Source organism: Streptomyces sp. NPDC059398 (assembly GCF_042751845.1).
Lineage (GTDB): Bacteria > Actinomycetota > Actinomycetes > Streptomycetales > Streptomycetaceae > Streptomyces.
The window spans coordinates 1-53452 of record NZ_JBHYWP010000028.1 but is presented as its reverse complement, the minus strand read 5'-3'; the positions used below and the strand labels follow the sequence as shown (position 1 = coordinate 53452).

The following is a 53452-nucleotide window of genomic DNA, read 5'->3' as shown; positions in this document are numbered from 1 at the left end:
GGGGTTCCGCTCTCTGCCACATTCGCGCGGGCGGGGGGGGGGGCCCGCGGGGGGGGCGGGGGCGGCCGCCCCCCCCCCCCCCACCGGGCCGGGTTCGCCCCAGGCATCCGCCGGTCCGCATACTGATACGGAAGCGGCGTTCCCGGCGCCGCTGGGCTAGGCTGCGGAACATCATGCGTTTCGGGCTGCTTCTCCTTAGCTGCCGCGGCGAGGGCCTGTAGTCGTAGGCCGACCCCCTCCCCGCGGAGTCTGGTGCTGCAGCGGCACAGTCGGCCTTCCCCCGCCGGATCCCGAGGAGCCCCACGCAGATGTCGCACCCCACGCCGATCACCAACGCCACCCGGATGCAGAAGCCGTCCGGAATGCCGGTGCACAAGTACGGCCCGTACGAGGCCGTCGAGATCCCCGACCGCAGCTGGCCCGACAACCGCATCACGCGGGCCCCCCGCTGGCTCTCCACCGATCTGCGCGACGGCAACCAGGCGCTGATCGACCCCATGTCACCGGCGCGCAAGCGCGAGATGTTCGACCTGCTGGTGAAGATGGGCTACAAGGAGATCGAGGTCGGCTTCCCCGCATCGGGCGACACCGACTTCAACTTCGTACGCTCGATCATCGAGGAAGAGGGCGCGATCCCCGAGGACGTGACCATCTCCGTCCTGACCCAGGCCCGTGAGGACCTGATCGAGCGCACCGTCGAGTCGCTGCGCGGCGCCCGCCGCGCGACCGTGCATCTGTACAACGCCACCGCCCCGACCTTCCGCCGGGTCGTCTTCCGCGGCTCCAAGGAGGACATCAAGCAGATCGCCGTGGACGGCACCCGCCTGGTGATGGAGTACGCCGAGAAGATCCTGGGCCCGGAGACGACCTTCGGCTACCAGTACAGCCCGGAGATCTTCACCGACACCGAGCTGGACTTCGCCCTGGAGGTCTGCGAGGCGGTCATGGACGTCTGGCAGCCCGAGGCCGGACGCGAGATCATCCTCAACCTGCCCGCCACCGTGGAGCGTTCGACGCCGTCCACGCACGCCGACCGCTTCGAGTGGATGTCGCGGAACCTGTCGCGGCGTGCGTACGTATGCCTGTCGGTGCACCCGCACAACGACCGCGGCACCGCCGTCGCCGCCGCCGAACTGGCCATCATGGCGGGCGCCGACCGTATCGAGGGCTGTCTGTTCGGGCAGGGCGAGCGCACCGGCAACGTCGACCTGGTGACGCTGGGCATGAACCTGTTCAGCCAGGGCGTCGACCCGCAGATCGACTTCTCGCAGATCGACGAGGTGCGCCGCACCGCCGAGTACTGCAACCAGATGGAGATCCACCCGCGCCACCCCTATGCGGGCGACCTGGTCTACACCTCCTTCTCCGGCTCCCACCAGGACGCCATCAAGAAGGGCTTCGACGCGATGGAGGCCGAGGCGGCCGCGCAGGGCAAGACGGTCGACGACATCGAGTGGGCCGTCCCCTATCTGCCGATCGACCCCAAGGACGTCGGCCGCTCGTACGAGGCCGTGATCCGGGTCAACTCGCAGTCCGGCAAGGGCGGTATCGCGTACGTCCTGAAGAACGAGCACAAGCTGGACCTGCCGCGCCGGATGCAGATCGAGTTCTCGAAGATCATCCAGACGAAGACCGACGCCGAGGGCGGCGAGGTCACACCGAAGGACATCTGGGCGATCTTCCAGGACGAGTACCTGCCCAGCTCCGCCGACGACGACGCCCGCTGGGGCCGGATCCAGCTGCGTTCCGGCCAGACCACCACGGACACCGACGGCCGGGACACGCTGACCGTCGAGGCCGTCGTGGACGGCGTCGAGACAGCGCTGTCGGGCACCGGCAACGGTCCGATCTCGGCCTTCTTCGCCGCGCTGTCCGAGACCGGTGTGGACGCCCGGCTGCTGGACTACCAGGAGCACACGATGAGCGAGGGTGCGAGCGCGCTGGCCGCCTCGTACATCGAGTGCGCGATCGACGGCAAGGTCATGTGGGGCATCGGTATCGACGCCAACACCACCCGGGCCTCGCTGAAGGCGGTCGTCTCGGCGGTCAACCGGGCCGCCCGCTGACGCAGCGCGTCCCCCGCACGGCCGGGGCCGTACCCGAGGTGTTCTTACGGGTACGGCCCCGCTTGCGAAATTTCGGGCCTCCGGTCCACGCGGACCCCATTTGACCTCATCATTCACGGCTCCCGGCCGTGCACGGCGAGGGGCGGGACCAAGCCATCTCCCGTCAGGGTGCTGACGGCACATCATCGATGTGGCTAACATCACGTCCACATGACGGCCCTGTGTCCGACGGAACAACCGGGGGACACGGGCGTGGTGGAGCGCAACGCAACGGAGCGTTGCCGGTGTTACGGAGGTGAGCCGTGCTGTCAATCCGTGGACGCGGCGGCAGGAAGTCGATCGTCTGGTCCGTGCGCACCTCCTGGGACACGGTCGGCGACGGCGAGTTCTTCTGCGCGGACTGCGGCGGGGACCGCAACTACCGCCGTCTGAACGGCCGCAGGCGGCTGACCGTGCTCGGAGTGCCGCTCCTCTCGCGTGGCCGCACCGGCCCGGTGGTCGAATGCTCCGCCTGCTGGACGCAGTTCTCCACCGACACCCTCGACCGCCCCACCACGACACGCTTCTCGGCGATGCTGCGCGACGCCGTTCACACCGTGACGCTCGCCGTCCTCACCGCCGGCGGCACCGGCTCCCACGCGGTGGTCGAGACCGCCGTCTCCACGGTCCGGGCCGCCGGATTCGACGAGTGCACCGAGGAGCAGCTGACCGCCCTGGTCGACGCGCTCGCCGCGGACACCGGCCGCTTCGTCACCGACGCCGAGCCGTGCGGGGCCGCGCTCACCATCGAGCTGCACGAGTCGCTCCAGCCGCTGGCGCCCCATCTCGCCCCGGTCGGCCGGGAGTCGATCCTGCTGCAGGGCGCCCGGATCGCCCTCGCCGACGGACCGTACAGCCCCGCCGAGCGTGAGGTGCTCGCGACGGTCGGCGGCGCGCTCCAGCTCTGCACGGAGGACACCGCCAGGCTGCTGGTGGCAGCGGCGCGTACGCCCTCCTGAGGGTGCTCGGCGCCGGACGGGTCTTCCGCCGGGGGCGGCCGTGCTTCGGCGCTGCGGCTGGGCTCCGGCGCTGCGACGGTGCTCCGGCGCCGCGGCCGTGCCCGGGGCCCTGGCGCGACCGGGGGCCTGGACCCGTGACCCGTACCCGTACCTGTGTACCGCGTCAGGCCGTCGCGCGCTCCGCGAAGGTACGGAAGTCGCGCGGCGGGCGGCCGGTGAGCCGCTGGACGGTGTCCGTGGTGCGGTCCTCGGCTCCGGCGGCGATGGCCCGGTCCAGGTCGGCGAGGAGTGCGGCGAATGCCTCGGGTACGACGGAGGCGAGCCGTTGCCGCAGTTCGCCGTGGCTCAGCTGCCGGTGGGTGACGGGGCGGCCGGTGATCCCGGTGAGGAGGGCGGCGACCTCACGGTGGCTCAGCGCCTCGGGGCCCGTGATGACCAGGTCGGTGTCGGGTGCCTCGGCGTCGGTCAGCGCGTGTACGGCGACGGCGGCGATGTCGTCCGCGTCCACGAACGCGACGCGGCCCTCGCCGGTCGCGGTCTCGATGATCCCGCGGTCCCGGATGCTCCGGGCGTGGACGTGGTCGCCGGTGAAGTTCTGCATGAACCACGAGGGGCGCAGCACGGCCCACTCGTCGAACAGTTCCGGCAGGGCCCGGTGCACCTGGCCGACGCCGGGGCCGCCCGCGGGGATCGCCGATGAGCTGAGCAGTACCGCACGCCGCACACCTGCCGTACGGGCCCGCCGCAGGAAGGGCAGCATGACGGCCGCCGGGTCCGGCGCTCCGGGCGGTGGGACCAGGTAGACCCGGTCGGCGCCGGTCAGGGCCTCGGCGTGGGTCGCGGGGTCGTTCCACTCGAAGCGGACGGCCTCGGCGCCCTCCACGGGGGTGCCGTGGCGGCCGGCCGCCCTGACCCGGTGCCCGGCCGCCGCGAGCCGGGCGGTGACCCGGCTGCCGGTGGTGCCGGTCGCGCCGGTGACGAGGACGGCGCCGGGGGTGGTGCCGGATGCTGCCATCAGTGGCTCCCGGTGAAGTCGGCCGCCGTGTCCCGGAGGATGGTGAGCGGGTTCCAGTAGTCGCGGTAGTGGGTGATGAGGCCGTTGTCGAAGGTCACCACGGCGATATAGGTCATGTCGAAGGGGCTGCCGGTCCGCACCAGCCGCCCCACCCCGCGCATCTCGGTCACGATGGTCCGCGGGGAGGTGGTCCGGTGGATCTCGACGGAGGGGAAGTCGTGGAGGTCGATGTGGCCGGGGTAGCCGCGCATGTAGTCGGCGATCGCCGCCCTGCCCTCCAGCCGCCGGGGCCAGCCGTCAGGTGCGAAGGGGAACTCGAAGACGCCGTTCTCGTCCCAGAGGCCGACCCAGCCTTCGATGTCCTTGTCCAGCAGCAGTCGCAGGCCGTGGCGGTACAGGTCCGCCGGCGCCGTGTCCGTGGTCATGGGTGCTCCGTCCCGTACGATGCGGACCCAGGGTCCGTTTCGCTCGAAGATACGGACCGCTGGTCCGCTTCGCAACTGGAGGTCACGTATGCCCGACCGCAAGCCACGCAAGGACGCGGCCCGCAACCGTGCGGCGGCCTTCGCGGCGGCCGATGACCTCTTCGCCCGCTGTGAGAGCCCCGACGCCGTCACGATGGCCGATATCGCGGCGGCGGCCGGGGTGGGCAAGGCGACGCTCTTCCGTGCCTTCGGTGACCGCACCGGTCTGATCCGCGCGCTGTACGGAGCGCGGCTCGAACCGGTCAGGAGCGCGGCCGATGAGGGCCCGCCGCCTCTGGGGCCGGCCGCTCCGCCACTGCTGCGCGTACCGGCCCTGCTCGACGCCCTGCTCTGCTTCAAGCTCGACAACCGCCACCTCGCGCTGGCCCTGGAGGGTACGGGGGGCGGTGGCGCCGGACCTTACCGGGCAGAGCACTACGAGTGGTGGCACGGGCTGCTGCGCGGTGCGCTGGAGGAGATCCCCGGGCTTGCCGGCGACAGCGACTTCACGGCGCACGCGCTGCTCGCCGCCGTCCGTGCCGACCTCGTGGAACACCTCGTCGGCCAGGAGCGGACAGGTCGTGAACGGATGCGCTCCCAGCTGGCGGCCTTCACCGCCCGGGTGCTCGGATCCGCGGCCGGATCCGGTGCGACGAAGGGCTGAATGCGGGAGAGATTTTGTACCGTTTGCCCGTATTTAGTGGGTCATAACCCCAGAAGGGGACTTTTTATAGTGCGCCGAAAGTTGCCACAGTGCCTTCGGCGGGTTTATAAGAGGGATGTGGCTGTGGCGATTCCGGGAATTCCGGGGGCTGCCGCCATGGAGGTTCCCCATGCTTCTCACTCCGTCCGACACGGAGAAATTGCTGCTGAGCGTCGCAGGAATGGTCGCCCGTGACCGGCGTGAACGCGGTGTACGTCTGAACTACCCCGAGGCGGTTGCGCTGCTCGCCTGCTGGGCGATGGAACGAGCCCGTGAAGGCGCCCGTGTCGCCGAGCTCATGGCGGCGGGCAGGTCCGTCCTGACCCGCGCTGACGTGCTCGAAGGCGTACCGGAGATGCTGCAGGACGTCCAGGTCGAGGCGACGTTCCCGGACGGGCGCAAGCTCGTCACGATCACCGCGCCGATCCCGTGATTCCCGGCGAGATCCGCACCGGTCCCGGTGTACTCGAAATCAATGAAGACCTGATGCAATTGCGCCTCTCCGTGGTGAATGACGGCGACCGTCCCATTCAGATCGGCTCGCATTTTCATTTCGCCGACACGAATTCATTCCTTTCTTTCGACCGGGCTGCGGCCGAGGGATTCAGACTCGATATTCCGTCCGGCACCTCGCTGCGCTTCGAGCCCGGCGTCGGCGCCGAGGTGACGCTGGTCGAGCTCAGCGGACGGCGGGCGGTCCCCGGCCTCGTACTGCCTGGCGCCCGCCACCGGACATGCGAGGCACCCACCGCGCCGCCGAAACCCACCGCGCCGCCGAAACCCACCGTGCCCCCGGCGCCCACCGCGCCGCCCGCGCCCGGAGCACCCGCACGGACGGAGGAAGGCTGAGATGGCCCGGATGACCCGCGCCGCCTACGCGGCGCTCTACGGACCCACCACCGGGGACCGGATCCGCCTCGCCGACACCGACCTCTGGATCGAGGTCGAGGAGGACCACTGCTTCGGCGGCGACGAAGCGGTCTTCGGCGGCGGCAAGTCCATCCGCGAGTCCATGGCCCAGGCCACCGCCTCCCGCGCCGAGGGCGCTCTCGACCTGGTCATCACCAATGCCGTGGTGCTCGACCACTGGGGCGTCGTCAAGGCGGACGTCGGCATCCGCGCGGGCCGTATCGTCGCGCTCGGCCGGTCCGGCAATCCGGATATGAGCGAGGGGGTCCACCCCGGCCTGGTGATCGGCCCCGGCACCGATGTGGTGTCCGGCGAGGGGCGCATCCTGACCGCGGGCGCCATCGACACCCATGTCCACTTCCTGATGCCGGAGACCCTCCACGAGGCGCTCGCCACCGGCACCACCACCGTGATCGGCGGCGGCACCGGGGCCAGTGAGGGGTCCAAGGCGACCACCGTCACCCCCGGCGCCTGGAACCTCGCGATGATGCACCGCTCCCTGGACCGGGTGCCACTCAACGTCATGCTGTTCGGCAAGGGCTCCACCGTCGGCGACGACTCCCTGCGCGAGGCCGCGCTCGGCGGTGCCGGCGGCTACAAGGTCCACGAGGACTGGGGCGCCACGCCCGCCGCCATCGACGCCGCCCTGCGCGCGGCCGACACCTACGGACTCCAGGTCGCGCTGCACGGCGACAGCCTCAACGAGGCCGGTTACGTCGAGAGCACCCTGGCCGCCATCGGCGGACGCGGCATCCATGTCTTCCACGCCGAGGGCGCGGGCGGCGGCCACGCCCCCGACATCATCACGGTCGCCTCGCACCCCCACGTACTTCCCGCGTCCACCAATCCGACGCTCCCGCACACCGTGAACACCGTCGCCGAGCATCTCGACATGCTGATGGTCTGCCACCACCTCAACCCCCGGGTGCCCGAGGACCTGGCGTTCGCGGAGTCCCGTATCCGTGCGTCGACCATCGCGGCCGAGGACGTCCTGCACGACATCGGCGCGCTCTCCATCACCTCGTCCGACGCCCAGGCCATGGGCCGGATCGGAGAGGTCATCTGCCGCACCTGGCAGGTCGCGCACACCATGAAGCAGCGCTTCGGGGACCGCAGCACGGAGCTTCCCGCGGACAACGAGCGGGCCCGTCGCTATATCGCCAAGTACACGATCTGCCCGGCCGTCGCCCACGGCATCGACCATGTGGTCGGCTCCGTCGAGCCCGGCAAACTCGCCGACCTGGTGCTCTGGGACCCGGCGTTCTTCGGGATCAGACCCGCCGCCGTGCTCAAGGGCGGCATGGTGGTCAGCGCGCCACTCGGCGACGCCAACGCGGCGATCCCCACCACCCAGCCGGTCCTGCTCCGCCCCACGGCGGCGGCCGGTGCCGCCCCGCACCTCTCGGTCAGCTTCGTCGCCCCGGCGGCCCTGGCCGACGGTCTCGCCGAACGCCTGGGTCTGGAAAGGGAGTTGGTCGCTGTACGGCCCACCCGCCACCTCACCAAGGCGGATCTGCCCAACAACACCGCGCTCCCGGCGATCGACGTCGACCCCGAGACCTTCGCCATCCGGATCGACGGCGAACTCGTCGAGCCCGCCCCGGCCGCCGAACTGCCGCTCACGCAGCGGTACAGCATGTTCTGATGCGTACCTCCGGGCTCGCACCCCTGCTGCTCGCCGACGGGCGGCTGCCGGTCGGCGCGTACACCTACAGCGCCGGGCTCGAACCGGCCGTGGCGGCCGGGCTCACCCGCGACCGGATCCCGGCGCTCCTGCGGGCCAGGCTGCACACCACCACCGTCACCGAGGCCGCAGCCGCGGTGCTGGCGCTGCGGGCCGCGCGACAGGACCCGGTGGACTATGCCCCCGTACAGCGGGCGCTCGCGGCCAGGACGCCGGTGGCGCCGATGCGTGCGGCGTCGGCGGCGCTCGGCCGGGGCGTGCACCGGCTCGCCCGCAGGCTCGCGCCCGGCCATCCGGCGGTCACGGCGCTCACCACGGCGTGCACGCCGAGCCTGCGCCCCCTGCGGCCCATCACGCTGGGCGCGCTCGGCGCCGTGCTCGACGTGCCGGACGAGGACCTCGCGTACGGCGTCGTCTACGACGAACTCCAGACGGTGGCCGCAGCCGCGCTGAAGCTGCTTCCCGGCGATCCGCTCGACTCGGTGGCGTGGATCCTCGCCGCCGGTCCCGAGGCGGCCGACGCGGTGGCCGAGGCCCTCGCCGTACGGACACCGGACGAACTGCCCGCAAGGGCGGGCCTGCTCACCGAGGAGTGGGCCCTCGCACACGACCGACGAGAACGGAGACTCTTCCTTGCCTGAGAACGCCCCCCGCCTGCCCGGCAACGGCCCCCGCCTGCCCGGCAACGCCCCCCGTCAGTCCGGGGACGCCCCCCGCCCGTCCGGGAGCGACCCCCGGACCGAGCACCGGCTCCAGGACCCGTACCCGTACGCGCACCCGGTCGGCGACCGCGCGCCGGAGCCGCCCCTCAACCAGCACTTCAACGAACCGCTGAACCAGCCGAGGGCCCTGCGCCTCGGGGTCGCGGGGCCGGTCGGCACCGGCAAGAGCTCGATCCTGGCGACCCTCTGCCGGGCGCTCGCCGACGAACTCTCCATGGCCGTCGTCACCAACGACATCTACACCGACGAGGACGCCCGCTTCCTGCGGTCGGCGGGGGTCCTGCCCACCGAGCGCATCCGCGCCGTGGAGACCGGCGCCTGCCCGCACACCGCGATCCGCGACGATGTCAGCGCCAACCTGGACGCGGTCGAGGACCTCGAAGAGGCGTACGGGCCGCTCGACCTGGTGCTCATCGAGAGCGGCGGCGACAACCTCACCGCCACCTTCAGCCCGGCGCTCGCCGACGCACAGCTCTTCTGCATCGATGTCGCGGGCGGCGGCGACGTGGCCCGCAAGGGCGGGCCCGGTATCACCGGGGCGGACCTCCTCGTCATCAACAAGACCGACCTCGCACCGTATGTGGAGGTCGACGTCCCGGCGATGGTCGCCGACGCGGAGGCCGCCCGTGACGGTCTCCAGGTGCTGGCCCTCTCCAAGCACGACCGGGCCTCGGTCACCGAACTGGCCGACTGGGTACGGGCGTTGCTCGTACGCCACCGCTCCGGCACCCATGTGCCCAGCGACCCGGGCCCGATGGCCCCGCACTCCCACAGCCACGGTGACGGCGAAGGCCACAGTCACCCATGACCGGGCCCGACGGCGACGGCGACGGTGGCGGCGACCGTGGGGCCGGGCCCGACGACGGCGGCACCGACCCCACGGTCGTCGCCGTCGAGCGCGACACGGCGGGCCGCGATGTGCCCCGTGAACTGCGCCCCGGCGCCTTCCTGGCACCGCGCCCGCTGCTCCCCGCCCCGGACGGGCTGCACCTCGCCCTGGTCGGGACCCGGGCCGGGCTCCTGGCGGGCGACGCGCTGACCCTGCGCATCACGGTCGGGGCGGGCGCGCGGCTGCACCTGGTCGAACCCGCCGGGCTCGTCGCGTACGACCACCGCGGCGGCACATCGGCCTGGCACGCCCGCGTCGAGATCGCGGAGGGCGGCGAACTCACCTGGGACGCCCAGCCGTTCGTGGTCTCGTCCGGGGCGGACGTCCTGCGCACGATGGACATCGGGCTGGCCGCCGGTGCCCGGATGCTCTGGCGCGACACCCTGGTCCTGGGGCGCTCCGGCGAGCGGGGCGGCAGGGTACGGGCGACGACCCGTGCCACATACGACGGCGCGGACCTGCTGGTCGAGGAGCTTGACCTGCGCGACCCGGAGATCAGGGAACTGCCCGGCATCCTCGGCGCCCACCGCGTCATCGGCTCGGTCACCGCACTCGGCGCCACCCCGGGCGGCCCACCTCACCCGTACCGCACGGACCTGGCGGGACCGGGGGCGCAGGTGCGGCTGCTCGACACGGTGGCCCCGGCGGTCGACGCGGATCTCACGGCGGTGTGGGAGGAGTGGCGCCGCGCCTGAGCACGGGCGGCGGGAACAGAACCCGGACAGGCCGGGAGCGGGCCCGGAGGCCCGTTGGCCTCAATCGCCCGCCGGGCTTGATTCAGTCGGTGCGGGGCTCCCGCGAACCGGGCTCCGCGCGTACGGGACAATGGGCCCCATGAGTCTTTTCCGTGACGACGGGGTCGTCCTGCGGACTCAGAAGCTGGGTGAGGCCGACCGCATCATCACGCTGCTGACCCGGGGCCACGGGCGGGTGCGCGCCGTCGCGCGGGGCGTGCGGCGTACGAAGTCCAAATTCGGGGCGCGGCTGGAGCCGTTCTCCCATGTCGATGTGCAGTTCTTCGCGCGCGGCAGTGAACTCATCGGTCGCGGGCTCCCGTTGTGCACCCAGAGTGAGACCATCGCTCCGTACGGTGGCGGTATCGTCAGTGACTACGCCCGCTACACGGCCGGCACGGCCATGCTGGAGACGGCGGAGCGCTTCACCGACCACGAGGGCGAGCCGTCCGTCCAGCAGTATCTGCTGCTCATCGGCGGGCTGCGCACCCTGGCCCGCGGTGAGCACGCCCCGAATCTGATCCTCGACGCGTTCCTGCTGCGCTCGCTCGCCGTCAACGGCTACGCGCCCAGCTTCGAGGACTGCGCGAGGTGCGGTCTGGAGGGGCCCAACCGGTTCTTCTCGGTGGCGGGTGGCGGAGCGGTGTGCGGCGACTGCCGGGTGCCCGGCAGCGTCGTACCCTCTGCGGAGGCCGTCGGGCTGCTCAGCGCACTGCTGACGGGGGACTGGACGACGGCCGACGCGGCCGAGCCGCGGCATGTCAGGGAGGGCAGCGGGCTCGTATCGGCCTATCTGCACTGGCACCTGGAGCGCGGGCTGCGCTCGTTGCGTTACGTAGAGAAGTAGTGAGAGGGAGACGAGCACATGGCACGACGCGGGATGCTGGGGCGTAGCAAGCGCGAGTACAGGACCCCCGACGCGCACCCGTCGGGCGCCCGCCCGCCGAAGATCCCGGGCGAACTGGTGCCGAACCATGTGGCGGTCGTCATGGACGGCAACGGCCGCTGGGCCAAGGAGCGCGGGCTGCCGCGCACCGAGGGCCACAAGGTCGGCGAGGCCACCGTGCTCGAAGTGCTCAACGGCTGTATCGAGATGGGCGTCAAGAACCTCTCGCTGTACGCCTTCTCGACCGAGAACTGGAAGCGCTCGCCCGACGAGGTGCGCTTCCTGATGAACTTCAACCGCGATGTCATCAGGCGCCGCCGGGACCAGATGGACGAGCTGGGGATCCGGATCCGCTGGGTCGGCCGGATGCCCAAGCTGTGGAAGTCGGTCGTCCAGGAGCTCCAGGTCGCACAGGAGCAGACCAAGGACAACGACGCGATGACGCTGTACTTCTGCGTCAACTACGGCGGCCGTGCGGAGATCGCCGACGCGGCGCAGGCCATCGCCCGCGATGTGGCGGAGGGCAGGCTGGACCCGGCGAAGGTCAATGAGAAGACCTTCGCGAAGTACATCTACTACCCGGACATGCCGGACGTGGATCTCTTCCTGCGCCCCAGCGGTGAGCAGCGCACGTCCAACTATCTGATCTGGCAGAGCGCGTACGCCGAGATGGTCTTCCAGGACGTCCTCTGGCCGGACTTCGACCGCCGCGACCTGTGGCGGGCCTGCCTCGAATACGCCCAGCGGGACCGGCGGTTCGGCGGCGCGATCGAGGAGACGACCGCCTGAGCGTCCCGGTCCGGGCACAGACGGCCGGGCCGGGGGCGCAAGTGCACCCCCGGCCCGGCTCTCCGTGACAGATCTTGGCCCGGCTCAGCTCTCCGTGCCGGACTCCGCGCACTCCGCGCAGGTCCCGAAGACCTCCACCGTGTGCGCGACGTTCACATACCCGTGCTGCGCCGCGATCGACTCGGCCCACTTCTCCACCGCCGGCCCCTCCACCTCGACGGCCTTGCCGCAGCTGCGGCAGACCAGATGGTGGTGGTGCTCACCGGTGGAGCAGCGCCGGTAGACGGACTCGCCGTCGCCCGTGCGCAGCACATCGACCTCGCCCGCGTCTGCCAGCGACTGGAGCGTGCGGTAGACGGTGGTCAGCCCGACCGAGTCGCCCCGGTGCTTGAGCACATCGTGCAGCTCCTGGGCGCTGCGGAACTCGTCCACCTCGTCGAGCGCCGCGGCCACCGCGGCCCGCTGCCGGGTCGACCGGCCTCGTACTGGTGCTCCCGCGGTCACAGGTGCCTCCTCGCCGTGCGTCGCCGCCCATGTGTCGGGCCATTGTGCCAGCTCCGTCAGGTCCCGGCGGATTCCACCGGCGGACGCGCCGCCGGAAGGCCGGGGCCGCACGCGGCCTCCGCCGCTTCCGCGGCCCGTGCGCGGCGCCTCGCCAGGGGCGCGGCGAGCGCGGTCAGGGCCACGAAGACGGCGATGGCCAGCAGCACAATTGTCGCTCCCGGCGGCACGTCCTGGTAGTAGGAGGTGACGGTTCCGGAGAGCGTCACGGCCGTACCGATCACCACGGCCAGTCCGAAGGTGGCCGCGAACGACTTGGTCAGCTGCTGTGCGGCGGCCACCGGGACCACCATCAGCGCGCTCACGAGCAGCAGCCCGACCACCCGCATGGCGACCGTGACGGTGACGGCCGCGGTGACCGCGATGAGCAGATTGAGCACCCGCACCGGCAGCCCGGTGACCCGGGCGAACTCCTCGTCCTGGCTGACCGCGAAGAGCTGCCTGCGCAGCCCGAGCGTGACCAGGACCACGAACGCGGCCAGGACGCAGATCGCGGTGACATCGCTGTCCGAGACGGTCGCGAGCGAGCCGAAGAGGTACGACGAGAGGTTGGCGTTGGAGCCGGTGGGGGAGAGGTTGATCAGCAGTACCCCGCCGGACATGCCGCCGTAGAAGAGCATGGCCAGCGCGACGTCCCCGCGCATCCGGCCGTAGCTGCGGATCAGCTCCATCGAGACGGCGCCGACGACCGAGACCAGCGTCGCCATCCACACCGGGCTGGAGTTGAGCAGAAAGCCCAGGCCCACCCCGGTCATGGCGATGTGGCCGATGCCGTCGCCCATCAGCGCCTGGCGGCGCTGGACGAGATAGATGCCGATGGCGGGGGCGGTGATGCCGACCAGGACGGCGGCGAGCAGGGCCCGCTGCATCAGGGCGCTCTGGAGAAGTTCCATGATCAGCTCAGCAGTCCTGTCCTGGCCGGCTCGGCCGGCGCGTGCGGGTGTACGTGGTCGTGTCCGGGCAGCGCATGCACGCCCAGCGCCTCCGGGGGCGGACCGTCGTGGGTGACACAGCCGTCCCGCAGTACGACAGCGCGGTCGATCAGCGACTCCAGCGGGCCCAGTTCGTGCAGCACCAGCAGCACGGTGGTCCGGGCGGCCACCTGCTCGCGCAGCGTCGAGGCGAGGATCTCCTGGCTGGCCAGGTCGACCCCGGCCATCGGCTCGTCCATGATCAGCAGTTCCGGCTCGGACGCCAGCGCCCTGGCGATCAGCACCCGCTGGTGCTGGCCCCCGGAGAGCGCGCCCACCGAGTCGCCGGCCCGGTCGCCGAGCCCCACCAGCTCGATGGCGTGCGAGACCGCCGCCCGGTCGGCCTTCGACGGCCACCGCAGCCTTGTCCGGGCGAGCCGCCCGGACGAGACGACCTCGCGCACCGTCGCGGGCACCCCGCCGGCCGCCGTGGTGCGCTGCGGTACGTAACCGACCCGCGCCCACTGCCGGAACCGGCCCAGCGGGCTGCCGAACAGCTCGACCGAGCCGCCCGTGAGGGGGACCTGGCCGATCACCGTGCGTACGGCGGTCGACTTGCCCGAGCCGTTGGCGCCGAGCAGGGCGACGACCTCGCCGCGGTGCACGGTGAGATCGATGCCGCGCAGCACGGGGCGCGAGCCGAGTGCGGCGGTGGCACCGCGTACGGAGATGACGGGTTCCGGTTCCATGTCCATGGCGCGTGCCTCCGGTGCGGTCGCGGGTGCGGTGCCGGGCCCGGACGGTCCGGCTTTCGGTGCGGTCACTTGGCGCCGAGTGCCTTCTGGAGTGCGACCAGGTTGGACTTCATGACCTGGAGGTAGTCGCGTCCCCTGGACTTGTCGGTGATGCCCTCCAGCGGGTCCAGCACATCGGTCTTCACATGCAGGTCGGATGCGAGGGTTTTCGCGGTGTCGGGGTTCGCGATCGTCTCGAAGAAGACCGTGTTGACGTGGTGCTTCGCGGCGAGGGCGTGCAGGTTCTTCATACGCGAGACGCTGGGCTCGCTCTCCGGGTCGATACCGCTGATGGCCTCCTCGGTGAGGCCGTACCGCTCGGCGAGGTAGCCGAAGGCGGCGTGGGTGGTGACGAAGGTGTCGGACGTGCGGTGCTTCAGGCCGTCGGCGTACTGCTTGTCGAGGGCGTCGAGCTTCTTCACCAGGGCGTCGGTGTTCCTGCGGTAGTCGGCCTTGTGCTTCGGGTCCGCCGCGGCGAGTGTCTTGTCCACGCCCTTGGCGACCTGGGCGTACCGCACCGGGTCCAGCCAGATGTGCGGGTCGAGACCGGCTTCGCTCTCCGAGTGGGAGTCGTTGTTCCCGGTCGTGTGGTGGTGGCCGTCGACCTCGGTGCCGTGCTTTTCGAGCGTGGTCATCGAGGCGGCGTCGGCGGTGTGCTTCACGCCGGACTGCTTGATCGCCTCGTCCACGGCGGGCTGGAGCCCCTTGAGATAGACGATCGCGTCCTCGTCGGAGAGGGCGACGGTCTGCTTCGGGCTGAGTTCCAGGTCGTGCGGCTCGACACCCGGCTTCGTCAGGTTGGTGACGGAGACATGGTCGCCGCCTATCTGCTGGGTCAGGTACTGGAGCGGATAGAACGACGCCACGACGTGCAGCTTGCCGTCCTTGTGGTCGGCGCTGGATGAGGAGGAACCGGAGCAGGCGGAGAGGGCGACCAGTCCGGCGGCGACCGCTGCGGAGACGGCTGTGGCGGGTATGAGGCGTCGTACGTTCATGACAGTCATTTTCAACAAAAGTGGAAACGATTGTCAACAAGGGTCCGTGCGGGAACCGATTTGATCCGGGGGGTGGAGCCGCCGGTAACCTGAGGTATTCCGCTGTTCGTCATCGTCGTAATGAAGAGAGCACCGTGGCCGCCGACAAGATCGACACCATCGTCAGCCTGAGCAAGCGCCGTGGCTTCGTCTACCCCTCCAGTGAGATCTACGGTGGTCAGCGCGCCGCCTGGGACTACGGGCCGCTGGGTGTCGAGCTGAAGGAGAACCTGAAGCGCCAGTGGTGGCGCTACATGGTCACCGCGCGCGAGGACGTGGTCGGGCTCGACTCGTCGGTCATCCTGGCCTCCGAGACCTGGGAGGCGTCCGGCCATGTCGCGACCTTCTCCGACCCGCTGACCGAGTGCACCTCCTGCCACAAGCGGTTCCGCGCGGACCACCTGGAGGAGGCGTACGAGGAGAAGCACGGCCGCGCGCCCGCCAACGGCCTCGCCGACCTCAACTGCCCCAACTGCGGAAACAAGGGCACCTTCACCGAGCCCAAGAACTTCTCGGGTCTGCTCTCCACCCACCTCGGCCCGACCCAGGACAGCGGCTCCATCGCCTATCTGCGGCCCGAGACGGCCCAGGGCATCTTCACCAACTTCGGCCAGGTGCAGCAGACTTCGCGCAAGAAGCCGCCGTTCGGCATCGCGCAGATGGGCAAGTCCTTCCGGAACGAGATCACTCCGGGCAACTTCATCTTCCGCACCCGCGAGTTCGAGCAGATGGAGATGGAGTTCTTCGTCAAGCCGGGCGAGGACGAGCAGTGGCAGGAATACTGGATGGAGCAGCGCTGGAACTGGTACCGGGACCTCGGTATGCGCGAGGAGAACATGCGCTGGTTCGAGCACCCGAAGGAGAAGCTCTCCCACTACTCGAAGCGCACCGCCGACATCGAGTACCGCTTCCGCTTCGGCGGCAGTGAGTGGGGCGAGCTGGAGGGCGTCGCCAACCGCACCGACTACGACCTCGGCGCGCACTCCAAGGCGTCGGGCACCGACCTCTCCTACTTCGACCAGGAGAAGGGTGAGCGCTGGACGCCGTACGTCATCGAGCCCGCGGCGGGTGTCGGCCGGGCGATGCTGGCCTTCATGCTCGACGCGTACATCGAGGACGAGGCGCCCAACGCGAAGGGTGTCATGGAGAAGCGCACCGTGATGCGCCTCGACCCGCGCCTCGCGCCGGTCAAGGTCGCGGTCCTGCCGCTCTCCCGCAACCCGCAGCTCTCGCCGAAGGCCAAGGGCCTGGCGACCGATCTGCGCCGCAACTGGAACATCGAGTTCGACGACGCGGGCGCCATCGGCCGCCGCTACCGCCGCCAGGACGAGATCGGCACGCCGTTCTGTGTCACGGTCGACTTCGACACGCTGGACGACAACGCGGTGACGGTCCGCGAGCGCGACACGATGAAGCAGGAGCGTGTCTCGCTGGACCAGATCCAGTCGTACCTCGGCGGCCGGCTGCTGGGCTGCTGACCCGGCACGACACCGGCACCACGGAGGGCCCCGGTCCCGCTTCGGCGGGGGCGGGGCCTCCTGCGTGGGGGCGTCCGCGGGCCGGCCGGGCCGTCAGAAGGCCAGCCGGCCGCGTACGACGGCGGACAGCTCACGGTCGGGCGGCAGCGGCTGGTCGCGCAGCCCGGATTCGGTGATCCTGTCCAGCAGTTCGTCGAAGCCGAACAGGAACGACCTGTCTCCCAGGGTCCGGTCGAACTTCGCCGCGTTCTTGCGGGAGGCCTCGTAGATGTCGCCGGATCCGAGATCGATTCCGGAGCGTTCCGGGTTGGCCTGGTCCTGCGAGAGCCATTCGATGTGCGTGTGCAGATGGCCCTGCCTGATGAAGGAGTCCATATAGGAGTCGGTCACGCTCACTTCGGCCCGCGTCGTGTGGACGCGCACCCGCTCGTCGAGCAGCTGGAGCACATGGAGATTCTTCAGTGCGAGATGCGCGGAGTCCATCGTCGGCCACGGCAGCCCCGAGTGCTTGACGAAGGGCACCAGGGAGAGGAAGGCGATGTGGTCACAGACGCACTCCTCGATGAGCGGACTGGACGGTGTCAGACCGCCCACGATTCCGTCCACGTCGAAACCGCTCACGCCGGACGCGTACGTGCCGTGTGCGGAGGAGAATCTTCCGGCCCACTCCCGCACGATGGCGAGTGAGTCGTCGCTCCATTGTCGGGCCCTCTCCGGTGCCTTGCGCAGCAGGATGTGGCACACCTCGTGCGCGATGGTGAACAGTTCCTGTGTGAGGGCCAGCGTCAGGATGGTGTCGGAGGCCGCGGCGACGGGCGCGCACTGCTTGCGCAGGAGTTCGTGGGCGAGGGAGAGATAGTACGCGGAGTCGAGATGGCCGGTGAGATAGAGCCGGTGGCCCGCCAGCCGGTACAGGCACGCCAGGACCTGTTCGGGATCGGCCTCGTTGAGCGCCAGATTGGTCAGGGCGCGGAAGATCCGGCCGAGTTGCTGGTCGTAGACGACGTACTCCCCGGTTCCGCTCAGGAAGTGCGAGGGCCGGGCGTGAAAGGAATCAACGACCACGAAGGGCGGCGGTTCGCTCTCCACGCGGAGCAGGTCCGCCTCTCTCCGCCAGAACAGCCGGAACAAGTCCTCGTACTGGCCGGACCAGGCGGGCTGCACCCGGTCGAAGCAGTCCTCGCCGTAGAGGGTCTTCAGATAGACGCTATCCATGACGACCCGTGGGGCGCCCGGCGGCTTCAGGGCCGTCGGCGCTGTCGGGGCTTTCAGGGCCGTCGGTGCTTTCAGGGAGTGCGGCGAGTCTGCTCTGGACGCGGTCCAGGATCCTGTTCGCCTCCTTCTCCGTGTAGCCGCTCAGCTCAAGACCGTCGATCACCACCTTGGTGACTTTCCGCTGCTCGGTGCGTGAGCGGATCCACGTCCGGAAGTACGGAAAGGTGGCGGCGCTCAGTGCGATGAGAATCTGGAGCGTGGCTTCGCCGTCGAAGGGCCGCTGTTCCGTCCGTTCCCCCGCCGCGGCGACGCCTTGCGCAAGCGTTTCGAGCTCGTCCGCCGCCCGGGACTCCTGACTGCTGACGGCCACGATGACATGGATCGGCATGGCTCCCCTTCGGTTGCGGCCGCTTCGGAGAGCCCCGTCAAGTGGGCGCCCGGACGCGGGTGTTGAGCGTACGGTCAGATTAGGCGGCCGTCGGCTCCCCGGGGCCGGGACCGGCCGGTTCGCACCCCGCAGAGGTGAATCGGCGGCTGATTTCCTCGTACGCCCCGGGCCACCGCCCGGACAGTGGTAAGGGTGCGTGAAGTGGTGCGGGTGAAGGCCGCGGACAGGCGCTACTCCGGGACCGGGTGGGTCTCGGTGACGGCCTCGCAGAACGCGGTCAGCCCGACGGTCAGCGCGTCGCGTGCGTCGGGCGCCATCCGGCTCATGGCCAGGCGCAGGGCCTGCTCGCGGCGGCGCCGGATCTCACGCAGGTGCGCAGCGCCGGCCTCGGTGAGGTCCAGCCGCGTCTCGCGCCGGTCCTCGGGGCGCGGGGTCCTGCGGAGGAATCCGGCGGCCTGCAGCCGGTCGCAGAGACGGGTGGCGGAGGGGGCCGCCACCGACAGATGCCGGCGGAGCGCGCTCAGGCTGATGCCGGGCTCCCGCTCGATGATGTACATCACGCGGATCTGGGAGGACGAGACCGGCGCGGTGCTCAGGGCGTCGCGGCCGTGCTCCCAGGCGGCCTCCAGGAGCTCCAGCATGGGGCCGACCTCGGGCAGGGTCCCGGGGGCCTGTGGGTGGTGACGGACGGAGTCCTCGCGCATGTGAAACTCCCGATGGTCCACGATGGGCTCGTACCGGCTGGTCGATCTGAGCAGCTTTGCGTAATGAAGATATGTCAAGGAAAGCAGGTTCCTGCCGGTGGAGAGACCCTGTGCGGTCGAACGCATGCTGCGTGAGGCCGCCCCGCACGAGGTTTTCGACGTGCTCCGCGCCCTCATCGAACGTCGGCACCATGCGGTGGCCGTCGAACTCCTGATGGCCGACTACGCCATGGTGGAGCTGCAGCCGGTGGGTGTTCTTGCTCACACCGGGCCGCCGATCGCGCTCCACGACAGCCCGGCGGGACGCGCGTTCAGCACCCAGGAGCCGCAGTACGACCATGACTCCACTGCTGCCACGGTGACCATCTCGGTGCCCGTCAGCGTCCGCGGCGACCGGCTGGGGGTCCTGAGCGTCACCCTGCCCGCGGACGCGGACGGAGCACCGGACCGGGACGGTGCAGCGGGCGGGGACGTAGCACCGGGCAGGGACGGTGCAGCGGGCCGGGACGGAACGGGTGCGGAAACGGCGGAACGCCTCCTGGAGTACGCGGACGCCCTGGCGCACGAGATCATCGTCGCGGACCGGGACACCGACCTGTTCCTCCGGGCCCGCAGGACCGAGCGGCTGACCCTGGCCGCGGAGATGCAGTGGCAGTTGCTGCCCGGCCGCTCCTGTTCCCGGCCCGAGTACAGCATCGGAGCCCAACTGGAGCCCGCCTATGCCATCTTCGGCGACAGCTTCGACTGGTCGGCCTCCGCCGACGATCTGATCCTCACGGTCAGCAACGGCATGGGCGAAGGAATCGACGCCGCCCTGCTCACCGGTCTCACCATCAACGCGCTGCGCAACGCCCGCCGCGCCGGCCTGGACCTGGCGGGCCAGGCCGGCCTCGCCGACCAGGCCGTCTACGGCCAGCACCAGGGACTCCAGTACCTCTCCACGTTGCTGCTCCGCTTCCACCTTCCCACCGGGAACGTGGAGATCATCGACGCCGGTTCGCCCCGCATCTGGCGGCTGCGGGCAGGAGTCGTCGAACCCATCGAGCTTCAGCTGCAGATGCCGCTCGGGATGTTCGAGGACACTCCCTACACGCCACAGCACTTCACGGTCGAGCCCGGCGACCGGCTGCTGTTCATCAGCGACGGTGTCTACGACGCCCTGTCCCCGGCGGGTGAGAAGTACAGCCTCCGGGCCCTGGCCAGGGCGGTCACCGGGACGAGCCGGCTGCCCGCCTCGCAGGTGCCCAGCGCGATGCTGGAGGAGCTGCTGGGGCACCGGGGTTTCGGTCCCGCCGCCGACGACTCCCTCGTCGTGTGCCTCGACTGGCACGGGCGCCCGGCCGCAGGCTGACGGGGACGCGGCGACCGGGCTTCTCCGGGGGCGGGTTGCCATGACGCGGGCGGGTGCGGGATGGTTGCCGTCAGGTAACTAATTTCGCGTGCAGTGATGCGTCCTGGGATGCGGCCGGCGATCCGTCGGGCGACCCGTCAGGAGAGGTGGTGCGGTCCGTTTCGGACGGCCCCCTTTCATGGTCTCTACCGAGGGATATTCCGTTACGAAGACCGAGCAGGTTCCGGCGTCCGGTGTGTGGAACCTGGCCCCCTGTCCCGTGATCGCGGCCGACCGGGCCGGCACCGTCACCGACGTGAATCCGGCGGCGGCCCGTCTGCTGGAGGGTGCGCGGCCCGGCGCGAGCATGGCGGACGCGGTCCCGGACTGGCTGGCCCGCGCCCACCTGGCGGCAGGCGGACCGGCCGACACTCCGGACCCGGACGCCCTTCCCGCGGCCCCGGGTTCTTCGGCCCCGGGTCCGCTCCCGGGTTCTTCGGTCCCGGCTCCGCCGGTTCCTGCTGCTCCGGTCTCGGGGCGGATCGCCGCGCGGAGCTTCGAGGCGCATCCCACCCGGGGCCAGGACGGGCACGTGGTGTGGTGGCTGGTCGACAACACCGGCAGGCGGGTCGCCGAGGAGGCGCTCACCGCGGAGCGGCAGCGCACCGCGTTCCTCGCGGAGGCGTCCAACGTCCTGCTGGCCTCGCTGAACACCGACCGCTGCATGAGCGCCACCGCGCAGCTCGCCGCAGAGTACCTGGCGGATGTGGCCGTCGTCGTCGCCCCGGACGCGGGCCGCAGGCTGCCGGTCGCGAGGGCCGTCGCCGGGCAGGACGTCACCCGTACCCTCGTCACCGCGGACCCGGCGCAACTCCCGGGCCTCAGCGAGGCGTTGCAGGGCTTCCCGCCGGTGCCCTCCCGCTGGATAGACCCGGCCGCGCTGCCCGACTGGGTGCTCCCGCCCGGCTTCACCGGGTCGGTCGGGTCGGTCGTCGTGACCCCGCTGCCCGGACACGGGGTGCCGGCCGGGGCCCTGATCCTGGTGCGCGGCTCCGGCCACAGCGGGTTCACCGAGAGCGAGGAGGTCTTCGCCCGGCTCTTCGCCGCACGCGCGGGCGCCGCGCTCTCCGCCGCACGCCTCTACGCCGAGCAGAGCGACATCACCCGGACCCTCATGAGGGATCTGCTGCCGCCCCCGCTGCACCGGACACACGGAGTGGAGTTCGCCGGGGGATACCGGCCGGCCGGCGACAGGGAGCGGGTGGGCGGTGACTTCTACGACGTCCACCCGGGCGCCACCGAAGCCGATGCCTCTCTCGTCGTCCTGGGCGATGTCTGCGGAAAGGGGCTGGACGCCGCCGTCCTGACCGGGAAGATCCGCAACACCCTGCAGGCGCTGATGCCGATGGCCGACGACCACCAGCGGATGCTCCAGCTCCTCAACGGGGCGCTCCTCAACTCCCACCACGCCCGTTTCGCCACCCTGGTGCTGGCCTCCGTGCTGCGTACGGAGAACCAGGTCCGGCTCCGTCTCACCTCGGCCGGCCACCCGGTCCCTCTCGTCGTACGGACCGACGGCACCGTCGAGGAGATCCCCACCAGCGGCACCCTCATCGGGGCCATCCCGCAGGTGGAGGCCGGCACCGTCGAGGTCGCGCTGCTCCCCGGCGACACGTGCCTGCTCTACACCGACGGGATCACGGAGGCCCGTGGCGGGCCGCTGGGCGACGAGCTGTACGGCGAAGAACGGCTCAAGCGGGCCCTGGCCGAGTGCGCGGGCATGCCGGGTGAGGCCGTCGTCGAGCGGATCCAGATGCTCGCCGCCCAGTGGCTGCGGGAGAACAGCCACGACGACATGGCCCTCGTCGCCATCACCGCCCCCCGGACCGCCCACCTGAGCGCGGTGAACGGCCACACCCGGGGCAGGTACACCGCATGAACGGAACAACCACGGACCGGCAGGCTCTCCGGGACCAGCTGTGGACCGCAGTGACGGACCGCGACGAGTACGGCGCCGCGGGCATCGTCTTCGCCGCGCTGGACGGGGGGATGGACGCCGAGGACGTCCTCCTGGACCTGATCGCCCCGGTCCAGGCGAGGGTCGGCACCGAGTGGGCGGCCAACCGCCTCACGGTCGCCCAGGAGCACGCGGCCAGTGCCATAGCCGAGCGGGTCATCGCCGCCCTCGCCCATCGCCCGGCCCACCGCGCCGCACCCCGTCTGGGCCGTATCACCGTGGCCTGTGTCGACCAGGAGTGGCACGTCCTCCCGGCCAGGCTCCTCGCCGAGGTCCTCACCCTGAGGGGCTGGCAGGTCGACTTCCTCGGCGCCCAGGTGCCGACCCCGCACCTCATCGACCATCTGCACAGCAGAGGCGCGGACGTGGTCGCGCTCTCCTCCTCCGTCCCCACCCGGCTGCCCACCGCCCACTCCGCGATCAGCGCCTGCCAGGCCGTCGGTGTACCCGTCCTGGCGGGCGGGGCGGCCTTCGGGCCCGACGGCAGGTACGCGCGTCTGCTCGGCGCCGACGCCTGGGCCCCCGACGCGCGCAGTGCGGCGCGGCAGCTCGCGGAGGGCATCGCCCGTCCCGGCTCCGGCGGCGGGCCGCAGCCGGCCGAGGGCGGCCTGCTCCACCTCTCCGACCAGGAGTACACACTCGTCGCCCGCTCCCGGCGCCAGCTCGTCAGAGAGGTCCTGACGCGGCTGGAGGAGCGGTTCCCGGCGATGGCGGCCTACAGCCAACAGCAGCGCGAGCGCACCGCGGAGGACATCGCGCACATCGTGGAGTTCCTGGCCGTCGCCCTCTACACCGATGACGACGACCTGTTCACGACCTTCATGGTCTGGACCGCCGGCATCCTGACCGCCCGTGACGTCCCGGCCAGGTCCCTGCACCCCGCCCTGGACGTCCTGGCGGCCGAACTCAAGGATTTCCCCCGGTCGGTGCGGCTGCTGGACGGGGCACGGCGCGCCCTGGACGGTACCCCCGCCCCGGCCGGCCGACACCCCGGAGCCCTCGCATGACCACCCCGGCCCGCCCGTACTTCACCCTCACCGTCGAAGCGGGGCCGGGCACCGCACTCGTACGTATCGCCGGTGACCTCGACTACGACACCAGCGACGAACTCACCGAGCGGGCCCACGCGCTTCTGGCAGCCGAGCCGACCCCGCGCGAGCTGCACCTCGACTGTGCCCAGCTGCGGATGTGCGACTCCATGGGTCTGTCGACGCTGCTGATGCTCCACCGCGGCACCAGCGCCCGCGGCATCACGCTCCATCTGGACGCCGTCCCGCCCTTCCTGGAACGCATGCTGGACATCACGGGCACCCGGCAGCTCTTCGTACTGGAGGCGGCGCCCCGGGAGAGCGAGCGGACGTCCACGGACGAAACCGCAGTCGCCCCTCGTCCGGGCGGGCGGACGAAGGGCGACTGCGGGCAGTAGGGGCCTGGCTCAGTAAGGAGCGTAAGGAGCCCGGCTCAGGCGAACATGCCGGTACGCAGCTTGGCGAGCGTGCGGGACAGGATGCGGGAGACGTGCATCTGCGAGACGCCGATCTCCGCGCCGATCTGTGACTGGGTCATCTCCTGGCCGAAGCGCAGCTGGATGATCCTGCGCTCCCGCTCGTCGAGTTCACCGAGGAGCGGGGCGAGCGCGTGCAGGTTCTCCACCGTCTCCATACCGGGGTCCGGCTCACCCAGCACATCGGCGAAGGCACGGGTCGAGGGGGTCGCGCTGTCGGCGCCGTCGACGGACAGGTCCAGGGAGCCGGCCGTATAGCCGTTGGAGGCGATGATCCCCTCCAGGACCTCGTCCTCGCCGATGCTCAGGTACTCCGCGAGCTCCTTGACCGTCGGGTCGCGGTCCAGGCGCCTGCCGAGCTCGTCCTTGGCCTTGGCCAGTTCGATACGGAGTTCCTGCAGCCGGCGGGGGACATGGACGGCCCAGCTGGTGTCACGGAAGAACCGCTTGATCTCGCCGAGGACATAGGGGATGGCGAAGGTGGTGAACTCGACTTCCCGGGAGAGCTCGAAGCGGTCGATGGCCTTGATGAGGCCGATGGTGCCGACCTGGACGATGTCCTCCATCTCACCGCTGCCGCGGTTGCGGAACCGGGAGGCGACGAACTGCACGAGGGAGAGGTTCATCTCGATGAGGGTGTTGCGCGCGTACTGGTACTCGTGCGTGCCCTCCTCAAGGTTCTGAAGCCGGTCGAAGTACAGCTTGGACAGGGCCCGGGCGTCCTTCGGCGCCACCTTGCCGCCGTCCTCGACCCGGGGCAGGTCGCCCAGGGCGGAAGCCTCACCGGCAGCCGGAGCCTTGGTGTCCTGCGTGGCGCCGATGGTCCGTTCAGCGATCAGTGTCATATCTCTTCCTCGCTCGTCATGCAGGCTTCCCATTAGTCGCACTTCCCCGGTTCGGGGACCGCACACCGGTTGGGCGCACTTTTCTTGCCGCGCAACAACAGTTGTCTCTCCGCAACGTATAGTGAGGCGAAGAGCGGCTGGCCCCCGGCCCAGTCACCGGCCGGCCCTCGCACCCCCCCGACCGCTGCAGGAACGTCCGGACGCGCCGCACTCGTGCTCGGCCGGAATCTCCCTTCGGTGCAGACACGAGAAGCAGGATCAACGTGGACAGATTGGCTGCCGTCGAGAGGGCGTTGCGGAGCGCCGCACCGGATTCGCTCCTCGACGTCGTAACGGCGGCCCTGCGGGAGCACTACGGCGCCCAGCGGGTGGAGCTGCGCCTCGCCGACTACGGTCTGACCACCCTTCAGGCGGTGGAGGACGTGGCGCTGCTCAGGGAGCCGGTACCGATCGACGGCAGCCCGCAGGGGCGGGCCTTCGGAGCGCAGGAGCCCTATGTCGAGCCGAGGATCACGCAGGGCGCGGTCACCGCCCACGTACCGGTGACCGTCCGCGGAGACCGGATGGGGATCCTCAGCGTCAGCACTCTTGAGGACGGCTACGCGAAAGCGGATCTCGTGGAGGTCCAGCAGATCTGCGACATGCTCGGCCGCGAAATCCTCGTCGCCGAACGGGACACCGACCTCTACCGTCTCGCCCGGCGCGCCACCCGGCTCACCCTCGCCGCCGAGATGCAGTGGCAGCTGCTGCCCGGCCGTTCGGTGTCGCGGCCGGAGTTCTCGCTGGGCGCGCACCTCGAACCGGCGTACGCGATCTTCGGCGACAACTTCGACTGGTCCGTGACGGCCCACCACCTCACGCTCACCGTGACCAACGGGATGGGCCGGGGCATGCAGGCGGCGCTGCTGACCAACCTGGTCGTCAACGCCCTGCGCAACGCCCGCCGCGCGGGACTCGGCCTCGCCGATCAGGCGAGCCTCGCCGACCAGGCCGTCTACGCGGAGTACCGCGGGGCGCTGCACGCCTCCGTCCTGCTGCTCCGTTTCGACCTCACCACCGGCGAGGCGGAGGCGGTCGACGCCGGCTCTCCGCGCATGTGGAGACTGCGGGGGCGCAGCGTCGAGCCCGTCGGGTTCGACGCGCAGCTGCCCCTGGGGATGTTCGAGGAGACCGTCTACTCGGCGGAGCGTCTGCGGATGGAACCGGGGGACCGGATCCTGGTGGGCAGCGACGGCGTGTACGACAGTGTCTCGGCGACGGGCGAACAGTACGGGGAGCGGTCACTGGCCCGCTCCCTGTCGGCCCACCGCTTCCTGCCGGCGGCCCAGGTGCCGGTGGCGGTCCTCCGTGATCTGCGGGAGTACCGGGGGTCCTCGCCACAGGAGGACGACGCGCTCGTCGTCTGCCTCGACTGGTTCGGCCGTCAGTACCGTACGGATGGCATGGACGGGGGCGGGCGGTCGGCCTGAGCAGGGGGTGTGGCTGAGCGGGCGGTCGGTCGGTCCGAGCGGGCGGCTGCCTGACAGGCGGACGTGCCGGGGCGGGTGGTGTGTCTGGCAGGCTGCCCGATGTGCCCGAACGGGCGGACTGACGGACTGACGGACTGACGGACTGACGGACTGACGGACTGACGGACTGACGGACTGACGGACGGGCTTAAGCCGTGGAGGGCCAGATCCCCGGGCCGCCGATCTCGTCCGGTCCCGCAGCCGCGGCGCTCCGGAAACCGTCGAGCCCGTCGAGCAGTGCCTGCCGGGCCGCAGCCGGCATGGCGTCGATCGTCGACATCAGGACGTTCTCCCTGCGGGCCCGCAGATCGGCGAGGTACGTCTTGCCGTGCCGGGTCAGCCGCAGATTCAGCTCGCGCCTGCTTACCGGGGACGGAGCACGCTCCACGAATCCCATCGCCTGCAGCCGGTCGCACAGCCGGCTGACCGACGGGGGAGCGGAGCCCAGGGCGTCGGAGAGCATCCGCAGATTGATGCCCTCGTCGCGGTCCAGCGTGTACAGCACGCGCAACTGGGAGGGCGAGACCGCCCCGGCGTGACCGGCCTCACGACCCTGCTCCCAGAACATCTCCAACAGTTCGATGACCTCGGAGCCCAGGTGGGCGGCGTCCCGGGACTGAGAACCGGGATCGGAACCGGGGCCGGGATTCGTGCCCATCACTGATGCCACTCCGATTCCGCGTTGTCCTCGCCCGGCTATTTTCGCATCATGGCGGGGCGGCTGCGCAGGGCTCGGGTCCGCCGTCGCCCCAGGCGGTCTCGTAGTACCTCACTCGCTTGTCCCGTCCGACCGGTTGCATGCCCGCTGCGGTCATCACGCGGTGGGACGCGACGTTGTCGTGGTCGGCGCCCCCCTTCACCCGGGCGAAGCCCCGCTCCCGTGCGGAGACGAGCAGGGCCCGGAGTGCCTCGGACGCATATCCCTTGCCCTGCGCGGCCGGGACCAGGCCGTAGCCGATGGTGAGGCTGCCCTGCGCGTCGGGCGGCCCGTGGAAGTCCACACCCCCGACCGCGCATCCGTCGCCCCGCAGCCGGATCTCGTACGCACCCGGGTGCGCCCCCTCATCTCCGCCGCGCGCCCCGAGGAACCGCCGGGCCGCGGAGACGTCCCCCTCCATGGGGTATCCGGGTGCCCACCGATCCGCCTCACCGGGCCGACCCGCCACCAGCCGCTCGGCTTCGGCCACGGTCAGTGGATGGAGTACGAGCCGTGCTGTCATGAGGTCGTCCATGGCATGGGGCGTATCACGCTGATCCTTGCCGAGGCCATCCGGTTTCTTGCGCGCAGGGGCCTCGCGCCCGGACGGCCATCTGGATTTCCGTGTGGGGCGGGGTATCGGCGGTCGCCGGTGGCGTTGTCTCCCAGCCTGCCTCCCCCTCCGCGCTCCTATCACCGGTGCAGCCCGCGCCGTTCCTCGACGTGCTCCCGCATGCTCACCGCGCGTACGTCCTCGTAGCGGCTCAGGAGGGTAAGAGCGTCACCCCAGTGCCCGTCCGCCGCTTCGGGGTCCTCGCAGTGGAGTGCGGACGCGAGACCGTCGAGGGCGATGGCCCGGAGCCAGGAATCTCCGAGTTCCTGATGCACGGCGGCGGCTCTGCGGTGGAAGTCGGCGGCCTCACGCCCCCGCCCCAGGCGTTGGTACACCTCACCCGCTCCTTGCCAGGCCAGCGCCTCGCGGCTGCGGCTGCCCGAGCGGCGGTGAATTGTGGCGGACCGCTGGTAGGAGACCAGCGCGTCCGTGAACCGTCCAACGGCCTGCTGGGCATGGCCCAGGTAGAGGATCCAGTACCCCTCCAACGCGTGATCACGCAACTCCAGGGCCAGCTCCACGGCTTGACTCGCCGCCCGAACGGCTTCGGCACCTTTGCCCCGGTCGAGATGGACCGCGCTCCACAGACGCAGCACGTTGCCTACGCTGCGCTTGTTCCCCATGCTGCGGTGGACTGCCAGGGCCCGGTCGAGGTCGTCTGCCGCTTCGGTCAGGTCTCCGCTCTCGATACGTGTCTCGGCGAGGTTGGAGCGTGCGACGGCCTCCCAGTGCGAGGCACCGAGATCTCTGAACAGTGCCACGGCTTGAACGAAGTGGTCCTTCGCTTCCGGCAGTTGCCGTGTCCGCAGCATGATCAGGCCAAGGGCGTTGAGTGCTGCGGCCTCTCCTCGTGGATCCCTCAGTTCTTGCCGGATCGTCAAGGCATCCCGGTGCGAACGCCGCGCCTCCACAAGGCGGTTGAGTCGGCGATGGGCAAAACCGGCGCTCTCCAGCAGCATGGCCTCGCCGACCCGGTCACCGAGACGCCGGACGGCCCGCAGGGCTGTGTGTGCGGTGGCGAGCCAGTCGGTTACGGGGGCCGAGGGGGCCTGGGCGCTCCAGAAGACCGCGGAAAGCTGCCAGGTGTACAGGTCGAGTCCGGCCTTCTCGGCGGCGCGTACGGCCCCCACGAGATTGCCCTGCTCACGTTCGGACCAGTCGACGGCCTGGTCGTAGGTGGTGAACGACAGAGGGAGCGCACCTTCGGCGGGCGGTGTCAGGGTGACGTGGTCGCGGGCAGGAGCAATCCAGCTCTGGGCGGCATCTGCGGAGTGCAGGTACCAGTCGAGAACGCGCCGGAGCGCGGCATCACGGCTGTCCTGCGTTTCCTCCCGGGTCCGGTCGGTCGCGTAGGCCCGAAGGAGATCGTGGAACTCGAAGCGGTCGGGGGCGGTTTGTTCCAGCAGATGGGCGCCCACGAGGACATCCAGCAGGTTTCGCGATCGTCGTGTGCTGATCCCGGCGAGAGCGGAGACGGCCCCGACTCCGAAGTCGGGCCCCGGGTGCAGCCCAAGAAGTCTGAAGAGGCGCGCCGCGTCCGCCGACAGAGCCCGGTAGGACCAGGCGAAGACCGAGCGCACCGCCTCCGACTCCTGATCGTCGCCTGTACTGAGCGCCTCCCACAGGGCCGACTCGTCACGCAGATCGGAAATCAGCTCGTCCAACTGCATATGGGGATGGCTCGCCGCGCGCTCGGCCGCGATGCGCAGCGCCAGTGGAAGCCGCGCGCAGAGCCGGGCGAGCTCGGTCAGCTTGTCGGCGTCGTCTTCGGGCCGGTAGCCGTTGGTCACGGCCCGCAGCAGGGCAACGGCTTCCCCTTCGGGGAGGGTGCGCAGAGTGATGCGATGCGCTCCGTCGCGTACGGCCAGTCCGGACATACGACTCCGGCTGGTGACGATCACGAGGCAGTCCGAGTGGCCGGGCAGCAGCGGTCTCACCTGGTCGGCGGATGCGGCGTTGTCGAGGAGAACCAGCATTCTCCGGTCGGCCAGCAGGGACCGAAACAGCGCTGCGGCGGTATCGGTCTCCGAGGGTACGGCACCGGGCGGGACACCGAGTCCGGTGAGGAAGCGGTGGAGTGCGTCCTGTGCGGTGACTGGCTCGCCCGGGTCGTAGCCCCGCAGATTGATATAGAGCTGGCCGCCGGGGAAGTCGGCTTCGACCCGGTGGGCCCAGCGCAGGGCGAGTGAGGTCTTCCCCGCTCCCGCTGTGCCGGCGATGACACAGACTGCGGCAGATCCGCCGTTGGCATCGGTCAGGAACGCGTCGATCTGGCGCAGTTCCGACGTCCGGTTGACGAACCCCCCTGCCTCGCGGGGCAACTGGCGTGGTGCGATTTCCGTGCGGCTCCCGGACGCTGCCCGGTCGTGGTGAAAGTGAACGTCCCTGATGGCTCCGGCCTGCACCACGTCCCGTGACGATCCTGACAGCTCATTGCCTGTATCGCCGGAGTGTTCGCCGCTCATGCCGTCGCCGCCGATCGCCTACTCCGCTGTTGCCCGTGGCGGAGGAAGGTCCGCCACCCGGCGTTCGAAGAACGGCAGCAGCTCTTCGCCGGCCTCGTAAAGCTCTCGGACGAGGCTCGCCCAGCGTGCGATCAGCGTGGGCTCGCGGAAGCGGACGGCCCCGTCAAGAGCCCCGGCTTCGGTGTAGACGACCTGATAAAGGGCTTGGTCCCCGAGCACGACCACTTCGGGCAGCGGGCCGGCGCGTTCGAGTTCGGCCAGCTCGGCAGAGTCGATGACCCGAATTACTCTGCCGGACTCCGCCTGCACTCTCAGGGCATGCAACTCCCATTGCAGGTACGGAGTGAGAGGCTCCTCCACGACTCGGACACGGCGAAAGACGGTATGGAGCTGCTGGTCCCGCCGGGTGGCACTGAGCAGCCCTTCCCGCTTGTCCTCCAACAGCCGCAGAGCCTCCTCCCAGCTGCCTCGCCGGACCGCCTGCCAGCTGCTGTCCTGCTCTTCGAACTGCTGCCGCCGCTCCAGTTTCCAGCAGTCCTGACGGCTGATCTCCATGCGACGCTGACGGAAGTCGCTACGGTAGGCGTTAGTCGTCAGCCGGTCTCCTTGCGAGGCGACGAGTTCGAGGGAGCCCGGATCAAGCATCTGCGATGTCCGGCTTCGCCGAGCGGAGCATGCTGCCCGGAATGATCACGAGGCGCTCGTCCGCCGCGATGGTGACATCTGCGGGCAGACGGGCGGCGTAGACATCTGTGAGGTCCCGTCCGACGACGGCGATGTCGCCGTTGCCGAGCTCCCAGATGTCCGGGCAGCCGTCCTCATCCTGGGTTGTGCCCAGTTCCCTAGCTGATTTTCCCAGCCGCCGCACGAAGGGCGCGGAAGGATCGGCCTCCCAGGGACGCATGTCGTCTCCCCTCGGTCGGAGCGTTCATTCGTATGTGCCGTGATGAATCGTAGAACGCTTCATCACTCCCTGTACATACGAGTAATGGCCAGCGGGGAGCCCCTTCCTGGGTGCTATCCGTGAGGCCGCACCACCTTGAGGAAGGCAGCCCAGGCGGCGGGGGAGTGGTACGTGATGCCGTGCGCCGGGCACTTGCTGTCCCGGACGGCACGGCCTCCGTCGGCCGTTCCGGCTACCTCTACGCACTCTTGCTTGTCTGTGGAGGAGGAAAACGAAGACTTGCGGAAGGCCGTTGTCAGTCGTTTGTTCTGGGCTTGCGCCGTCCTTCGTGTCATGGTCGCGACCCTTTGGCGAGTAGGGGAGCTGAGGTGGAGCTAATCGTGGTGCTTCATTGCTCCGAGGAAGACTGCCCAGGCAGCGCTGGAGTAATACGCGGTGCCGTGCGCCGGGCACTTGCTGTCCCGGACGGCGTGGCCGCCATCGACGGTGCGGGCCACCGTTATGCAGTCGTTCGATGCGCCGCCTGAGTACGACGACTTCACGAAGGGGGTGATGATCTGCTTGCCGTTCACGCTTGCTCGTTCTCCTCGGGGATGACGCTCATCGTCTTTTTGATGAAGGATCGGCTCTGCTCCGGAGTCATCGCGGCGGATCTCAGGGAGTCGAAAGCGTTGCTGTAGCTGGACAGTTCGTCCTCGCCCTCAAGGATCATGGTGTTGGACAGACTGTCGAAGGCCACGGCCTCAGCGGCTGCTCGCTGGTCGAAAGCGAACGTGACGAAGGCATTCGTGATGCGGGCAGCCGCCCACTCGCTGTGCGGGAGGACCTGGACCGTTACGTTCTGCTGTTCCGAGATCGCGAGGATCAGGGCGAGCTGCTCGCGGTGTGTGGTCGGGGAGGCCATGGGGGATGTGAGGGCGGGTTCCCAGATCACGGCGGCGAACCGCGAGCCCGTCTCGGCGATTGCCTTGCGGCGTTCCTGCCGCACCTGCACGATCTCTTCGACTGCCTCCGCCGAGAAGACGCTGGGGTTGGCATCGATCAACGCACGTGTGTAGTCCGGGGACTGGAGCACACCTGGAACGAACACAGGCTGCCAGGAGCGGATGTACGTAGAGTCCGCCTCAAGTGAGATGAAGTCGCCCAGCTGCGTCAGTGACGGGGTTTGGTAGTCCAGCCACCAACCCCGCTTGTTGGAGTCCCGGGCCAGCTGCTCCAACTGCCTGTACACCTCGCGGTCTTCGACCCCGTACAGCTCCAGCATGAGCCGTACATCGCCGGGACGGGCGGATACCTGCCCGGTCTTGATCCGGCTGATCTTGGTCTTTGATCCGGCGATCTGCTCCGCTGCGTGTTCTTGGTCGAGCTTGGCCATTTCCCGGTACCGGCGGAGGGCCGCTCCCAGACGTCTGCTTCGCACCGTAGGGCGTCCACCTGCGGGCATGTCCCCTCCTTTACTGCGCGTGCTCAGTTTGCACGGCACTGGACGCTACACGCCACCACGACGGAACGCTCAGCCACACGCAAATTCGCGACTTCAGGGGAATTGCGTTTTCGATGGGTGGCGCTCTAGCGTGGGTTGCGTCACTGAGGGTGCCGATTGCGGCACTGAAGGTGAAAAGTCCGGCTGCCCAGCGCCCCTTGGAGGCCCCATGTCCGGCCGTACGAACACCACCCGCTTCCGCCGAAACAGGGCATCCGTGTCCAGGGCGAGGCGGCACGTCGAGGCCGTGCTCGTGGAGTGGAAGCTCGGGCACCTTGCCGAACCGGCCGTCCTCATCACCAGTGAGCTGGCCACGAACACCGTCCTGCACGCCCAAGGGATCTCCGAATACTTCGAGTTGACCCTGCGGCGCCGCCGCTCCGTACTCGTGCTGGAGGTCGCGGACGCCTGCACCTGGGCTCAGCCGGAACTGCGCAAGCCTGACCCGGAAGCCCTCGGCGGCCGGGGCTTATGGCTGGTCGACGCGCTCGCCGATGCCTGGGGGGTGCGGGAGCGGTCCGTGGCCGGGAAGACCGTCTGGGTGCAGCTCGCCACCCGGGGTGGCGGGGATGCGTAACGTCAGCCTGTTGCACCGGCCGTCCGGCGGGCCGGCGTGTCCGGGCTGGTGGTGCGAAGTACGCGCCCCCGAGGTGTCGTTCGCGTACCGGGCGGACCGCCCCGAGCGTGCGCTCGTCTGGATGCGCATCGAAGTCCGGCTGCTGCTCCGGGAGTTCGGTGCCGATGACCGGCAGCGGGCGTATCACTGGCTGGATCAAGGGCAGTGGGAGGCCCTCTACCGGCTGCGCGCCGGGGAGCCGTACGCCTTCACGGCGGCCGGTGTGGTCTGGACGGCCCGGCCGGTGCTCTTCCTGCCGGGCCCGGTGTAGGTCCGGCCCGTTTCCGCGGACCCGCCCGCGCCCCGCACCCCTACACGGAAGGCGCGGGAGTGCCCGACCGGCCGTGACGGCGAGGGTCCGAGGCGGGGTGTGAGGCAGGATGGCGTCATGACGACGAGAATCGGTGCCTTTGTTCTCGGTACTCCCGATCCGCTCGCGCTGGCCGACTTCTACCGGCGCCTGCTCGGCTGGCAGGAAGTCGAGAGCACCCCGGAGTGGGTCCGTCTGAGGGCTCCCGAACAGGAACGCCCGGGTCTCAGCTTCCAGTTGGAGACCGACCACACGCCCCCGGTGTGGCCGCCGCGTCCGGGTACGCAGCAGATGCAGGCGCATCTGGACGTGCAGGTCGATGATCTGGAGGCCGAGACCGAGCGCGCCTGCGCCCTGGGTGCGACGGTGGCGGAGTCCCAGCCCGAGGAGGGCGTACGAGTCCTCCGCGACCCGCACGGCCACCCGTTCTGCCTCTTTCTGCCGGGCGCCTGAACGGGCCCCGTGCCGGGCCGGGCGGATCAAGTAAGGTAAGCCTAATAAATCCTGGTCACTGTCGTACTGGGCAGCCTCTTACGGTACGGAGCACCCCTTGTCGAACGTCGCACCCCCGCTCGCCCCCGGCACCCACACTCCGCTCGACGGGGCCGTGCCCGTGCGGTCGGCCGACGAGTTGCGGGACATCCTCGGCGAGCCCCACCCCATCGTCATCGACAAGGTGCACGACCGGCTCACCGAGGAGGACCTGGGCCTGCTGGCGCGGTCGCCCTTCTGTGCCCTGTCCACCAGCGACGCGGAGGGGAACTGCGACGTCTCGCCGCGCGGTGACGCCGCCGGTTTCACCTGCGTACTGGACGAGCGCACGCTCGCGCTGCCCGACCGTCCGGGCAACCGGCGTGGCGACAGCTTCCACAACGTCCTGTCCAACCCGCAGGTGGGGCTGCTCTACCTGATACCGGGCGTCATGGACGTCCTGCGCGTCAACGGCCGGGCCCGGCTCCTCCGGGACGCGCCGTTCTTCGACGCGATGACGGTCAGGGGGCGGCGGCCCGAACTCGCCCTGGTGGTCGAGATCGAGGAGATCTTCCGGCACTGCCCGGCATCACTGCGCCGCTCGGGTGTGTGGTCGCCGGAGACCTGGGAGTGCGCTGCCGGGCCGGCCGCGGCCTGAGACCGGATACCCACCGCCCGGCGCCGGCCGCATCCACACCTGCCGGGCCCGTCCGGCTGCGCCCCCTACCCGTCCGCCCTGGCCCGCCACAGCAGCCACCCGAAGTACGGGGCGCCGATCACCGCGGTGACCACGCCCACGGGGATCTGCGCGGGCGCGATCACCGTCCGGCCCACCGTGTCCGCGACCACCACCAGCAGGGCGCCCATCAGCGCGGCCACCGGGAGCACCCGGGCATGGCGCTGGCCCACCAGGGCGCGGGCCGCGTGCGGTGCCACCAGGCCGACGAAGCCGATCACACCGACCGCCGCGACCGCCGCCGCGGTGAGCACGACGGAGACCCCGAGCAGGGCCAGTCGCGTACTGCCGATACGGATCCCCAGCAGTCTCGGTGTGTCGCCGTCCAGGCCGATGATGTCGAGGTCGCGCCGCATCACGGAGAGCACGGGCAGGCAGACCACGAGAGCGGCCAGCACCGGAAGGACCTCGGGGAACGTGCGCCCGTACGTCGATCCGGAGAGCCACACCAGCGCCTTCGTACCGTTGTGCGGGTCGGTCAGCACGATCAGCAGGCTCACCAGCGCCGCGGCGCCCGCGGAGACACCGATACCGATCAGCACCAGCCGGTTCTGCTCAAGTCCGTACCGTGCCGCGAGCCCGAAGACCAGCGCGGTGGCGGCCGCGGCTCCGGCCAGCGCCGATCCGCCGATCAGCCAGAAGCTCGCGAGGGGGACAGCCGTCAGGGTGGCGACCGCGCCGACCCCCGCGCCGCCGACCACTCCGAGGATGCCGGGCTCGGCGAGCGGGTTGCGCGAGACGGCCTGGACCACCGTGCCCGCCGTGGCGAGCGCGGCCCCGGCGAGCAGCGCGGCGGCGATCCGCGGCACCCGGGTGTCGAGTACGAAGGTGACGAGCCGGCCCGACCTGCCGGTGAGCCAGTTCCCCACGTCACCGATGAGCAGGGTGGTGTCACCGAGCAGGACCGCCGCGACGGCCGAGGCGAGGAGAGCGGCGGACACCACCACGAGGGTGACGACGAAGGCGCGGCGGCTGCGCAGCCTGGCGAAGGCCGCGTCGGGGGTGGTGGAACCCCCGTCCCGTGACCGGTAGGCCAGGAAGACGAGCACCACGGCGCCGAAGAAGCTGGTCACGATGCCGGTCGGTACGGCCGCGCCCGCCTGCGCCCCGAAAAGTGCCCGCAGGAGGACATCGGCGCCGAGCACCACGAGGACACCGGCGAGCGCCGATGCGGGGATGAACACCCGGTGGCGCAGGAGCGCCGGTATGCGTCCGCCGACCAGCCGGACGGCCGCGGGCGCGCACAGTCCGACGAAGCCGATGGGCCCGGCGACGGTGACCGAGACCGCGGAGAGGACCACGGCGAGTACGACCGCGACGCTGCGGGTGAGGCGGGGGTTGACCCCGACCACCTGCGCCTCGTCGTCACCGAGCCCCAGGATGTCGAGCCGCCTGCCCAGCGCGACCAGACCGGCGAGCGCCACGAGTGCGACCGGGGCGAGCCGGTCGATGGTCTGCATGCCGATCTGGGCGAGCGAGCCGTTGCCCCAGGCGTAGAGGCCGGTGGTCTGCTGGGTGCGCAGCAGGAGGAGCATCTGGCTCAGACCGCTGAACCCGAGCGTGAGGGCCGAGCCCGCCAGGACGAGCCGGGTGGAGCCCGACCCGGCACGGGCGAGCCCCAGTACGACACCGGCCGCGAGCAGTCCGCCGACCAGCGCCGTGCCGCCTGCCGGGAAGGCGGGCAGGGAGATGCCGAACGCGGCGACGGCGACGACCGCCAGATACGCGCCGGCGTTCACGGCGAGGGTGTCGGGCGAGGCCAGGACGTTGCGCGACACCGACTGCAGTACGGCCCCGGCGGCGCCCAGCGTGCACCCGACGACCAGCCCGGCGGCGAGCCGTGGCAGCCGGGAGGCGACGAGCACGGCGTCCGCCTGGTTCGCCCCGTCGTGGCCGGTCCACAGGGTGGTGACGGCGCGCCAGAGTGCCTGCGGTCCCACGGCCGCCGTGCCCTGGCCGATGTGGACGACGGCGAGGGCGAGCAGCGCGAGGAGCGTCCCGAGCGCGAGGAGGGGGAGAGCCCCGCGCGGTGCCGGGCGGCCGGGCCCGGCCGGGGGTGACTCCTCGGCCGGGGCGGCGGACTGCGTGGGTACGGGCTGGGCCGGGGCAGCGGAGTGCGCGGGTGCGGGCTGGGCCGGGTCAGCGGAGTGCGCGGGTGCGGGCTCGGCCGGTTGGGTGTGCACGGTCACTTGGTCAGCGCGTGCACGACGGCGTCGACGTACTGCGTCATCGACGCCGTACCACCGAACATCCAGATGCCGTCCGGGAGCCGGTGGACATGCCCCTTCTTGACGAAGGGCAGCGACTTCCACACCGCGTTGTCCTTGAGCCCGTCGGCGAACGGGTCCCCGCCGTCCGTGGTGTTGGTGATGTAGAGGAACTGGGCATCGCCGATCTTCGTCAGGCCCTCAACATCGGTCGCCGCCAGGCCGTACCCCTTGTCGCCCTTCATGGACCAGGGGCTGACCAGGCCGAGTTCGGTGTTGACGTCGGTGATCAGCGAGCCCTTCACATAGGGGCGCACCGATACCTGGCTGCCTTCTTTCCACCCGTCGGCGAAGGCGACCTTCTTGCCTTCGAGCCCGGCGTCGGAGAGTTCCTTGCGACCGGCGGCGATCTTCTTGCGGAAGGCGGCGAGTTCGGTCCTGGCCCGGTCCTCGGTCCCGGTGGCCCTGGCGATGAGGTTGACGTTGTCCGTCATCTGGTCGATCTGGCGGCTCGCGTCCGCCGCCCGCACCACGATGAGGGGTGCCACCTTGGAGAGCTGCTTGACGGCCGAGTCCGACAGGTCGTTGGTCGCGACGATCAGGTCGGGCTTGAGGGCGGCGACGGTGTCCACGCTGGGCTCGCCGCGGGTGCCTATGTCCTTGACGCCGCTGGGCAGCGGCGCGGCGGTGTCGTACGCCTTGTATCCCTTGACGTCGGCGGCGCCGACCGGTTTGACGCCCAGTGAGACGAGCGATTCGACGACGTTCCACTCGGTGCCGACGACGCGCTTGGCCGGTCCGTCGAGTGTCACCTTCTTGCCGCGTGAGTCGGTGAGCGTCAGCTTGGCGGCCGAGGAGGACTCCTTCTTGGGGGCCTCGGATGTGCCGCAGCCGACGAGGGCGATCGCGGCGGTTCCGACGATCAGGGGCCATGCCCACCGCTTGGCCGGGTGCTTGGCCGTGTACGTGGCGGCCAGGTGCTTGGCAGTCGTCAGCTCGCTCGTCATGAGCTTGGTCGTCACGGGCTTGGTCGTCGTCATGGGATGTTTCAGGGCCTTTCGAGCCGAAGGTGGTGTCTTCCCACCGCGCGGGTGCGGGGGATGCCCGTAGCGGGGTCGGGTGCGACCTCGATACGGATGCCATAGGTGTCGGTCAGCAGTTGCGGGTCGTACACCTCGGCCGGGGTCCCGGCGGCGGCGACGCGCCCCGATGAGAGCAGGACCACCTGGTCCGCCACGGCGGCGGCCTGGTCCAGGTCGTGCAGGACGACGCCGATGGTCACCCCGTGTGTGTCGGCCAGCTCGCGGACGAGGTCCAGGATCTCCACCTGGTAGCGCAGGTCGAGGTAGGTCGTCGGCTCGTCGAGCAGCAGCACTTCGGTGTCCTGCGCCAGGCAGCAGGCGAACCAGACGCGTTGGAGCTGGCCGCCGGAGAGACTCTCGACACCGCGGTCGGCGAGTGCCGTGACGTTGGTGACGGCCAGGGCGTGGTCGACGAGCCGCGCGCCGTCCGGGTCGCTGCCGCGCAGCCGGCCGCGGTACGGGTGGCGCCCGAAGCCGACCACCTCGCGGACGCTGAGACCGGCCGGGGTCGTACGGCTCTGGGCGAGCAGCGTGATGCGCCGGGCGAACTCCGTACGGGAGAGGGCGAGGGCGTCGACGGAGTCCTCGCCCTCGCCGCCCACGGTCACCTGTCCTGAGCGGGCCCGATGCAGCCGGGCTACCGACCTCAACAGGGTTGACTTTCCGCTGCCGTTGGGGCCGATGAGTGCGGTGACCCGCCCTCTCGGGAGGCGCAGGTCAGCCCCGTGTACGACATCGACGCCGTCATAGGCGACCGTGATGCCAGTGGCGGCCAGCCCGTACGAAACACCGGTGGCTCCGGCGCCACCGGCGGACGCGCCGGGACCATCTGCCGTGGTGCGGCGGGGCCGTGGGGTGTCTTCTCGTTCGGGTGCAGTCACGATCACACGGCAGAGGTTAGCCTAACCTAAGTAGTGGTCGACAATCGGCCCCGATCCTGGGTTGGTGGCCGGAAACGCACCTATGGCGGGCCGCCCGTCGCCCGCCGCCCGCCGCCTCGGCTCAGAGTGCGGGTGCCGGCTCGGAACGGGGGGCCGGGTCGGCGGCCGGAGGCTCCGTCGGCAGGTCGCGGTTGCGGCGGATCGGGGAGAAGTAGAGGAGGGACGCGGCGAAGGGGAGCCCGGCGATGGTGATCCACAGTGCGGTACGGGTCCCCAGCGCCTCGCCGAGCGCGCCACCGAGGACCGCTCCGAGGGGGATGGTGCCGTAGTTGAGGAACGCGGCCGATGCGGAGATCCGGCCGAGCATGTCCTTGGGGCAGTACTGCTGACGGAAGGTCGAGGAGAGGATGTTCCCCGCGATCACCCCGAAGGACACCGAGGTGTAGCCGATCACGAAGAGCACCAGGCCGGCTCCGGCGGTGGTCAGCGGGATCAGCAGGGCGAGCGAGGGGACCGCCAGCTCGAAGAGGATCAGGGCGCGGGCGCTGCCGATCCGGGCGGCGACCCGGCGGGCGGCGAAGGCGCCGATGATGCCGCCGATACCGCCTCCGGTCATCAGTGCCCCGATGGTCCCCGACGAGAGGTGGACCTCGCGCACCAGGAAGACGACCAGGATCGACTGATATGCCATCAGTGCCAGATTGGAGGCGCCGCCCGAGATGGCCATGGCGCGCAGATACGGGTCGCCGAAGGTCAGCCGCAGCCCCTTGCGGATCTCCCGGCCGAGCGCTCCGCGCGCCCGCACGGTCACCGGGCCGCGCGGCTCGCGGTGCCTGATGCGCAGGACGCAGAGGAACGACACCGCGAACGTCGCCGCGTTCACGAACAGCCCGTTCGCGGCGCCGACCGCCTCCACCAGGAAGCCGCCCGAGCCGTTTCCGGCGAGCTGCGCCGCCGACTCGCTGCCGTGCAGCTTGGAGTTGCCCTCCGCCTGGTCCTCGGGGGCGACGAGGTGGGGGAGCAGTGCGGTGTACGCGGTCTGGAAGAAGACGGTGGCCGTCCCGGCCAGTACCGCCGTGGCCAGCAGATAGCCGATCGAGAGCAGGTGCTGCCAGGCGGCGACCGGGACCCCGGCGAAGAGCAGCAGTGCGGCGGCGTCGGCGGTGAGCATGACCGGGCGGCGCGGCAGCCGGTCCACCCAGGCACCCGCGGGCAAGCCGATGAGCAGCCAGGGCAGCCAGGTCGCGGCCGTGAGCAGGCCCACCTGGAGGGTGGAGGCGTGCAGCAGTGTGACCGCGACCAGAGGCAGGGCGACCGAGGTCACGGACGCCCCGTACTTCCCGGTGGTCGAGCCCGTCCAGAGGAGACGGAAGTCGCGGTTGCGCAGCAGGAGGCTGCGGGAGGTGGAGCGCGCTGGTGTACCCGGAGTCGGCATGCGTATGAAGGTAGCTTGCAGAGAACTCTCTGCAAAGTGGTTTGCAGAGAGTTCTCTGCAATATTCTCCGCACTGTTTCCGGGCGGTTGTTCAGCCTCTGGCTCTGGCTCGTGGCGCGGGTGGCGCCTCAGCCTCTGCCCTCGCGGTACGGGTGGTGGCTCCTCAACTCCGACCCTCGTGGCGTGCGAACGACTGGAGCTGAACGCTGATCGGCAGCGATCCGGGCGCCGGCGACTCACCCTCCCCCGGGTAGTACTTGTCGACCACGGCCATCAGCTCGTCGTTCAGCTCCCGCAGCCGTGCCGGGGTCAGCCGCAGATCGTCCCAGTTGGCGATGGTGCCCGCGCTCTCCCATTCCGCGGGCCACTGCTGCTCCGCATACGCGGACGCCCGCTGGAAGTACAGCTGGATCAGCTCCTGCACATAGGCGTCCACGGCGACCCGCGCCGAAGGATCCTCCTTGCTCAACTGCGCGGTGTGCAGCACCTGTCGGTCCTCCACCGCCCGCCACCAGCGCTCCCGCCTGGTGCCCCGCTCCGTGTCCTCCTCGATGAAGTGGTGCTCGGCCAGCTGCCGCAGATGCCAGCTCACCGTGCCGGTGCTCTCGCCGAACTCCTGGGCCAGCGTGGTGGACGTCGCGGGCCCCTCGCGGCGCAGCGACTCCATGATGCGCACGCGCAGCGGGTGCGCGAGGGCGCGCAGACTTCGGGCGTCGATGGTCCGTACGGGCTTGTGGCTGGCCATGACGGCAGCGTAACCGGGACGACGCGGACGTCCGGCGGGCCCCACCGGTCCCCGGGGCCGCCGCGACGGCCGCCCCCCGCCCCTCAGCGGACCCTGACCCCCCGCAGCAGCAGATCCCGTACGGCGGTGAAGTCGTCGTCGATACCGGCGCGGCTCCACTCCGCGGCGTACACCGGGTCGTGGAAGCGCCCGGTCGCGTCGAAGACCGCGCGGGCCGTCGTGGTGAACTCCGCATCTACGGGGGCGAATGCACCCTGGGCGCAGCCGTCCTCGATGATCCGGGCGAGCTGGCCGACCAGCGCCCCGATATGGCGCTCCACCACTCCGCTGTTCTCCCCGGTCAGCACCCCGAAGGTGGCGAACAGCTCCGGGTCGTCGCCCGCCTTGCGGCGCTTCGCCGCGAAGAGGGCCGTCAGCCAGTCCTGCAGCCGGGCGGTCGCCGGGCCCTCCCGGTCGTCGGCGAACCGGGCCAGTTCCTCCTCCGACCGGTGCAGCCAGCGCTCCGTGACGGCCTCGCGCAGCGCCGCCTTGGTACGGAAGTGACGGTAGACGCTGCCGTGGCTGACCCCGAGCACCCGTGCCACGTCGACCACCGTGGCCTTGGCCGGGCCGTAGCGGCGCAGCACATCCTCGGTCGCCTCAAGAATGCGGTCGGGTGTCAGGGCTTCGGGCGTCATCGCGTCTGCGCTGCCTTTCGGTGCGGCGCTGCCTTCGGGGGATGCGCTGCCGTGCGGGGGAGTGGAGCGCTACCGACGGTACCGGGACCCCTGCGCTCGCTGCGACGGTACCCGGGGCCTCAGTGCTCGCTGTCCAGGTGGGCCATCTGGGCGGCCGGGTAGCGGTCGCCCGCGGCGGATCCGGCCGGGACGGCCTCCTCGATGGCGGCGAGGTCGTCGGCGTCGAGCGTGACACCGAGGGAGCCGAGGGCCTCGGCCAGCCGCTCACGGGTCCTGGCGCCGATCAGCGGGACGATGTCCTCGCCGCGTGCCGAGACCCAGGCGATGGCGGTCTGGGCGACGGAAGCGCCCTTCCGGTCGGCGACCTTGCGCAGCGCGTCGACCAGATCGAGGTTGTGCTGGAGGTTCTCGCCCTGGAAGCGGGGGCTCATGCTCCGGAAGTCGCCGGGGCCCAGCTCGCGGTCGCGGGTGAAGTGGCCGCTGATCAGACCGCGGGAGAGCACCCCGTACGCGGTGATGCCGATGCCCAGCTCGCGGGTGGTGGGCAGGATCTCGGCCTCGATGCCCCGGGAGATCAGCGAGTACTCGATCTGGAGGTCGGCGATCGTCGTGGTGGCGGCGGCCCTGCGGATGGTCTCGGCGCCCACCTCGGAGAGGCCCACATGCCGTACGTGGCCCGCTTCGATCAGTTCGGCGATGGCGCCGACCGTCTCCTCGATCGGTACGTCCGGGTCGACACGGGCGATCCGGTAGATGTCGATGTGGTCGGTGCCGAGCCGCTGGAGGGAGTACGCGGCGAAGTTCTTGACGGCGTTCGGACGGCCGTCGTAGCCGGTGAAGCCGCCTTCGACGGTCCGCAGTGCGCCGAACTTGACGCTGGTGAGGGCCTGTTCGCGGCGGGCGGCCGGGGCGGTGCGCAGGGCTTCGCCGATCAGCAGCTCGTTGTGGCCCATGCCGTAGAAGTCGCCGGTGTCGAGCAGGGTGACCCCGGCGTCGAGTGCGGCGTGGATGGTCGCGATCGACTCGGCGCGGTCGGCGGTGCCGTACAGCGCGGACATCCCCATGCAGCCGAGGCCGATGGCGGAGACCAGCGGTCCTGCGGTGCCCAGGGTGCGGGTGGGTACGGGAGTGGTGGCCATGCGGGCTCCTTCGCCGGAACAGAAGCTGACAGGGGTCGGTACATGGCGACTATGGCATGACGGGTAACAGATTTCAATATCTGTCACTTCGTGGCGCTACGCGGGCGACCCCGAGCTGAACCGCCGTACGAGGGGCGAGAGCACGAGCACGGACTTGGTGCGCTCGACGAACGGTTCGCCCGCGATGCGCTCCAGGACCCGTTCGAAGTGGCGTACGTCCTCGGCGTAGATCTGCACGACCGCGTCCGCCTCACCGGTGACGGTCGAGGCGGAAACCACCTCCGGATAGCGCGCCATACCGCGGCGGATGTCCTCGGGGGAGGTGTTGTGACGGCAGTGGATCTCGACGAACGCCTCCGTCTCCCAGCCGAGCGCCGCGGGATCCACCCGTACCGTGAAGCCGGTGATGGCGCCGGACGCGAGGAGCCGGTCGACCCGGCGTTTGACGGCGGGGGCGGAGAGCCCGACCCGGGTGCCGATGTCGGCGTAGGAGCGGCGGGCGTCCTCGGCGAGGGCGTGGACGATGCGTTCGTCGAGATCGTTCAGTCGCAAGGCGGGTGGATCACACTTCTTCTCGGCGGGCGGTCAGTCTTCTCGGGCGGTCATGCCTTCGCGGGCCAAAGCGCCTTCGCGGGCGAGCTGGGAGCGGCGCATCCCGTAGCCGAAGTACAGCACGAGCCCGGCGGCCATCCAGATACCGAACCACACCCAGGTACTCGCGCCGAGACTGGTCATCATCCAGAGGCAGAGCGCGAAGCCGATGGCCGGGGTGACCGGTGAGAACGCCACCCGGAAGTTCCTCGGCATATCGGGCCGGGTCCGGCGGAGCACGATGACCGCCGCGTTGACCAGCGCGAACGCGAAGAGCGTGCCGATGCTGGTGGCGTTGGCCAGCTCGCCCAGCGGGACGACCGCCGCGAGGACGCCGCAGAGGAGCGAGACGATCAGCGTGTTGGCGACCGGGGCGCCGGTCCGCGGGCCGACCTTGGCGAACACCTTGGGGACCAGTCCGTCGCGGGCCATCGAGAACAGGATGCGGGTCTGCCCGTAGAGCACGGTCAGGACCACGCTCGCGATGGCGATGACCGCACCCGCGGCGAGCAGCACGGCCCAGAAGCTCTGCCCGGTGACGTCCCGCATGATCTGCGCGAGGGCCGCGTCCGCGTTGTGGAAGTCCTGCCACGGCATGGCACCGACGGCGACGAGAGCCACCAGGCAGTAGAGGGCGGTGACGATCAGCAGCGAGAGCATGATCGCGCGCGGCATGTCGCGCTTGGGGTCGCGGGCCTCCTCGCCTGCGGTGGAGGCCGCGTCGAAGCCGATGTACGAGAAGAAGAGGCTGGCGCCTGCCGCGCTGACGCCGGTCATGCCGAGCGGCATGAAGGGCTTGTAGTTGCCCGCCTTGATGCCCGACGCGGCCACCGCGCAGAACAGGACCAGCGAGGCGATCTTCACGACCACCATGATCGTGTTGGCGCGGGCGCTCTCCCTGGCACCGCCCAGCAGGAAGGCCATCGCCAGCAGGACGACGAGCAGCGCGGGGATGTTGACGATGCCGCCGTCGCCGGGCGGCGCGGAGAGCGCGGTGGGGATCGTGACGCCGATCGTGCCGTCCAGGAACTCGTTGAGGTACTGGCCCCAGCCGACGGCGACGGCCGCCACGGACACGCCGTACTCCAGCATCAGACACCAGCCGCAGAGCCAGGCGACGAACTCGCCCATCGTGGCGTAGGTGTACGAGTAGGAGGAGCCGGAGACCGGGATGGTGCCCGCCAGTTCCGCGTACGAGAGGGCCGAGAAGAGGGCGGTGAGCCCGGCGATCACGAAGGAGATCACCACGGCCGGGCCGGCCTTGGGGACCGCTTCGCCGAGTACCACGAAGATGCCGGTGCCCAGGGTGGCCCCGATGCTGATCATCGTCAGCTGCCACATGCCGAGCGAGCGCCTGAGCTGCCCGCCCTCGCCCTGCCCGCCCTCGGCGATCAGCCGCTCGACGGGCTTGCGGCGCGTCAGCGGGGAGCCGGAGCCGCCGCCGCCGGACCTGGGGCCGGGGCCCGGACCGGCCCGGTCCCGGGTGGTCGGCGCTGCGTCAGGTCGTGCCACGGTGAGGCTCCTTCATCGCTGCCTGCTCCGGCGGCGGGGCCCGCGCGTACGGCACCGTCCACGGGTGCGCGTCCCGGCGCACAGCAGGAGGGGACCGCCGAGCCTGGGGTCTCCACCGCTCCACGTACAGGGCAGAACACTACGAGGCGTGCGTACTGGCCCGTAATGCAGGTTCCTTGTCCATCTGCGGCGATTCATTGCGCGCATCCACGGGGAACGGTTGATCGTGTACGCATCGTCCGGGCCGGGCCCGGAAAAATACGGTGCGTCCCCCGGTGGTGGTCCCGGTACTCTGACCGGCATGGCAAAGAGTCGCAACAACCTTCTCGGCGTGGGCGGACAGCGCAAGAAGATGCCCCGTGCGGGGGCGCAGAGTTCGGCCGCCGCAGGCGCCGAGGACCGCAGGTCAGCCGCTGACCAGAAGCAGGAACTGCTCCAGAAGATGCGCGAGCGGGCCGCGGGGGCCGACGCCACCGCGACGCCCGACAGCGCGGCAACCGGCACCGCGAAGCCCCACGCCGAGGGCTGACACGCCGGGCACCACGCCACACCACAGTTCAACCCGGTACACAGCACGGTGGGGGGGGGGGCGGGGCCCCGACCCCCGCGCCCCCCGCGGAGCGGGCGCCGCACCGCCGCCCCCCACCCCACACCGACACCCCCCCCGCGGCGGGCTCCCCCGCGGCCCACCACCACACAAAAAGGACACCCCGGAAAACACTCGGGGGGGCCCTCCATCTCCTACACACGCGGCCCCCACCGTCGTTACGGCTCCGCTCCGGCAGGCCCTACCGCACCGTGCGCGGCAGCCGCAGGCTGAGCAGCGCGGTCACGGCGACCGCGGCCAGCTGCAGCAGCAGCGTCACCGCCAGCGCCTCCCGCATCCCCAGCGATGTGGTCAGCGACAGGAAGAGCGTGCCGAGTGTGGCCACCCCCAGCGCCAGCGACGCCTGCTGTGTCGTGGTCATCACACCGCCGCCGACCCCGGCCCGCTCCGCCGGTACGTCGGAGAGCACGATCCGGAAGAGCACCGGCAGCTGGAGCCCCTGCCCGAACCCGGCCAGTGCGGTGCCGGGGGCGAGGGTCGCGATACCGAGACCGGACCAGCCCCACCACACGGTCGCCGCGAGCACCGCGACCCCTACGGCCTGGATCACCCCGCCCGCGGTCACCACCCGGCTCGCATACCGGCCGACCAGCCGGGGACCGGCCAGCGAAGCGGTGAAGAAGGCCGCGGCCATCGGTACGAGCGCCAGCCCCGCCGCCACCGGACCCATCCGCAGCCCCTGCTGGAGCGCGACCGCGATGACGAACATGAATCCGCCGAAACCGATCGAGAACGGCACCACCAGCGTGAGCCCGCGCCGCAGTGAGTCGAGCCGCAGCAGGCTCGGCGGCACCAGCGGCACCTCGCCCCTGCGGTCGGCCGCCCGCTCCGTGCGGTAGAAGGCCGCAGCCGCGAACGGGAAGACCCCCAGCGAGATCCAGGTCCACAGCGGCCACCCGGCGGCCCTGCCCTCGGTGAGCGGCGCGAGGAGCGTCACCAGCGAGAGGGCCAGCAGCAGGGTGCCGGGTATGTCGACGGGTGCGGGCTTCTCCGACCGGGTCTCCGGTACGGAGCGGACCGCCAGCACCAGACCGAGGAGCGCGACCGGCACATTGACCAGGAAGATCGACCGCCAGCCGGTGCCCGCCACGTCCGCGGCGACCAGGACGCCGCCGAGTATCTGCCCGGCGACCATCGAGAGCCCGGCCGTCGCCCCGTAGAGCCCCATGGCCTTCGCCCGCCGCGGGCCCGCCGTGGTGGCCTGGATGGTGGCGAGCACCTGCGGGAGCATCAGGGCCGAAGAGGCGCCCTGCGCCACCCGTGCGCCGACCAGCGTCCAGGCGTCGGGCGAGAGACCGCAGGCCAGCGAGGTCAGGCCGAACGCGGCCATGCCGATCAGGAAGAGCCTGCGCCGCCCGATCATGTCCCCGAGCCGCCCGCCGAGTACGAGCAGCACCGCGTACGCGACGCCGTATCCCGCGACGACCAGCTCCAGCATCGCGGGTCCCGCGGCCAGGTCGTGGTCGATGGTGGGCAGGGCGACATTGACGATGAAGAAGTCGATCAGCGGCAGCGCAGCGCCGAGCAGCACCGTGAACAGGCCCAGCGTGGAGAGCACCGGGGTGGGGTGGTCGTGCCGGCGGACGGTGCCGGGAAGGGTGGATGGAGTCCGTACTGTCGTGCGTGTCGTAGCTGTCGTATTGCTCACGGAACCGAGAATGCTCCGGCGCTCAGACTGGTACCAGAGTCTTCTTATCCTGGTACAAGCAGTACCTGGCAATGGCCTGCCCCGTCCTGCACTCTGGGACCATGACGACAGTTGCGCCGGAGACCGATGTACGCAGGCACGAGCTGGCCGACTTCCTGCGCAGCCGCCGCGAGCGCATCACGCCCGAGCAGGCGGGGCTGCCGCGCGGCGCCCGGCGCCGGACCCCGGGGCTGCGCCGCGAGGAGGTCGCCCAGCTCTCCGCCGTGGGCGTCACCTGGTACACCTGGCTTGAGCAGGCCCGTGACATCACGGTCTCCCCGCAGGTCCTGGACGCCATCGCCCGTGCGCTCCTGCTCGACCTGCACGAACGCGCCCACCTCTTCTCGCTGGCCGGCGCCGTCGACCCGTCGCCCGGCGCGGTCTGCCCCTCCATCACACCGGCGCTCTCGTCCCTGATCGAGCAGCTGGACCCGGTCCCCGCCTGCATCCAGAACAGCCGTTACGACATCCTCGCGTACAACCGCACCTACGGCCGGCTGCTCTGCGACCTGGACGCCGTCGCCCCCGAGGACCGCAACTGCATGCTGCTCTCGTACACCAACGAGGACTGGAAGTCCTCGGCCGTCGACCTCGACGCCATGCACCGGGTGATGGCCGCCAAGTTCCGTGCGTCGATGGCCGGGCATCTGGCGGAGCCCGCCTGGAAGGCGCTGCTCAAGCGGCTGGAGGCGGTGTCGCCCGAGTTCCGTGAGGTCTGGGCGCGGCACGAGATCATCGGCCCCGGCAGCCGGACGAAGCGCTTCCACAACCGGTATGTCGGGCCGCTGCTCGTGGACCACACCGACCTCTGGCTCGGCCCGGCGTCCGGCCCGCGCATGGTGACCTACGTACCGGCCAACGCCGAATCCCGTGAACGCCTGGAGCGGCTCTACGCGTTGGCGTCCGCCACCGTCTGAGCCGTCTCGGGGGCGTCGAGCCGCTCCGCGGTCCGCCGGGCCGAGCGCTGTGCCCACCTCCCGCTGGTGAGCAGCCCGAAGACCAGGACCGCCAGACCGCACCCGGTGATGATCCACCAGGCGGTACGGCTGGCTCCGGCGAAGCCCGCCGTGTGCGCGGCCCCGCTCACGCCCGATGCCAGCACGGCCCCGATCACGGCGACCCCCAGCGTCGATCCGATCTGCCGGCTGGTCGAAGCGACCGCTGCCGCGACCCCGGCCTGCGCGCGGGGCATCCCGGAGACGGCGGTGTTGGTGATCGGCGCGTTCACCATGCCGAAGCCGATCCCGAACAGCACATAGCCGGTGAAGAGCAGCGGGGTGTGCTTCTCGGCGTCGAGCACCGCGAAGCACAGACCGCTCAGCGCCATCGCCACCCCCGCGGCCAGCAGCGGGATCCGCGGCCCGCGATTGCCCACCAGCCGTCCCGAGAACGGTGCGCAGAGGAAGGTCAGTGCCGCCATCGGCAGCATGTAGAGACCCGCGTGCAGCGCGGAGAGGCCGCGGACGTCCTGCAGATAGAGCGTGTTGAGGAAGAGGAACCCGCCGAGCGCGGCGAAGCCGCACACCGCGATGACGGTGGCGCCGCTGAACGGCGCGCTCCGGAAGAACCGCAGGTCGATCAGGGGTTCCGGGCGCCTCGGCTCGTACAGCACCAGACCCGCGAGTGCCAGCAGGGCCACCCCGGTGAAGGAGAGGATCAGCGGGGAAGTCCAGCCGGCCGACGGGGCCTCGATGATCGCGTACGTCACCGAGCCCAGCAGCGCGATGACCAGCAACTGGCCCACCGGGTCCGGCCTGCGGCCCTTCGGGGCCCGCGACTCCGGTACGTAACGCCAGGTGAGGGCCAGCGCGGCCAGGCCCACCGGAAGGTTGATCCAGAAGATCGAACGCCAGCCGACCGAGTCCACCAGGAGGCCGCCGACGATCGGGCCCGCCGCCATCGAGATCCCGACGACGCCACCCCAGACACCGATGGCGCGGGCGCGTTCGCGCGGCTCGGTGAAGGTGTTGGTGATGATCGACATCGCGACCGGGTTGAGCATCGAGCCACCGACGGCCTGCACCATCCGGAAGACGACCAGCGACTCCAGATTGGGGGCGATCGAGCAGAGCGCCGAGCCGAGGGTGAATATCACCAGACCCGCCATGAAGACCCTGCGCCGCCCGATCCGGTCGGCCGTCGAACCCGCGAGCATCAGCAGCGAGGCCAGGACCAGCGTGTACGCGTCGATCGTCCACTGGAGTCCGGAGACCGACGCGTGCAGCTCCTTCTGCATCGAGGGGAGGGCGACGTTCAGGACGGTGTTGTCGAGGCTGACGATCAGCAGGCTCATGCAGCAGATCGCGAGCACCAGCATCCGCCGGCGGTGGGTGAGCTCGGGCATGTATGAATAGTACGGTTAACTAACGAGTTCGGTGTACGTGGCACGGTGTACGCGACAATGGATTCATGACCACGCTCTCCATCGGCCCGCACTCCGTGCAGCCGCCCGTCGTGCTCGCCCCCATGGCGGGTATCACCAACGCCCCCTTCCGCACGCTCTGTCGCGAGTTCAGCGGCGGTAAGGGCCTGTTCGTCAGCGAGATGATCACGACGCGGGCGCTGGTGGAGCGCAACGCCAAGACCATGCAGCTGATCCACTTCGACAAGACCGAGACACCGCGCTCGATCCAGCTGTACGGAGTCGACCCGGTCACCGTCGGCAAGGCGGTCCGCATGATCGTGGACGAGGATCTGGCCGACCACATCGACCTGAACTTCGGCTGCCCGGTACCCAAGGTCACCCGTAAGGGCGGCGGCTCGGCGCTCCCCTTCAAGCGGCCGCTGCTGCGGGCGATCCTGCATGAGGCGGTCTCCAACGCGGGCGGCGCCGTGCCCGTCACGATCAAGATGCGCAAGGGCATCAACGACGACCACCTCACCTATCTCGACGCGGGCCGGATCGCGGTCGACGAAGGCGTCACCGCCGTCGCGCTGCACGGCAGGACCGCGGCCCAGCACTACGGGGGGACCGCCGACTGGGACGCGATCGCCCGGCTCAAGGAGCATGTCCCGGAGATCCCGGTGCTCGGCAACGGCGACATCTGGTGCGCGGACGACGCGCTGCGGATGATGCGGGAGACCGGCTGCGACGGGGTGGTCGTGGGGCGCGGCTGCCTGGGGCGGCCCTGGCTCTTCGCCGATCTGGTGAGCGGCTTCGAGGGCACGCGGGCCCGGCAGGCGCCCGCGCTGCGCGAGGTCGCGGCGGTCATGCTGCGGCACGCGACGCTGCTCGGCGAGTGGATCGGTGACGAGACCCGTGGCGTGATCGACTTCCGTAAGCATGTGGCCTGGTATCTGAAGGGGTTCGCGGTCGGCTCCGAGATGCGCAGGCGGCTCGCGGTCACCTCGTCGCTGGACGAGCTGGGCAGCCAGCTCCAGGAGCTGGACCTGGACCAGCCGTGGCCGGACGGCGCGGACGGGCCGCGCGGGCGCACTTCGGGGAACAACCGGGTCGTCCTGCCCGACGGCTGGCTGAAGGATCCGTACGACTGCTCGGGCATCAGCGCGGATGCCGAACTGGACACGTCGGGCGGCTGACCGGCCGGGTGCCCGCGCCGGGTGCCCGCCCCAGCGATCCTCGCCCCTCGCCCGTCGCCACCGCTCATCCGAGCGGGACGGGGGGCTTCGGGCTTTTCCCGGGGGAGAGCGCGGCTCCGGCTGCCCCCGGCCCGATGTACGGCACGGCACTGAGTGCACACTGCACCGCTCTGCGGGAATGCCTGTCCGCCAGGCGAACCAGGAAGGTCCGAATAGTGGCCTGAGACCCAGTCGGGTGGCGTGATTCTCGCCACCTCTGATCGGGTGGTTGCTCAGATGAGCGATTAAACCTGGAGTGTACTTCTCAAAGCCTGGCACTGGGTGCCAGGTGGCAATCGTTCTCGCAGTGAACTCGATATCGCCAAGGGTGGCCGAAACTGCCCACACATGCCTCACACCTGGCTACGGACCGAAGTGATGCCTTCAAGGGTTGAATTCAACGGGTGCTGAACCCCGCCCTCACGATCACTTTCGATCTGCTGGCAGACGAGTGGTTACGGCCGTACGGCGACCAGGTGGACGTACCCAGGAGCCTTCGATCTGGGTATGTTCCTCGCCGTCAGGGCAGCCAGTCCGCGAGGAGTCGAGTCCCGTGCCGGAATCGAAGAACGCAGAACCCCACGTAACTCAGGCGCAAGCGCCGCAGAAGTTCGTTTATGACTTCACCGAAGGCAACCGCAACCTCAAGGACCTGCTCGGCGGGAAGGGTGCCAACCTCGCCGAGATGACCAACCTCGGTCTGCCCGTCCCTCCGGGCTTCACCATCACCACCGAGGCGTGCAAGACGTACCTCGACAGCGGCGACGAGCCCGTCGAACTCCGCGACGAGGTGAGTGCGCACCTCGCCGCCCTGGAGAAGACGATGGGCAAGAGGCTCGGCCAGGCCGACAACCCGCTGCTCGTCTCGGTCCGTTCGGGCGCCAAGTTCTCCATGCCGGGCATGATGGACACCGTCCTGAACATCGGCCTCTCGGACAAGTCCGTGGCCGGACTCACCAAGCAGTCGGGCGACGAGCGGTTCGCGTGGGACTCCTACCGCCGCCTCATCCAGATGTTCGGCAAGACCGTGCTCGACGTCGACGGCGAACTCTTCGAGGAGGCCCTGGAGGCCGCGAAGAAGGCCAAGAAGGTCAGCGTCGACACCGATCTCGAAGCCGGCGACCTCAAGAAGCTCGTCGGCCGCTTCAAGAAGATCGTCAAGCAGGCCGCCGGGCGGGACTTCCCGCAGGACCCGCGCGAACAGATGGACCTGGCCATAAGGGCCGTCTTCGATTCGTGGAACACCGACCGCGCCAAGCTCTACCGGCGTCAGGAGCGCATCCCCGGCGACCTCGGCACCGCCGTCAACATCTGCTCGATGGTCTTCGGCAACCTCGGCCCGGACTCCGGTACCGGTGTCGCCTTCACCCGCGACCCGGCCAGCGGCCACCAGGGCGTCTACGGCGACTACCTGCAGAACGCGCAGGGCGAGGATGTCGTCGCGGGGATCCGCAACACCGTGGCGCTCGCCGATCTGGAGCAGATCGACAAGAAGTCGTACGACCAGCTCATGCAGATCATGGAGACCCTGGAGACCCACTACAAGGATCTCTGTGACATCGAATTCACCATCGAGCGCGGCCAGTTGTGGATGCTCCAGACCCGCGTCGGCAAGCGCACCGCAGGCGCCGCGTTCCGTATCGCCACCCAGCTGGTCGACCAGGGGCTCATCGACGAGGCCGAGGCGCTCCAGCGGGTCAACGGGGCGCAGCTCGCCCAGCTGATGTTCCCGCGCTTCGACGGCCAGGCCAAGGCCGACCTGCTCGGACGCGGCATCGCCGCCTCGCCGGGTGCCGCCGTCGGCAAGGCGGTCTTCGACTCGTACACCGCGATCAAGTGGTCGCGCTCCGGCGAGAAGGTCATCCTGATCCGCCGCGAGACCAACCCCGACGACCTCGACGGCATGATCGCCGCCGAGGGCATCCTCACCTCACGCGGCGGGAAGACCTCGCACGCGGCCGTGGTCGCACGCGGCATGGGCAAGACCTGTGTCTGCGGCGCCGAGGACATCGAGGTCGACACCAAGCGCCGGCGGCTGACCGCGCCGAACGGTGCGGTCATCGAGGAGGGCGACACCGTCTCGATCGACGGCTCGTCGGGCAAGGTGTACGCGGGGGAGGTGCCGGTCGTCCCGTCGCCGGTCGTCGAGTACTTCGAGGGCCGGATGCACGCGGGCGCCGACGACGCGGACGAACTGGTCGAGGCCGTCCACCGGATCATGGCGTACGCGGACCGGCGCCGCAGGCTGCGGGTGCGGGCCAACGCGGACAACGCCGAGGACGCCCTGCGCGCCCGGCGGTTCGGCGCGCAGGGCATCGGCCTCTGCCGTACCGAGCACATGTTCCTCGGCGAGCGCCGCGAGCTGGTCGAGCGGCTGATCCTGGCCGACACGGACGACGAGCGCGAGAAGGCGCTCGGCGCGCTGCTGCCGCTCCAGAAGAAGGACTTCATCGAGCTGTTCGAGGCGATGGACGGGCTCCCCGTCACGGTCCGTCTCCTCGACCCGCCGCTGCACGAGTTCCTTCCGGACATCACCGAACTCTCGGTCCGCGTCGCACTCGCCGAGTCCCGCAAGGACGCCAACGAGAACGATCTGCGCCTCCTCCAGGCGGTGCACAAGCTCCATGAGCAGAACCCGATGCTGGGGCTGCGCGGGGTGCGGCTCGGGCTGGTCATCCCGGGTCTGTTCGCCATGCAGGTACGGGCCATCGCCGAGGCGGCGGCCGAGCGCAAGGCAGCCAAGGGCGACCCGCGCGCGGAGATCATGATCCCGCTGGTGGGCACGGTCCAGGAGCTGGAGATCGTCCGCGAGGAGGCCGACCGGGTCATCGCCGAGGTGGAGGCGGCCACCGGCACCTCGCTGATACC

The 53452-nt window shown here is 70.4% G+C and carries 53 protein-coding genes and 1 pseudogene; 25 read left to right on the top strand and 29 right to left on the bottom strand.

Annotated elements, in window-relative coordinates; translation table 11 throughout:
* The first annotated feature begins 308 nt into the window (after positions 1–308).
* Positions 309–2066, top strand: coding sequence for a 2-isopropylmalate synthase (gene leuA / locus ACFXBC_RS13315; RefSeq protein WP_385022891.1), 1758 nt, complete (start codon positions 309–311; stop codon positions 2064–2066).
* Between the two features lie 302 nt (positions 2067–2368).
* Entirely contained in the window at positions 2369–3064 is a 696-nt protein-coding gene (locus tag ACFXBC_RS13310) for a TerB family tellurite resistance protein (protein WP_385022889.1), read from the top strand.
* Between the two features lie 163 nt (positions 3065–3227).
* Here ACFXBC_RS13310 and ACFXBC_RS13305 read toward each other — a convergent pair whose 3' ends face one another.
* A complete protein-coding gene (locus ACFXBC_RS13305) occupies positions 3228–4079 on the bottom strand; it encodes an NAD(P)H-binding protein (RefSeq protein WP_385022887.1) in 852 nt (283 codons plus the stop codon).
* Positions 4079–4504: a nuclear transport factor 2 family protein gene (locus ACFXBC_RS13300; RefSeq protein WP_385022885.1), complete on the bottom strand. Its 426-nt coding sequence runs from the start codon at positions 4502–4504 to the stop codon at positions 4079–4081. The genes ACFXBC_RS13305 and ACFXBC_RS13300 overlap by 1 nt, the downstream gene beginning before the upstream one ends.
* A gap of 88 nt (positions 4505–4592) precedes the next feature.
* On the opposite strand from ACFXBC_RS13300, the gene ACFXBC_RS13295 reads away from it, so the two are divergent.
* The 9 genes and pseudogenes from ACFXBC_RS13295 to ACFXBC_RS13255 all read left to right on the top strand — a co-directional run bounded on the left by ACFXBC_RS13295 (position 4593) and on the right by ACFXBC_RS13255 (position 11859).
* Positions 4593–5207: a TetR/AcrR family transcriptional regulator gene (locus tag ACFXBC_RS13295; RefSeq protein ID WP_385022883.1), complete on the top strand. Its 615-nt coding sequence runs from the start codon at positions 4593–4595 to the stop codon at positions 5205–5207.
* Positions 5208–5376: 169 nt separating this feature from the next.
* Positions 5377–5679, top strand: a complete 303-nt coding sequence (locus ACFXBC_RS13290) for an urease subunit gamma (protein ID WP_385022881.1) — start codon at positions 5377–5379, stop codon at positions 5677–5679.
* Positions 5676–5951 (top strand): annotated as a pseudogene (gene ureB, locus ACFXBC_RS13285) (urease subunit beta); the annotation flags it as partial. The gene ACFXBC_RS13290 and the pseudogene ureB, both read left to right, overlap by 4 nt.
* 145 nt (positions 5952–6096) lie before the next feature.
* Positions 6097–7800, top strand: a complete 1704-nt coding sequence (locus tag ACFXBC_RS13280; protein WP_385022879.1) for an urease subunit alpha — start codon at positions 6097–6099, stop codon at positions 7798–7800.
* The gene (locus ACFXBC_RS13275) at positions 7800–8480 is read left to right on the top strand and encodes an urease accessory protein UreF (RefSeq protein WP_385022877.1); all 681 of its coding nucleotides are present in this window, start codon (positions 7800–7802) and stop codon (positions 8478–8480) included. Before ACFXBC_RS13280 ends, ACFXBC_RS13275 begins: the two co-directional genes overlap by 1 nt.
* A gap of 190 nt (positions 8481–8670) precedes the next feature.
* Positions 8671–9369, top strand: coding sequence for an urease accessory protein UreG (gene ureG, locus ACFXBC_RS13270; protein ID WP_385022929.1), 699 nt, complete (start codon positions 8671–8673; stop codon positions 9367–9369).
* Positions 9366–10145 carry an urease accessory protein UreD gene (locus ACFXBC_RS13265; protein ID WP_385022875.1) on the top strand — a complete coding sequence of 260 codons (780 nt, stop codon included), beginning with the start codon at positions 9366–9368 and terminating at the stop codon, positions 10143–10145. Before ureG ends, ACFXBC_RS13265 begins: the two co-directional genes overlap by 4 nt.
* A gap of 139 nt (positions 10146–10284) precedes the next feature.
* Complete coding sequence (recO, locus tag ACFXBC_RS13260; RefSeq protein ID WP_385022873.1) at positions 10285–11031, top strand: DNA repair protein RecO; 747 nt, start codon at positions 10285–10287, stop codon at positions 11029–11031.
* A gap of 18 nt (positions 11032–11049) precedes the next feature.
* Positions 11050–11859, top strand: a complete 810-nt coding sequence (locus ACFXBC_RS13255; RefSeq protein WP_385022871.1) for an isoprenyl transferase — start codon at positions 11050–11052, stop codon at positions 11857–11859.
* 84 nt (positions 11860–11943) lie between these two features.
* Here ACFXBC_RS13255 and ACFXBC_RS13250 read toward each other — a convergent pair whose 3' ends face one another.
* The 4 genes from ACFXBC_RS13250 to ACFXBC_RS13235 form a co-directional block, all read right to left on the bottom strand.
* Entirely contained in the window at positions 11944–12363 is a 420-nt protein-coding gene (locus ACFXBC_RS13250) for a Fur family transcriptional regulator (RefSeq protein ID WP_385022869.1), read from the bottom strand.
* A gap of 56 nt (positions 12364–12419) precedes the next feature.
* Complete coding sequence (locus ACFXBC_RS13245) at positions 12420–13313, bottom strand: metal ABC transporter permease (RefSeq protein ID WP_385022867.1); 894 nt, start codon at positions 13311–13313, stop codon at positions 12420–12422.
* A 2-nt stretch (positions 13314–13315) separates the two neighbouring features.
* Positions 13316–14086: a metal ABC transporter ATP-binding protein gene (locus ACFXBC_RS13240; protein ID WP_385022927.1), complete on the bottom strand. Its 771-nt coding sequence runs from the start codon at positions 14084–14086 to the stop codon at positions 13316–13318.
* 65 nt (positions 14087–14151) lie between these two features.
* Positions 14152–15120 carry a metal ABC transporter substrate-binding protein gene (locus ACFXBC_RS13235; RefSeq protein WP_385022865.1) on the bottom strand — a complete coding sequence of 323 codons (969 nt, stop codon included), beginning with the start codon at positions 15118–15120 and terminating at the stop codon, positions 14152–14154.
* Positions 15121–15254: 134 nt separating this feature from the next.
* Between ACFXBC_RS13235 and ACFXBC_RS13230 the strand changes: the two genes are divergently transcribed.
* Entirely contained in the window at positions 15255–16637 is a 1383-nt protein-coding gene (locus tag ACFXBC_RS13230) for a glycine--tRNA ligase (protein ID WP_385022863.1), read from the top strand.
* Positions 16638–16730: 93 nt separating this feature from the next.
* On the opposite strand, the gene ACFXBC_RS13225 is transcribed toward ACFXBC_RS13230, so the two are convergent.
* From ACFXBC_RS13225 to ACFXBC_RS13215, 3 genes are all read right to left on the bottom strand, one after another.
* Positions 16731–17852: a hypothetical protein gene (locus ACFXBC_RS13225; protein ID WP_385022861.1), complete on the bottom strand. Its 1122-nt coding sequence runs from the start codon at positions 17850–17852 to the stop codon at positions 16731–16733.
* Complete coding sequence (locus ACFXBC_RS13220) at positions 17845–18240, bottom strand: hypothetical protein (RefSeq protein WP_385022859.1); 396 nt, start codon at positions 18238–18240, stop codon at positions 17845–17847. The genes ACFXBC_RS13225 and ACFXBC_RS13220 overlap by 8 nt, the downstream gene beginning before the upstream one ends.
* A 230-nt stretch (positions 18241–18470) precedes the next feature.
* Positions 18471–18944, bottom strand: coding sequence for a MarR family transcriptional regulator (locus ACFXBC_RS13215; protein WP_385022857.1), 474 nt, complete (start codon positions 18942–18944; stop codon positions 18471–18473).
* Between the two features lie 97 nt (positions 18945–19041).
* Between ACFXBC_RS13215 and ACFXBC_RS13210 the strand changes: the two genes are divergently transcribed.
* The 4 genes from ACFXBC_RS13210 (at position 19042) to ACFXBC_RS13195 (ending at position 23717) form a co-directional block, all read left to right on the top strand.
* The gene (locus tag ACFXBC_RS13210) at positions 19042–20295 is read left to right on the top strand and encodes a PP2C family protein-serine/threonine phosphatase (protein WP_385022855.1); all 1254 of its coding nucleotides are present in this window, start codon (positions 19042–19044) and stop codon (positions 20293–20295) included.
* 178 nt (positions 20296–20473) lie between these two features.
* Positions 20474–22213, top strand: a complete 1740-nt coding sequence (locus tag ACFXBC_RS13205; RefSeq protein ID WP_385022853.1) for a SpoIIE family protein phosphatase — start codon at positions 20474–20476, stop codon at positions 22211–22213.
* A complete protein-coding gene (locus ACFXBC_RS13200) occupies positions 22210–23298 on the top strand; it encodes a B12-binding domain-containing protein (protein WP_385022851.1) in 1089 nt (362 codons plus the stop codon). Before ACFXBC_RS13205 ends, ACFXBC_RS13200 begins: the two co-directional genes overlap by 4 nt.
* The gene (locus ACFXBC_RS13195) at positions 23295–23717 is read left to right on the top strand and encodes an STAS domain-containing protein (protein WP_385022849.1); all 423 of its coding nucleotides are present in this window, start codon (positions 23295–23297) and stop codon (positions 23715–23717) included. The genes ACFXBC_RS13200 and ACFXBC_RS13195 overlap by 4 nt, the downstream gene beginning before the upstream one ends.
* A gap of 35 nt (positions 23718–23752) precedes the next feature.
* Here ACFXBC_RS13195 and ACFXBC_RS13190 read toward each other — a convergent pair whose 3' ends face one another.
* Positions 23753–24640 carry an RNA polymerase sigma factor SigF gene (locus ACFXBC_RS13190; protein WP_385022846.1) on the bottom strand — a complete coding sequence of 296 codons (888 nt, stop codon included), beginning with the start codon at positions 24638–24640 and terminating at the stop codon, positions 23753–23755.
* A gap of 263 nt (positions 24641–24903) precedes the next feature.
* On the opposite strand from ACFXBC_RS13190, the gene ACFXBC_RS13185 reads away from it, so the two are divergent.
* Complete coding sequence (locus ACFXBC_RS13185; RefSeq protein WP_385022843.1) at positions 24904–26109, top strand: PP2C family protein-serine/threonine phosphatase; 1206 nt, start codon at positions 24904–24906, stop codon at positions 26107–26109.
* Positions 26110–26296: 187 nt separating this feature from the next.
* On the opposite strand, the gene ACFXBC_RS13180 is transcribed toward ACFXBC_RS13185, so the two are convergent.
* The 8 genes from ACFXBC_RS13180 to ACFXBC_RS13145 all read right to left on the bottom strand — a co-directional run bounded on the left by ACFXBC_RS13180 (position 26297) and on the right by ACFXBC_RS13145 (position 32271).
* Positions 26297–26806 carry a MarR family winged helix-turn-helix transcriptional regulator gene (locus ACFXBC_RS13180; protein ID WP_385022841.1) on the bottom strand — a complete coding sequence of 170 codons (510 nt, stop codon included), beginning with the start codon at positions 26804–26806 and terminating at the stop codon, positions 26297–26299.
* Between the two features lie 49 nt (positions 26807–26855).
* Positions 26856–27380, bottom strand: coding sequence for a GNAT family N-acetyltransferase (locus tag ACFXBC_RS13175; protein WP_385022838.1), 525 nt, complete (start codon positions 27378–27380; stop codon positions 26856–26858).
* Between the two features lie 158 nt (positions 27381–27538).
* Positions 27539–29779: an ATP-binding protein gene (locus ACFXBC_RS13170; protein ID WP_385022835.1), complete on the bottom strand. Its 2241-nt coding sequence runs from the start codon at positions 29777–29779 to the stop codon at positions 27539–27541.
* Positions 29780–29941: 162 nt separating this feature from the next.
* A complete protein-coding gene (locus ACFXBC_RS13165; protein WP_385022832.1) occupies positions 29942–30568 on the bottom strand; it encodes a DUF6879 family protein in 627 nt (208 codons plus the stop codon).
* Positions 30561–30827 carry a hypothetical protein gene (locus ACFXBC_RS13160; RefSeq protein WP_385022829.1) on the bottom strand — a complete coding sequence of 89 codons (267 nt, stop codon included), beginning with the start codon at positions 30825–30827 and terminating at the stop codon, positions 30561–30563. The genes ACFXBC_RS13165 and ACFXBC_RS13160 overlap by 8 nt, the downstream gene beginning before the upstream one ends.
* Before the next feature lie 113 nt (positions 30828–30940).
* Entirely contained in the window at positions 30941–31162 is a 222-nt protein-coding gene (locus tag ACFXBC_RS13155) for a DUF397 domain-containing protein (RefSeq protein ID WP_385022826.1), read from the bottom strand.
* A gap of 39 nt (positions 31163–31201) precedes the next feature.
* The gene (locus tag ACFXBC_RS13150; protein ID WP_385022823.1) at positions 31202–31399 is read right to left on the bottom strand and encodes a DUF397 domain-containing protein; all 198 of its coding nucleotides are present in this window, start codon (positions 31397–31399) and stop codon (positions 31202–31204) included.
* Positions 31396–32271: a helix-turn-helix domain-containing protein gene (locus tag ACFXBC_RS13145; RefSeq protein WP_385022820.1), complete on the bottom strand. Its 876-nt coding sequence runs from the start codon at positions 32269–32271 to the stop codon at positions 31396–31398. Before ACFXBC_RS13145 ends, ACFXBC_RS13150 begins: the two co-directional genes overlap by 4 nt.
* Positions 32272–32479: 208 nt before the next feature.
* Here ACFXBC_RS13145 and ACFXBC_RS13140 point away from each other — a divergent pair, with 208 nt between their 5' ends.
* The 4 genes from ACFXBC_RS13140 (at position 32480) to ACFXBC_RS13125 (ending at position 34365) form a co-directional block, all read left to right on the top strand.
* Complete coding sequence (locus ACFXBC_RS13140) at positions 32480–32887, top strand: ATP-binding protein (RefSeq protein ID WP_385022817.1); 408 nt, start codon at positions 32480–32482, stop codon at positions 32885–32887.
* Complete coding sequence (locus tag ACFXBC_RS13135) at positions 32880–33197, top strand: hypothetical protein (protein WP_385022814.1); 318 nt, start codon at positions 32880–32882, stop codon at positions 33195–33197. The genes ACFXBC_RS13140 and ACFXBC_RS13135 overlap by 8 nt, the downstream gene beginning before the upstream one ends.
* A gap of 117 nt (positions 33198–33314) precedes the next feature.
* On the top strand, positions 33315–33689 hold the full coding sequence (locus ACFXBC_RS13130; protein ID WP_385022811.1) for a VOC family protein: 375 nt from the start codon (positions 33315–33317) through the stop codon (positions 33687–33689).
* A 97-nt stretch (positions 33690–33786) separates the two neighbouring features.
* Positions 33787–34365: an MSMEG_1061 family FMN-dependent PPOX-type flavoprotein gene (locus tag ACFXBC_RS13125; RefSeq protein ID WP_385022808.1), complete on the top strand. Its 579-nt coding sequence runs from the start codon at positions 33787–33789 to the stop codon at positions 34363–34365.
* 65 nt (positions 34366–34430) lie between these two features.
* On the opposite strand, the gene ACFXBC_RS13120 is transcribed toward ACFXBC_RS13125, so the two are convergent.
* The 9 genes from ACFXBC_RS13120 to ACFXBC_RS13080 all read right to left on the bottom strand — a co-directional run bounded on the left by ACFXBC_RS13120 (position 34431) and on the right by ACFXBC_RS13080 (position 44621).
* Positions 34431–36626 (bottom strand): iron ABC transporter permease, encoded by a 2196-nt coding sequence (locus tag ACFXBC_RS13120; RefSeq protein WP_385022805.1) that lies wholly within the window; start codon positions 36624–36626, stop codon positions 34431–34433.
* Between the two features lie 2 nt (positions 36627–36628).
* A complete protein-coding gene (locus ACFXBC_RS13115) occupies positions 36629–37690 on the bottom strand; it encodes an iron-siderophore ABC transporter substrate-binding protein (RefSeq protein ID WP_385022801.1) in 1062 nt (353 codons plus the stop codon).
* 8 nt (positions 37691–37698) lie between these two features.
* Positions 37699–38619: an ABC transporter ATP-binding protein gene (locus ACFXBC_RS13110; protein ID WP_385022798.1), complete on the bottom strand. Its 921-nt coding sequence runs from the start codon at positions 38617–38619 to the stop codon at positions 37699–37701.
* 115 nt (positions 38620–38734) lie between these two features.
* Positions 38735–40048 (bottom strand): MFS transporter, encoded by a 1314-nt coding sequence (locus tag ACFXBC_RS13105; protein WP_385022795.1) that lies wholly within the window; start codon positions 40046–40048, stop codon positions 38735–38737.
* A gap of 162 nt (positions 40049–40210) precedes the next feature.
* Positions 40211–40792, bottom strand: coding sequence for an ArsR/SmtB family transcription factor (locus ACFXBC_RS13100; RefSeq protein ID WP_385022792.1), 582 nt, complete (start codon positions 40790–40792; stop codon positions 40211–40213).
* A gap of 83 nt (positions 40793–40875) precedes the next feature.
* Positions 40876–41469: a TetR family transcriptional regulator gene (locus tag ACFXBC_RS13095; protein WP_385022789.1), complete on the bottom strand. Its 594-nt coding sequence runs from the start codon at positions 41467–41469 to the stop codon at positions 40876–40878.
* Between the two features lie 119 nt (positions 41470–41588).
* Positions 41589–42608, bottom strand: a complete 1020-nt coding sequence (locus ACFXBC_RS13090; RefSeq protein ID WP_385022786.1) for an aldo/keto reductase — start codon at positions 42606–42608, stop codon at positions 41589–41591.
* 96 nt (positions 42609–42704) lie between these two features.
* Entirely contained in the window at positions 42705–43160 is a 456-nt protein-coding gene (locus tag ACFXBC_RS13085; protein ID WP_385022783.1) for an Lrp/AsnC family transcriptional regulator, read from the bottom strand.
* A 33-nt stretch (positions 43161–43193) separates the two neighbouring features.
* Entirely contained in the window at positions 43194–44621 is a 1428-nt protein-coding gene (locus ACFXBC_RS13080) for an amino acid permease (RefSeq protein ID WP_385022925.1), read from the bottom strand.
* Positions 44622–45012: 391 nt separating this feature from the next.
* Between ACFXBC_RS13080 and ACFXBC_RS13075 the strand changes: the two genes are divergently transcribed.
* The gene (locus ACFXBC_RS13075) at positions 45013–45240 is read left to right on the top strand and encodes a DUF6243 family protein (protein ID WP_385022780.1); all 228 of its coding nucleotides are present in this window, start codon (positions 45013–45015) and stop codon (positions 45238–45240) included.
* Between the two features lie 259 nt (positions 45241–45499).
* On the opposite strand, the gene ACFXBC_RS13070 is transcribed toward ACFXBC_RS13075, so the two are convergent.
* Positions 45500–46876: an MFS transporter gene (locus ACFXBC_RS13070; protein ID WP_385022923.1), complete on the bottom strand. Its 1377-nt coding sequence runs from the start codon at positions 46874–46876 to the stop codon at positions 45500–45502.
* A 191-nt stretch (positions 46877–47067) separates the two neighbouring features.
* Here ACFXBC_RS13070 and ACFXBC_RS13065 point away from each other — a divergent pair, with 191 nt between their 5' ends.
* On the top strand, positions 47068–47922 hold the full coding sequence (locus ACFXBC_RS13065; RefSeq protein WP_385022777.1) for a helix-turn-helix transcriptional regulator: 855 nt from the start codon (positions 47068–47070) through the stop codon (positions 47920–47922).
* Here ACFXBC_RS13065 and ACFXBC_RS13060 read toward each other — a convergent pair.
* Entirely contained in the window at positions 47895–49349 is a 1455-nt protein-coding gene (locus ACFXBC_RS13060; protein ID WP_385022774.1) for an MFS transporter, read from the bottom strand. The two genes, ACFXBC_RS13065 and ACFXBC_RS13060, sit on opposite strands and share 28 nt — an antisense overlap.
* Before the next feature lie 65 nt (positions 49350–49414).
* Between ACFXBC_RS13060 and dusB the strand changes: the two genes are divergently transcribed.
* Positions 49415–50545 carry a tRNA dihydrouridine synthase DusB gene (dusB, locus tag ACFXBC_RS13055; RefSeq protein WP_385022771.1) on the top strand — a complete coding sequence of 377 codons (1131 nt, stop codon included), beginning with the start codon at positions 49415–49417 and terminating at the stop codon, positions 50543–50545.
* A gap of 592 nt (positions 50546–51137) precedes the next feature.
* Positions 51138–53452, top strand: a 2315-nt coding sequence (gene ppdK / locus ACFXBC_RS13050) for a pyruvate, phosphate dikinase (RefSeq protein ID WP_385022768.1), incomplete at its 3' end; no start/stop codon positions are given.

Bases quoted from the DNA above. Each gene is read 5' to 3' on its own strand.
- leuA (WP_385022891.1), top strand. From the start codon at position 309: ATGTCGCACCCCACGCCGATCACCAACGCCACCCGGATGCAGAAGCCG.
- ACFXBC_RS13305 (WP_385022887.1), bottom strand. From the start codon at position 4,079: ATGGCAGCATCCGGCACCACCCCCGGCGCCGTCCTCGTCACCGGCGCG.
- ACFXBC_RS13300 (WP_385022885.1), bottom strand. From the start codon at position 4,504: ATGACCACGGACACGGCGCCGGCGGACCTGTACCGCCACGGCCTGCGA.
- ACFXBC_RS13295 (WP_385022883.1), top strand. From the start codon at position 4,593: ATGCCCGACCGCAAGCCACGCAAGGACGCGGCCCGCAACCGTGCGGCG.
- ACFXBC_RS13290 (WP_385022881.1), top strand. From the start codon at position 5,377: ATGCTTCTCACTCCGTCCGACACGGAGAAATTGCTGCTGAGCGTCGCA.
- ACFXBC_RS13280 (WP_385022879.1), top strand. From the start codon at position 6,097: ATGGCCCGGATGACCCGCGCCGCCTACGCGGCGCTCTACGGACCCACC.
- ACFXBC_RS13275 (WP_385022877.1), top strand. From the start codon at position 7,800: ATGCGTACCTCCGGGCTCGCACCCCTGCTGCTCGCCGACGGGCGGCTG.
- ACFXBC_RS13265 (WP_385022875.1), top strand. From the start codon at position 9,366: ATGACCGGGCCCGACGGCGACGGCGACGGTGGCGGCGACCGTGGGGCC.
- recO (WP_385022873.1), top strand. From the start codon at position 10,285: ATGAGTCTTTTCCGTGACGACGGGGTCGTCCTGCGGACTCAGAAGCTG.
- ACFXBC_RS13255 (WP_385022871.1), top strand. From the start codon at position 11,050: ATGGCACGACGCGGGATGCTGGGGCGTAGCAAGCGCGAGTACAGGACC.
- ACFXBC_RS13245 (WP_385022867.1), bottom strand. From the start codon at position 13,313: ATGGAACTTCTCCAGAGCGCCCTGATGCAGCGGGCCCTGCTCGCCGCC.
- ACFXBC_RS13240 (WP_385022927.1), bottom strand. From the start codon at position 14,086: ATGGACATGGAACCGGAACCCGTCATCTCCGTACGCGGTGCCACCGCC.
- ACFXBC_RS13235 (WP_385022865.1), bottom strand. From the start codon at position 15,120: ATGAACGTACGACGCCTCATACCCGCCACAGCCGTCTCCGCAGCGGTC.
- ACFXBC_RS13225 (WP_385022861.1), bottom strand. From the start codon at position 17,852: ATGGATAGCGTCTATCTGAAGACCCTCTACGGCGAGGACTGCTTCGAC.
- ACFXBC_RS13220 (WP_385022859.1), bottom strand. From the start codon at position 18,240: ATGCCGATCCATGTCATCGTGGCCGTCAGCAGTCAGGAGTCCCGGGCG.
- ACFXBC_RS13215 (WP_385022857.1), bottom strand. From the start codon at position 18,944: ATGCGCGAGGACTCCGTCCGTCACCACCCACAGGCCCCCGGGACCCTG.
- ACFXBC_RS13205 (WP_385022853.1), top strand. From the start codon at position 20,474: ATGGTCTCTACCGAGGGATATTCCGTTACGAAGACCGAGCAGGTTCCG.
- ACFXBC_RS13200 (WP_385022851.1), top strand. From the start codon at position 22,210: ATGAACGGAACAACCACGGACCGGCAGGCTCTCCGGGACCAGCTGTGG.
- ACFXBC_RS13195 (WP_385022849.1), top strand. From the start codon at position 23,295: ATGACCACCCCGGCCCGCCCGTACTTCACCCTCACCGTCGAAGCGGGG.
- ACFXBC_RS13190 (WP_385022846.1), bottom strand. From the start codon at position 24,640: ATGACACTGATCGCTGAACGGACCATCGGCGCCACGCAGGACACCAAG.
- ACFXBC_RS13180 (WP_385022841.1), bottom strand. From the start codon at position 26,806: ATGGGCACGAATCCCGGCCCCGGTTCCGATCCCGGTTCTCAGTCCCGG.
- ACFXBC_RS13175 (WP_385022838.1), bottom strand. From the start codon at position 27,380: ATGGACGACCTCATGACAGCACGGCTCGTACTCCATCCACTGACCGTG.
- ACFXBC_RS13165 (WP_385022832.1), bottom strand. From the start codon at position 30,568: ATGCTTGATCCGGGCTCCCTCGAACTCGTCGCCTCGCAAGGAGACCGG.
- ACFXBC_RS13160 (WP_385022829.1), bottom strand. From the start codon at position 30,827: ATGCGTCCCTGGGAGGCCGATCCTTCCGCGCCCTTCGTGCGGCGGCTG.
- ACFXBC_RS13155 (WP_385022826.1), bottom strand. From the start codon at position 31,162: ATGACACGAAGGACGGCGCAAGCCCAGAACAAACGACTGACAACGGCC.
- ACFXBC_RS13145 (WP_385022820.1), bottom strand. From the start codon at position 32,271: ATGCCCGCAGGTGGACGCCCTACGGTGCGAAGCAGACGTCTGGGAGCG.
- ACFXBC_RS13140 (WP_385022817.1), top strand. From the start codon at position 32,480: ATGTCCGGCCGTACGAACACCACCCGCTTCCGCCGAAACAGGGCATCC.
- ACFXBC_RS13135 (WP_385022814.1), top strand. From the start codon at position 32,880: ATGCGTAACGTCAGCCTGTTGCACCGGCCGTCCGGCGGGCCGGCGTGT.
- ACFXBC_RS13130 (WP_385022811.1), top strand. From the start codon at position 33,315: ATGACGACGAGAATCGGTGCCTTTGTTCTCGGTACTCCCGATCCGCTC.
- ACFXBC_RS13115 (WP_385022801.1), bottom strand. From the start codon at position 37,690: ATGACGACGACCAAGCCCGTGACGACCAAGCTCATGACGAGCGAGCTG.
- ACFXBC_RS13105 (WP_385022795.1), bottom strand. From the start codon at position 40,048: ATGCCGACTCCGGGTACACCAGCGCGCTCCACCTCCCGCAGCCTCCTG.
- ACFXBC_RS13100 (WP_385022792.1), bottom strand. From the start codon at position 40,792: ATGGCCAGCCACAAGCCCGTACGGACCATCGACGCCCGAAGTCTGCGC.
- ACFXBC_RS13095 (WP_385022789.1), bottom strand. From the start codon at position 41,469: ATGACGCCCGAAGCCCTGACACCCGACCGCATTCTTGAGGCGACCGAG.
- ACFXBC_RS13090 (WP_385022786.1), bottom strand. From the start codon at position 42,608: ATGGCCACCACTCCCGTACCCACCCGCACCCTGGGCACCGCAGGACCG.
- ACFXBC_RS13075 (WP_385022780.1), top strand. From the start codon at position 45,013: ATGGCAAAGAGTCGCAACAACCTTCTCGGCGTGGGCGGACAGCGCAAG.
- ACFXBC_RS13065 (WP_385022777.1), top strand. From the start codon at position 47,068: ATGACGACAGTTGCGCCGGAGACCGATGTACGCAGGCACGAGCTGGCC.
- ACFXBC_RS13060 (WP_385022774.1), bottom strand. From the start codon at position 49,349: ATGCCCGAGCTCACCCACCGCCGGCGGATGCTGGTGCTCGCGATCTGC.
- dusB (WP_385022771.1), top strand. From the start codon at position 49,415: ATGACCACGCTCTCCATCGGCCCGCACTCCGTGCAGCCGCCCGTCGTG.